The 55,902-nt window shown below is 66.3% G+C and carries 59 protein-coding genes and 1 tRNA gene (2 of these 60 cut by a window edge); 38 read left to right on the forward strand and 22 right to left on the reverse strand.

Annotated elements, in window-relative coordinates; translation table 11 throughout:
- From tig to sppA, 3 genes are all read right to left on the reverse strand, one after another.
- A protein-coding gene (gene tig, locus ABWP89_RS01015; protein ID WP_353226650.1) for a trigger factor crosses the window boundary here: on the reverse strand, window positions 1-1,482 show its 5' portion. 69 nt of this gene lie to the left of the window's left edge; the window shows 1,482 of its 1,551 coding nt (coding positions 1-1,482); it begins with the start codon at window positions 1,480-1,482; the stop codon falls past the left edge of the window.
- A gap of 99 nt (window positions 1,483-1,581) precedes the next feature.
- Window positions 1,582-1,666 (reverse strand) — tRNA-Leu (locus ABWP89_RS01020).
- A gap of 114 nt (window positions 1,667-1,780) precedes the next feature.
- Window positions 1,781-3,730 carry a signal peptide peptidase SppA gene (gene sppA / locus ABWP89_RS01025; RefSeq protein ID WP_353226569.1) on the reverse strand — a complete coding sequence of 650 codons (1,950 nt, stop codon included), beginning with the start codon at window positions 3,728-3,730 and terminating at the stop codon, window positions 1,781-1,783.
- 84 nt (window positions 3,731-3,814) lie between these two features.
- Between sppA and ABWP89_RS01030 the strand changes: the two genes are divergently transcribed.
- The 3 genes from ABWP89_RS01030 to ABWP89_RS01040 all read left to right on the forward strand — a co-directional run bounded on the left by ABWP89_RS01030 (window position 3,815) and on the right by ABWP89_RS01040 (window position 6,726).
- Window positions 3,815-4,879, forward strand: a complete 1,065-nt coding sequence (locus tag ABWP89_RS01030; RefSeq protein ID WP_353226570.1) for an aspartate carbamoyltransferase catalytic subunit — start codon at window positions 3,815-3,817, stop codon at window positions 4,877-4,879.
- Entirely contained in the window at window positions 4,876-6,105 is a 1,230-nt protein-coding gene (locus tag ABWP89_RS01035; RefSeq protein WP_353226571.1) for a dihydroorotase, read from the forward strand. The genes ABWP89_RS01030 and ABWP89_RS01035 overlap by 4 nt, the downstream gene beginning before the upstream one ends.
- Window positions 6,106-6,420: 315 nt before the next feature.
- Entirely contained in the window at window positions 6,421-6,726 is a 306-nt protein-coding gene (locus ABWP89_RS01040) for a DUF6869 domain-containing protein (RefSeq protein WP_353226572.1), read from the forward strand.
- 42 nt (window positions 6,727-6,768) lie between these two features.
- Here ABWP89_RS01040 and ABWP89_RS01045 read toward each other — a convergent pair whose 3' ends face one another.
- From ABWP89_RS01045 to ABWP89_RS01055, 3 genes are read right to left on the reverse strand one after another with little or no spacing between them, the layout of a single operon-like run.
- On the reverse strand, window positions 6,769-8,157 hold the full coding sequence (locus ABWP89_RS01045) for an SPOR domain-containing protein (RefSeq protein ID WP_353226573.1): 1,389 nt from the start codon (window positions 8,155-8,157) through the stop codon (window positions 6,769-6,771).
- Entirely contained in the window at window positions 8,154-8,690 is a 537-nt protein-coding gene (locus tag ABWP89_RS01050; RefSeq protein ID WP_353226574.1) for a hypothetical protein, read from the reverse strand. The genes ABWP89_RS01045 and ABWP89_RS01050 overlap by 4 nt, the downstream gene beginning before the upstream one ends.
- Window positions 8,691-8,697: 7 nt before the next feature.
- Complete coding sequence (locus tag ABWP89_RS01055) at window positions 8,698-9,423, reverse strand: AAA family ATPase (RefSeq protein WP_353226575.1); 726 nt, start codon at window positions 9,421-9,423, stop codon at window positions 8,698-8,700.
- A gap of 269 nt (window positions 9,424-9,692) precedes the next feature.
- On the opposite strand from ABWP89_RS01055, the gene ABWP89_RS01060 reads away from it, so the two are divergent.
- The 3 genes from ABWP89_RS01060 (at window position 9,693) to ABWP89_RS01070 (ending at window position 13,063) form a co-directional block, all read left to right on the forward strand.
- Entirely contained in the window at window positions 9,693-10,871 is a 1,179-nt protein-coding gene (locus tag ABWP89_RS01060) for an SPOR domain-containing protein (RefSeq protein ID WP_353226576.1), read from the forward strand.
- Between the two features lie 114 nt (window positions 10,872-10,985).
- Complete coding sequence (locus ABWP89_RS01065; protein ID WP_353226577.1) at window positions 10,986-12,239, forward strand: DUF418 domain-containing protein; 1,254 nt, start codon at window positions 10,986-10,988, stop codon at window positions 12,237-12,239.
- 98 nt (window positions 12,240-12,337) lie between these two features.
- A complete protein-coding gene (locus tag ABWP89_RS01070) occupies window positions 12,338-13,063 on the forward strand; it encodes a L,D-transpeptidase family protein (RefSeq protein WP_353226578.1) in 726 nt (241 codons plus the stop codon).
- A gap of 6 nt (window positions 13,064-13,069) precedes the next feature.
- Here ABWP89_RS01070 and ABWP89_RS01075 read toward each other — a convergent pair whose 3' ends face one another.
- From ABWP89_RS01075 to ABWP89_RS01135, 13 genes are all read right to left on the reverse strand, one after another.
- Complete coding sequence (locus ABWP89_RS01075; protein ID WP_353226579.1) at window positions 13,070-13,864, reverse strand: SDR family oxidoreductase; 795 nt, start codon at window positions 13,862-13,864, stop codon at window positions 13,070-13,072.
- Window positions 13,865-13,922: 58 nt separating this feature from the next.
- Window positions 13,923-14,705 carry an SDR family oxidoreductase gene (locus ABWP89_RS01080; protein WP_353226580.1) on the reverse strand — a complete coding sequence of 261 codons (783 nt, stop codon included), beginning with the start codon at window positions 14,703-14,705 and terminating at the stop codon, window positions 13,923-13,925.
- 74 nt (window positions 14,706-14,779) lie between these two features.
- Entirely contained in the window at window positions 14,780-16,162 is a 1,383-nt protein-coding gene (locus tag ABWP89_RS01085) for an efflux transporter outer membrane subunit (RefSeq protein WP_353226581.1), read from the reverse strand.
- On the reverse strand, window positions 16,159-19,344 hold the full coding sequence (locus ABWP89_RS01090) for an efflux RND transporter permease subunit (protein WP_353226582.1): 3,186 nt from the start codon (window positions 19,342-19,344) through the stop codon (window positions 16,159-16,161). The genes ABWP89_RS01085 and ABWP89_RS01090 overlap by 4 nt, the downstream gene beginning before the upstream one ends.
- Before the next feature lie 11 nt (window positions 19,345-19,355).
- Window positions 19,356-20,447, reverse strand: a complete 1,092-nt coding sequence (locus ABWP89_RS01095) for an efflux RND transporter periplasmic adaptor subunit (protein ID WP_353226583.1) — start codon at window positions 20,445-20,447, stop codon at window positions 19,356-19,358.
- Window positions 20,448-20,624: 177 nt separating this feature from the next.
- Window positions 20,625-21,368 (reverse strand): sigma-70 family RNA polymerase sigma factor, encoded by a 744-nt coding sequence (locus ABWP89_RS01100; protein WP_353226584.1) that lies wholly within the window; start codon window positions 21,366-21,368, stop codon window positions 20,625-20,627.
- Complete coding sequence (locus ABWP89_RS01105) at window positions 21,365-23,524, reverse strand: flagellar biosynthesis protein FlhA (RefSeq protein ID WP_353226585.1); 2,160 nt, start codon at window positions 23,522-23,524, stop codon at window positions 21,365-21,367. Before ABWP89_RS01105 ends, ABWP89_RS01100 begins: the two co-directional genes overlap by 4 nt.
- Before the next feature lie 3 nt (window positions 23,525-23,527).
- On the reverse strand, window positions 23,528-24,424 hold the full coding sequence (locus ABWP89_RS01110; RefSeq protein ID WP_353226586.1) for a lysozyme family protein: 897 nt from the start codon (window positions 24,422-24,424) through the stop codon (window positions 23,528-23,530).
- Between the two features lie 96 nt (window positions 24,425-24,520).
- Entirely contained in the window at window positions 24,521-24,898 is a 378-nt protein-coding gene (locus ABWP89_RS01115) for a flagellar protein FlgN (RefSeq protein ID WP_353226587.1), read from the reverse strand.
- Window positions 24,898-25,194, reverse strand: a complete 297-nt coding sequence (locus ABWP89_RS01120) for a flagellar biosynthesis anti-sigma factor FlgM (protein WP_353226588.1) — start codon at window positions 25,192-25,194, stop codon at window positions 24,898-24,900. Before ABWP89_RS01120 ends, ABWP89_RS01115 begins: the two co-directional genes overlap by 1 nt.
- Window positions 25,195-25,295: 101 nt before the next feature.
- Window positions 25,296-25,817: a flagella basal body P-ring formation protein FlgA gene (locus ABWP89_RS01125; protein WP_353226589.1), complete on the reverse strand. Its 522-nt coding sequence runs from the start codon at window positions 25,815-25,817 to the stop codon at window positions 25,296-25,298.
- On the reverse strand, window positions 25,814-26,317 hold the full coding sequence (locus ABWP89_RS01130) for a hypothetical protein (protein WP_353226590.1): 504 nt from the start codon (window positions 26,315-26,317) through the stop codon (window positions 25,814-25,816). Before ABWP89_RS01130 ends, ABWP89_RS01125 begins: the two co-directional genes overlap by 4 nt.
- The gene (locus tag ABWP89_RS01135; protein WP_353226591.1) at window positions 26,314-26,961 is read right to left on the reverse strand and encodes a MotA/TolQ/ExbB proton channel family protein; all 648 of its coding nucleotides are present in this window, start codon (window positions 26,959-26,961) and stop codon (window positions 26,314-26,316) included. The genes ABWP89_RS01130 and ABWP89_RS01135 overlap by 4 nt, the downstream gene beginning before the upstream one ends.
- 290 nt (window positions 26,962-27,251) lie before the next feature.
- Here ABWP89_RS01135 and flgB point away from each other — a divergent pair, with 290 nt between their 5' ends.
- The 13 genes from flgB to ABWP89_RS01200 all read left to right on the forward strand — a co-directional run bounded on the left by flgB (window position 27,252) and on the right by ABWP89_RS01200 (window position 37,176).
- Window positions 27,252-27,599: a flagellar basal body rod protein FlgB gene (flgB, locus tag ABWP89_RS01140; protein WP_353226592.1), complete on the forward strand. Its 348-nt coding sequence runs from the start codon at window positions 27,252-27,254 to the stop codon at window positions 27,597-27,599.
- 3 nt (window positions 27,600-27,602) lie between these two features.
- Window positions 27,603-28,028 (forward strand): flagellar basal body rod protein FlgC, encoded by a 426-nt coding sequence (flgC, locus tag ABWP89_RS01145; RefSeq protein ID WP_353226593.1) that lies wholly within the window; start codon window positions 27,603-27,605, stop codon window positions 28,026-28,028.
- On the forward strand, window positions 28,025-28,300 hold the full coding sequence (locus ABWP89_RS01150; protein WP_353226594.1) for a flagellar hook assembly protein FlgD: 276 nt from the start codon (window positions 28,025-28,027) through the stop codon (window positions 28,298-28,300). Before flgC ends, ABWP89_RS01150 begins: the two co-directional genes overlap by 4 nt.
- 49 nt (window positions 28,301-28,349) lie before the next feature.
- Window positions 28,350-29,183, forward strand: coding sequence for a flagellar hook-basal body protein (locus tag ABWP89_RS01155; RefSeq protein WP_353226595.1), 834 nt, complete (start codon window positions 28,350-28,352; stop codon window positions 29,181-29,183).
- Between the two features lie 15 nt (window positions 29,184-29,198).
- Window positions 29,199-29,942 (forward strand): flagellar basal body rod protein FlgF, encoded by a 744-nt coding sequence (locus tag ABWP89_RS01160; RefSeq protein WP_353226596.1) that lies wholly within the window; start codon window positions 29,199-29,201, stop codon window positions 29,940-29,942.
- 189 nt (window positions 29,943-30,131) lie between these two features.
- A complete protein-coding gene (gene flgG, locus ABWP89_RS01165) occupies window positions 30,132-30,923 on the forward strand; it encodes a flagellar basal-body rod protein FlgG (protein WP_353226597.1) in 792 nt (263 codons plus the stop codon).
- On the forward strand, window positions 30,920-31,630 hold the full coding sequence (locus tag ABWP89_RS01170; protein WP_353226598.1) for a flagellar basal body L-ring protein FlgH: 711 nt from the start codon (window positions 30,920-30,922) through the stop codon (window positions 31,628-31,630). The genes flgG and ABWP89_RS01170 overlap by 4 nt, the downstream gene beginning before the upstream one ends.
- 85 nt (window positions 31,631-31,715) lie before the next feature.
- Window positions 31,716-32,786, forward strand: a complete 1,071-nt coding sequence (locus ABWP89_RS01175; protein WP_353226651.1) for a flagellar basal body P-ring protein FlgI — start codon at window positions 31,716-31,718, stop codon at window positions 32,784-32,786.
- Window positions 32,783-33,115: a rod-binding protein gene (locus ABWP89_RS01180; RefSeq protein WP_353226599.1), complete on the forward strand. Its 333-nt coding sequence runs from the start codon at window positions 32,783-32,785 to the stop codon at window positions 33,113-33,115. The genes ABWP89_RS01175 and ABWP89_RS01180 overlap by 4 nt, the downstream gene beginning before the upstream one ends.
- Window positions 33,112-34,473 (forward strand): flagellar hook-associated protein FlgK, encoded by a 1,362-nt coding sequence (gene flgK / locus ABWP89_RS01185; protein WP_353226600.1) that lies wholly within the window; start codon window positions 33,112-33,114, stop codon window positions 34,471-34,473. Before ABWP89_RS01180 ends, flgK begins: the two co-directional genes overlap by 4 nt.
- A 32-nt stretch (window positions 34,474-34,505) precedes the next feature.
- Window positions 34,506-35,438: a flagellin N-terminal helical domain-containing protein gene (locus tag ABWP89_RS01190; RefSeq protein WP_353226601.1), complete on the forward strand. Its 933-nt coding sequence runs from the start codon at window positions 34,506-34,508 to the stop codon at window positions 35,436-35,438.
- Window positions 35,439-35,469: 31 nt separating this feature from the next.
- Entirely contained in the window at window positions 35,470-36,333 is an 864-nt protein-coding gene (motA, locus tag ABWP89_RS01195; RefSeq protein WP_353226602.1) for a flagellar motor stator protein MotA, read from the forward strand.
- Between the two features lie 6 nt (window positions 36,334-36,339).
- Window positions 36,340-37,176, forward strand: coding sequence for a flagellar motor protein MotB (locus ABWP89_RS01200; RefSeq protein WP_353226603.1), 837 nt, complete (start codon window positions 36,340-36,342; stop codon window positions 37,174-37,176).
- A 312-nt stretch (window positions 37,177-37,488) separates the two neighbouring features.
- Here the strand turns inward: ABWP89_RS01200 and ABWP89_RS01205 are convergent, their stop codons facing one another.
- Window positions 37,489-38,040, reverse strand: coding sequence for a TetR/AcrR family transcriptional regulator (locus tag ABWP89_RS01205; protein WP_353226604.1), 552 nt, complete (start codon window positions 38,038-38,040; stop codon window positions 37,489-37,491).
- Window positions 38,041-38,102: 62 nt separating this feature from the next.
- Here ABWP89_RS01205 and ABWP89_RS01210 point away from each other — a divergent pair, with 62 nt between their 5' ends.
- Together ABWP89_RS01210 and ABWP89_RS01215 are read left to right on the forward strand one after the other, a co-directional pair.
- Window positions 38,103-38,489 (forward strand): hypothetical protein, encoded by a 387-nt coding sequence (locus ABWP89_RS01210; protein WP_353226605.1) that lies wholly within the window; start codon window positions 38,103-38,105, stop codon window positions 38,487-38,489.
- A gap of 19 nt (window positions 38,490-38,508) precedes the next feature.
- A complete protein-coding gene (locus tag ABWP89_RS01215) occupies window positions 38,509-38,871 on the forward strand; it encodes a hypothetical protein (protein ID WP_353226606.1) in 363 nt (120 codons plus the stop codon).
- Window positions 38,872-39,025: 154 nt separating this feature from the next.
- Here the strand turns inward: ABWP89_RS01215 and ABWP89_RS01220 are convergent, their stop codons facing one another.
- Window positions 39,026-39,922, reverse strand: coding sequence for a flagellin N-terminal helical domain-containing protein (locus tag ABWP89_RS01220; protein WP_353226607.1), 897 nt, complete (start codon window positions 39,920-39,922; stop codon window positions 39,026-39,028).
- Window positions 39,923-40,244: 322 nt separating this feature from the next.
- Window positions 40,245-41,138 (reverse strand): flagellin N-terminal helical domain-containing protein, encoded by an 894-nt coding sequence (locus ABWP89_RS01225; protein ID WP_353226608.1) that lies wholly within the window; start codon window positions 41,136-41,138, stop codon window positions 40,245-40,247.
- Window positions 41,139-41,377: 239 nt separating this feature from the next.
- Here ABWP89_RS01225 and ABWP89_RS01230 point away from each other — a divergent pair, with 239 nt between their 5' ends.
- The 17 genes from ABWP89_RS01230 to fliD form a co-directional block, all read left to right on the forward strand.
- A complete protein-coding gene (locus ABWP89_RS01230) occupies window positions 41,378-42,691 on the forward strand; it encodes a sigma-54 interaction domain-containing protein (protein ID WP_353226609.1) in 1,314 nt (437 codons plus the stop codon).
- Complete coding sequence (gene fliE, locus ABWP89_RS01235; RefSeq protein ID WP_353226610.1) at window positions 42,688-43,065, forward strand: flagellar hook-basal body complex protein FliE; 378 nt, start codon at window positions 42,688-42,690, stop codon at window positions 43,063-43,065. The genes ABWP89_RS01230 and fliE overlap by 4 nt, the downstream gene beginning before the upstream one ends.
- 6 nt (window positions 43,066-43,071) lie before the next feature.
- Entirely contained in the window at window positions 43,072-44,712 is a 1,641-nt protein-coding gene (gene fliF, locus ABWP89_RS01240; RefSeq protein ID WP_353226611.1) for a flagellar basal-body MS-ring/collar protein FliF, read from the forward strand.
- Window positions 44,709-45,731, forward strand: a complete 1,023-nt coding sequence (locus tag ABWP89_RS01245) for a flagellar motor switch protein FliG (protein ID WP_353226612.1) — start codon at window positions 44,709-44,711, stop codon at window positions 45,729-45,731. The genes fliF and ABWP89_RS01245 overlap by 4 nt, the downstream gene beginning before the upstream one ends.
- Window positions 45,724-46,317 (forward strand): FliH/SctL family protein, encoded by a 594-nt coding sequence (locus ABWP89_RS01250; RefSeq protein ID WP_353226613.1) that lies wholly within the window; start codon window positions 45,724-45,726, stop codon window positions 46,315-46,317. Before ABWP89_RS01245 ends, ABWP89_RS01250 begins: the two co-directional genes overlap by 8 nt.
- Window positions 46,318-46,331: 14 nt before the next feature.
- Complete coding sequence (locus ABWP89_RS01255) at window positions 46,332-47,627, forward strand: FliI/YscN family ATPase (RefSeq protein ID WP_353226652.1); 1,296 nt, start codon at window positions 46,332-46,334, stop codon at window positions 47,625-47,627.
- A complete protein-coding gene (locus ABWP89_RS01260; protein ID WP_353226614.1) occupies window positions 47,617-48,039 on the forward strand; it encodes a hypothetical protein in 423 nt (140 codons plus the stop codon). Before ABWP89_RS01255 ends, ABWP89_RS01260 begins: the two co-directional genes overlap by 11 nt.
- Before the next feature lie 242 nt (window positions 48,040-48,281).
- Window positions 48,282-49,625, forward strand: a complete 1,344-nt coding sequence (locus ABWP89_RS01265) for a hypothetical protein (protein WP_353226615.1) — start codon at window positions 48,282-48,284, stop codon at window positions 49,623-49,625.
- A gap of 43 nt (window positions 49,626-49,668) precedes the next feature.
- Window positions 49,669-50,265 (forward strand): flagellar basal body-associated FliL family protein, encoded by a 597-nt coding sequence (locus tag ABWP89_RS01270; RefSeq protein ID WP_353226616.1) that lies wholly within the window; start codon window positions 49,669-49,671, stop codon window positions 50,263-50,265.
- Window positions 50,262-51,218, forward strand: coding sequence for a FliM/FliN family flagellar motor switch protein (locus tag ABWP89_RS01275; protein ID WP_353226617.1), 957 nt, complete (start codon window positions 50,262-50,264; stop codon window positions 51,216-51,218). The genes ABWP89_RS01270 and ABWP89_RS01275 overlap by 4 nt, the downstream gene beginning before the upstream one ends.
- A gap of 37 nt (window positions 51,219-51,255) precedes the next feature.
- Complete coding sequence (gene fliN, locus ABWP89_RS01280) at window positions 51,256-51,558, forward strand: flagellar motor switch protein FliN (protein ID WP_353226618.1); 303 nt, start codon at window positions 51,256-51,258, stop codon at window positions 51,556-51,558.
- On the forward strand, window positions 51,558-51,839 hold the full coding sequence (locus ABWP89_RS01285) for a flagellar biosynthetic protein FliO (protein WP_353226653.1): 282 nt from the start codon (window positions 51,558-51,560) through the stop codon (window positions 51,837-51,839). Before fliN ends, ABWP89_RS01285 begins: the two co-directional genes overlap by 1 nt.
- A complete protein-coding gene (gene fliP, locus ABWP89_RS01290; protein ID WP_502915202.1) occupies window positions 51,826-52,668 on the forward strand; it encodes a flagellar type III secretion system pore protein FliP in 843 nt (280 codons plus the stop codon). Before ABWP89_RS01285 ends, fliP begins: the two co-directional genes overlap by 14 nt.
- Before the next feature lie 12 nt (window positions 52,669-52,680).
- Entirely contained in the window at window positions 52,681-52,953 is a 273-nt protein-coding gene (locus ABWP89_RS01295) for a flagellar biosynthetic protein FliQ (protein WP_353226619.1), read from the forward strand.
- Window positions 52,950-53,795 (forward strand): flagellar biosynthetic protein FliR, encoded by an 846-nt coding sequence (gene fliR, locus ABWP89_RS01300; protein ID WP_353226620.1) that lies wholly within the window; start codon window positions 52,950-52,952, stop codon window positions 53,793-53,795. Before ABWP89_RS01295 ends, fliR begins: the two co-directional genes overlap by 4 nt.
- Entirely contained in the window at window positions 53,785-54,954 is a 1,170-nt protein-coding gene (locus tag ABWP89_RS01305; RefSeq protein WP_353226621.1) for an EscU/YscU/HrcU family type III secretion system export apparatus switch protein, read from the forward strand. The genes fliR and ABWP89_RS01305 overlap by 11 nt, the downstream gene beginning before the upstream one ends.
- 30 nt (window positions 54,955-54,984) lie before the next feature.
- Window positions 54,985-55,902: the 5' portion of a flagellar filament capping protein FliD gene (gene fliD / locus ABWP89_RS01310; RefSeq protein ID WP_353226622.1), read on the forward strand. Its footprint extends 594 nt past the window's final position; the window shows 918 of its 1,512 coding nt (coding positions 1-918); the start codon lies at window positions 54,985-54,987; its stop codon lies beyond the right edge, outside the window.

Raw genomic sequence — 55,902 nt, forward strand, 5'->3', positions numbered from 1 at the left:
TTCGGCGGCGGCGGCCTCGACAACCGGGGCTTCGGCCGGCGCTTCAGCAGCGGTTTCTTCGACCGCAGCAGGCTTTTTCTTGGCCGCGGCCTTTTTCTTGGGCGCGGGCGCTTCTGCGGCGGCAGCGGCTGCGATCGGCGCCGGGTTACCGTCTTCGTCCGCTTCGATTGCGGCCTGCAGTTCGTCGCGCGTCACTTCGCGGGTGGTCACTTCGGCCTTGTCGAACAGGAAATCGACCACTTTGTCTTCGTACAGCGGCGCACGCAGCTGGGCCGCTGCCATCGGTTCCGCACGGATATATTCCAGGAACCGCTGGCGGTCTTCTTCACGGTATTGCTGTGCCGCCTGGCGAACCAGCATGTCCATTTCCTGGTTGGAAATGGTCACGCCATTGGCCTGGCCGATTTCCGACAGCAACAGCCCCAGCCGCACGCGGCGTTCGGCAATCCGGCGGTAATCGTCCTTTTCCGCTTCAATTTCCTTAAGCGCGTCTTCGGGATTTTCCTCGTTGCCGGCTTCCTGCATCAACTGCTGCCAGATCTGTTCGAATTCAGCCTCAACCATCGATGGCGGCACGGCAAAATCATGCCCGGCGGCCAGCACGTCGAGCAGCTGGCGCTTCATCTGCGTGCGGGTCAGCCCGGCAGTTTCCTGTTCCAGCTGGCCGCGCAGCAGCCCGCGCAGCTGTTCGATGCTTTCCAGGCCGAGCTGCTTGGCGAAATCGTCGTCGGCGACAAATTCGCCCGCAACCTTCACCGCCTTGACCGTGATGTCGAAAGTGGCGCTTTGGCCTTTCAGGTTTTCCGCCGGATAATCATCGGGGAACGTCACGGTGATGGTCTTTTCATCACCAGCGACCACGCCGGTCAGCTGTTCTTCAAAACCGGGGATAAAGCGACCTGCGCCCAGTTCCAGCGGCGCATCTTCGGCGGTGCCGCCGTCAAACGCCACGCCATCCAGCTTGCCCACAAAATCGATCACGATCTGGTCACCGGTACGCGCAGCGGCGCCCGCGTCGGCATCGGTAAAGGTTTTCTGCCCCTGGCCAATCCGCGCCACCGCTTCTTCAACCTCAACGTCGGTCACCGGCACGACCAGCTTTTCCAGCTTCAGTCCATCGGTTGACGGCGCTTCGATCACCGGCAGCACTTCCAGCGATACCGCCAGTTCCGCATCCTGGCCCTGGTTATAACCTTCGTTCAGCGCAACCGCCGGCTGAGTCGCCGGGCGCAGGCCCTGGTCAACCACCAGCCGGTCCAGCGCTTCGCGAATCGCGGTCTGCAACGCTTCTTGATGGATGGCGGGGCCATGCAGCTTGCGCACCAGATTGGCGGGCACTTTGCCGGGGCGAAAGCCGGGCATGCGCACCGTCGGCGCGATCTTGGTGATCTCGCCCTCAATGCGCGCGGCGATATCCGCGGCCGCAATGGTCACGGTATAGGCGCGCGTCAGGCCCTCGTTGCTGGTTTCGACGATCTGCATCTCGGTTGCATCCAACTTTCTACGCATCGACAGCGATTGTTTCGCGGTCGGCAGGCTTGTTCACGTTCGAATTCGGGGTCGGTGCCGGACCGGAGGATCTGGTGCGGGCGAAGGGACTTGAACCCCCATATCTTGCGATACTGGAACCTAAATCCAGCGCGTCTACCAGTTCCGCCACGCCCGCATCCGGCGAAAAGCGAGCGCCGCCCCTATCGCAGCGGGGGCAAAAGGGCAAGTCTTGGCGACATGGTGCCCCGGCACGCCGCTGCACGCGCACAAAGCACCGGCTGCAGCACCATCACCGCAGCCATCCGGCCAGCAGCGACAGCAGGCCGGGATGGTTGCGCGCCAGCGTTTGCACGTTGGTATCGGCCGCCGCGGTCTGGGCGCCAAGCCCCGCGCATTCCAGGCAATAGGCCTGCGCGCCGGTCCCGCCCAGCAGGCGATCCAGATCGCCCGCAAACTGCCCGGCCAGCGCCGCCTGCGCATTGGCCACCCGCGCCACCAGATCGCGCCCGCCGCCCACGCTGGCGGCATCGCCCGCGCTGTCGGCGTCACTGTCGGCATCGTCGGACAACAATTGCTGGATCACGCCGCCAAACGAATCCTGCGTGTCGGTCAGGTAAACCGGGTGCCATTGCGTGGCATTGGCGCGGTGCGCCGCCCAGGCAACCGCCTGATCAAGATCGCCGAATTCATCGACCAGACCAATCCGGCGGGCGGTATCGCCATCCCACACCCGCCCCTGGGCGATATGGTCGATCGCGGCGGGGGTCTGGTGCCGCGCGGTGGCGACCAGCCCGACAAAGCGCTGATAACCCATGTTGATCTGGCTTTGCAGCACGGCCTCGACCGCAGGGTTGAACCCGCCCAACACATCGGGCTGGCCCGACAGCGGGGTGGAATGGATGCTGTCGGTGCCAACCCCGACCTTGCCCAGCGCGTCTTCAAAACTGGGGATGACCGCAAAGATGCCGATCGATCCGGTAATGGTGGCAGGTGCGGCAAAAATCCGGTCAGCGGGCGTGGATACCCAATAACCGCCGCTGGCCGCAAGATTGCCCATCGATACCGCGATCGGCACTTTGTGTGCCTTGAACCGGGCGATTGCGGCGCGGATGCGTTCGGCCGCCGTGACCGATCCACCAGGCGAATCGACGCGCACCACCAGCGCGGCATAATCGCCACTGGCCGCTGCCTTGTCGATCAGCCGGGCTATACGATCGCCACCGGCGCTGCCCGGCCCGGCATTGCCATCGACGATATCGCCACCGATGGTGACCACCGCGATGGCCTTGCCCTTGCCCTGACTGCCTGTGCCTGCATCGCCGTCGCCCAGATCGGCCAGATACGTGCCCAATTTGGTCGCCTTGTACGCGCCTTCCGGCCCGTCCTTGTCGGTGCCGACCACTTCGGCCACGCGTTTGCCAAAACTGACCTTGTCACCGATCCGGTCGGCCAGCCCGGCGGCCACCGCCGCCTTGGCTGCATCGCCACCCGATGCGTTCAGCCATTTGGCAGTGTCGGCGGTTACCAACGCCACATTGGCGCGCGGACGCGCGGTTTTTACATCGGCCTGCCAATCCTGCCACAGCGCGCCATAAACCGCGTTGTCGGCCTCACGCGCTTCGGGCGACAGGTTGTCGCGCAGGAACGGTTCGACCGCGCTTTTGTAGGTGCCGACCTTGAACACATGCGCCTTGATCTTCAGCCGTTCGAGCAGGCTGTGGTAAAACAGCAGGGTCCCGCCCGGCCCGCGCACCAGCACCCCGCCCAGCGGATCAACCCACACCTCGGTGGCATGCGCGGCCAGCAGATAGCTGGCATCATCGTACATGGTCGCACGCACCAGCACCGGTTTTCCGGCATGGCGCACTTTGTCGAGCGCCGCGCCGATCCGCGACAGCGTGACCTGGCCGCTGCCGCTGAAATCTTCCAGATCCAGCGTGACTGCGCGAATCCGCGCATCGCCTGCTGCCGCCTCGATCGCGCGGATCAGATCGTGCGCCACATACTGGTGCCGTTTGTTGCCCCCGCCCAGCAGCAGCGCGGTCGGTTCGATCCGCGTGCGTTCCTCCACCACCGGGCCGTCGAGCGTGATCGCCAGCGCGCCTTCGTGCACATGGCCGGGCGCCGGTTTGAACGACAGCGCGAGCGCGAGGCCGCCAAAAAACAGCAACAACAAGGCGAGCACCAGCCCATCCTTGATAGCGACGAGGATCTTCCAGACCATGCGTGCGAATTTCATGGGGGATATCTATGACCCATTTGCCGATTGTGCCAGCCGAAACACTTGGCATACGCCGCCGCCGCCCCTACGGGCTGATGTTCGATGCAACCATCGGCCCCACCCCTTGCTGCCAGCCCCGTCGCGCACGCCGGTGAGCATGCCCCCCGCGAATATCCCGCCGGCACGCTGGCGTTCCCTCATCGTGATCTGACCGGGATCGGGATGCTGGCCCGCCACGAAATCCTGTTTTTGCTGGATGAGGCGGAACAGTGGGTCGCGCTCAACCGCCAGTCGCAGAAACGCGCCGCGCTGCTGTCGGGCCTGACCATCATCAATGCCTTTTTCGAAAATTCGACGCGCACGCTGCTGTCGTTTGAAATCGCTGGCAAACGCTTGGGCGCCGACGTGGTGAACATGCACGCCGCGACATCCAGCGTGAAAAAGGGCGAAACGCTGATCGATACGGCGATGACGCTCAACGCCATGCGCGCCGATGCGATTGTCATCCGCCACGCCAGTTCGGGCGCGGTGCGGCTGATCGCCGGGAAAGTCGATTGCCCCGTGCTCAACGCCGGCGACGGGCAGCACGAACATCCGACGCAGGCGCTGCTGGATGCGCTGACCATCCGCCATGCGCTGCATCTGCCGCGCGGCAGCGATCTCAACGGGTTGAACGTCACCATCTGTGGCGACATTCTGCACAGCCGGGTGGCGCGGTCCAACATCCTGGCGCTGACCGCGCTGGGCGCCAATGTGCGCGTGTGTGCACCACCGGCGCTGATGCCTGCCGAAATCGAAGCGATGGGCGTGCAGCCATTCCACGATTTCAACGCCGCGCTGAAGGGCGCCAATGTGGTGATGATGCTGCGACTGCAACAGGAACGCATGCAGGGCCAGTTCATCCCCTCCCCGCGTGAATACCGCCATCTGTATGGCCTGACGCTGGACCGGCTGGCACGTGCGGAGCCCGATGCGCTGGTCATGCATCCCGGCCCGATGAACCGCGGCATTGAAATCGACAGCCAGGTCGCTGACCACCCCACCCGCAGCCTGATCACCCACCAGGTCGAAAGCGGGGTGGCCATCCGCATGGCCTGTCTTGACGTGCTGACCCGCCGCGCCCGCAACGTGCCGGGCTGGGCCACCGTGGCGGAGCCGGGCGCATGATCCCCGATCCGATCACCATTATCGGCGGGCGGCTGGTACTGGCCAGCGGTGATCCGCAGTCGGGCGCGATTCGCCTCTCCGCAGGCCGGATTGTCGCGCTGGGCGATGTGGCGCCGGCACCGGGCGACACGGTGATCGATGCCGGCGGGCAACTGGTCACCCCCGGGCTGGTCGATCTGGGCGTGTTTGCGGTCGATAAACCGGCGTTTCATTTTGGCGGCATCACCCGCGCCGCGCTGATGCCCGATCAGGCGCCGCCGCTGGACCATCCGGCGCGCGTGCGGTTTGCCGCGCAATCGGGCAAGCCCGACATGTGGATTCACCCGCTGGCCGCCGCGACGCGCGGGCTGGATGGCGTGGAAATGGCCGAACTGGCGCTGATGCGCGATGCCGGCGCGCGCGCCGTTGCCACCGGGCGGCGGTGGATCGGCGATTCGGGGGTGATGACGCGCATCGCGAGCTATTGCGCCATGCTGGGCCTGATCATCGTCACCCATGCCGAAGACGCCGGAATGGTCGGCAGCGCAGTCGCCACCGCGGGCGAAATGGCCACCCGGCTGGGCCTGCCGAGCGCGCCCGCAGAGGCAGAGGCGCTGGCCGTGGCGCGCGACATCGCAATCAGCGAAATGACCGGCGCGCATATCCATTTTCGCCAGGTGACCACCGCCCGCGCGCTCGATCTCGTGCGCCAGGCGAAGGCACGTGGGCTGCGCGTGACCGCCGGGGTAACCCCTGCGCATTTCATGCTGTCGGATCTGGAACTGGCGAATTTCCGCACGTTTGCGCGGATGTCGCCGCCGCTGCGGCAGGACGCCGACCGCCGCGCGGTGGTCGATGCCATCGCCGATGGCACGATCGACGTGATCGCATCGGGGCATGACCCGCGCGGCCCCGAAGACAAGCGGCTGCCATTTGTCGATGCCGAACCGGGCATGGCCGGCGCCGAAACGCTGCTGCCGCTGACGCTGACGCTGGTGCGCGACGGGCATATCGATCTGGCACGTGCGTTCGATCTGCTGGCCGGCGCGCCCGCACGGCTGCTGGGGGTCGATGCCGGGGTGCTGCGCGTGGGCGCAGAGGCCGACATCGCGCTGGTCCACCCGACTCGCCCCTGGGTGGTTTCATCCGACAAGATGGCCGCCAGCGCCGGCAACACCCCGTTCGACCGCCGCCCGGTCGAAGGCCGCGTAACCGCGCTGTTCAAGGGCGGCATGCAGATCGGGTAATGCCGGTTGGCGGTGATTGCGACTCGCTCACCCCCTACGCTTCGTCATTCCTGCGAACGCAGGAATCCAGTAGCTACCTCACGAAAAAGCCAGACGGACCGATATTACCGCCAGCTCGGAACTGGATTCCTGCCTTCGCAGGAATGACGAACGATGGGTTGGGCAATATCTGCTTCCGACCCACTAGCGGACATCCAGCGGGCGTGCCAATTTGTCGCAGTGAAACAGACGGTAGAACAGATTGGGGCGGAGTGGATCGCTTACGCGCGAGCGCCCGGCGAAGCGTCCGGCCAAACGCAGTCGGACGGAATGTCCATGCTCGAATTGTCCGAAGAACAGCCGGAGTTTGCATGGGCGGTCATCAAGCATGTGATTAGTCAGTATTCGACAGGAGATTTGCTGATCGACTATCGTACGGAGGCACAGATGGTCATTGGCCTTGTCGCGGCCGGGCCGATCGAAGACCTGCTACAACACCACGGGCCAGAATTTATCGACCGAATAGAAACTGAAGCACGAAGCGATCTGCGTGTGCGGTGGGCGCTTCGCGGAATGTATCAGACGACGACCGATGAAATATGGGATCGTGTGCAGGCAGCCTCTGGACGAGCCGCCGATTAAACGTCAGCTGACCACCACCTCCGGGTCTATAGCAATCCCGCCTTACCGCGCTGCGTCAGTCTTGCGCGGGTGCGCCTTGGCCGCCGGGGTGGAGGCCGGGCGCACCGCCGGATGGGCCGCATGGCCATCGGCGGTGGCCACGCCATTGACATGCGCGGCGGCATTCAGCGCCATCACCAGGCAGGCGCCGCCATGCGCGCGCAGTGAACCGCACAGCGATGTGGCAGAGGCCTGGCCGGCAAAACCGGCGGCCTGCACGCGCCAGAAATCACGCCCGCGCACGGTGACCTTGGTGATCATGTTCGGGTGACCGGTCAGCGACGGGTTGCGCGATACGAAATGCTGCCACGCGCGCTTGGCCGATTCGGCGCTGTTGAACGCGCCCAGCTGTACCAGATGCGTGCCCATGCCGTGCGATGCTGCCGATGCGGCGCGCACGGGGAATTTCAGCCTGGTCGGCACGGGGGCCTTTGCGGGACGCTGCGGCGCAGGGGCCGCGACGGCAACCGGTGCGACAGGTGCGGCAGCAGGTTCCGGCGTCTTCGCAGCAGGCAGGTCGATGCGGGCCAGCGCACCGGTGGTGGCATCGGCCTGCACCGGCGGCAATTCTGCCGCCACGGCCCTGGCCGGTGGCGCGGCTTCGGCAGGGGCGCCAGGTGCGGCCGGAAAATGCGCCAGCGCCAGTGCTTCGGGCTGGCCAGTGTCGCCGATCAGCGGCGTGCCCAGCAGGCTGGCGACGCGGCGGCGGCCGTCTTCGGGGCTGGCCATCGCTGCCCAGGCCTGCAACCGGGGATTGACCTGGTCGGCGGGCACATCCTGGCTGGTCATGATCTTGGCATCGGCCCACATCCCCGACAGGGCATAGGCATAGGCCAGGTTCTGCCGCACTTTGGGGGTGTTCTGGCCTTTGCGAATCGCGTCGGTCAACACGCCGATGCCGCGCTGGTTCTGCCCGGCCATGGCCAGCGCCAGGCCCAGATCGGCCACCGGCAGCACATCGCCATAGGTATTGATGGTATCGAGCGCCGACGCGCTGCGCCCCAGCGCCAGATCGGTCAGCACCAGGCCAAGCGCGGCGCGCGCGCTGTCATCGCCCAGTTCGATCGCGTCGGAATAGGCTGTACGCGCGGATTCAAACCGGCCACCGCGCAGATAGGCATTGGCCAGCAACAGCCGCATCGCCGGATTGCGGCCATCGGCAGCAACCGCGGATTCGGCCAGCGTGACCGCGTGCGCGATGTCGCCCTTGGTCAGCGCCTCTTGCGATGCGCGCGCCATCTTGTCGGGGCGCGGGGCATGGCTGGAACATCCGCCCAGCAGGGCCACCCCGGCGATGCCGGTGGCGAGCAGCGCCAGCCTGCGGCCGTGCAGACGCGGTGCGCCAATGGCGCTGTTGGACTGGGTGTGGGCAGTTTCGCGGTGGGCGGTCATGGCTTGCTTCCGGTCATGGTTCGGCGGGGCGACGATGGTGTCGCAGGAACGGGTTCAGCCACGGCAGGCGCGGCGCGGGTCTGGTCATTGTAATTGTCGAGCGCATCGATCAGCACGCGCTGGGCACTGCGCCCTTCGGCCTGGACAATCGCGCGCAACCGGCGGTGGTGGTCGGCATCCAGCCGCAGCGTAAACGCCTTTGGCCGGATGACATCGATCGTCGGCGCCGGCGGGGTTGCCGCCACGGCTGCGGGTTCGGGCAAGTCAGGGCTGCGCGAATCGGCCTCGATCGCGCGGGTCAGCCGCATCACCTGCAACACCACTTCGGGCAGCGGCGTTTCTTGTGGTTGCAGGGCGGCAGGCAGAATCACGGTATCATCGTTGACCGGAGAAATATCGGGTATCGCGGCACTGCCCGACGCATCGCCATCCGACAGCGCGGTCACAAACGACAGCGGCACGCGCCGCGCGCCGCTGCGGCCCAGCAGGCCCGCGCCCAGCGATGCAAATGACTTGGCCCCCCTGACCGCCATGCCCGCCTCAGGACCCGATCACGCGACGGCCAAAGCCGCCGCCGGCCGACCGCGCGGCCGGCCCGGCCAAAGCCGCGGGGGTATTCGGCACGGCAAACACCGTCCGCCGGAAATTCTTTTCCAGCCGTTCCGAAACATAGGTCCACAGCCCGGCCACTTCGAGCGCCGATTTGCCAGTCGGGTTGATTTCGATCACGGTCCGGCCATCGATCATCGATGCGGCAAAATCGGTGCGGTGATGCAGCGTGACCGGTGCGACCGTGCCATGCTGGCTCAGCGCCACGGCGGCCTCCGCCGTGATTCGCGCATGCGCAGTGGCGGCGTTGACCACAAAGATCAGCGGCTTGCCCGCGCGTTCGCACAGTTCGACAGTGGCGCCAACGGCGCGCAGATCGTGCGGGCTGGGACGCGTGGGCACGACAATCAGTTCGGATACCTGGATGACCGCCTGGATCGCCATGGTGATCGCCGGCGGGGTATCGATGACCGCCAGTTTAAAGCCCTGCTGGCGCAACAGCGCCAGATCGGTCGCCAGCCGGTTGACGCTGGTCTGCGCCAGCGCGGGATATTCTGCCGTACGTTCGTTCCACCATTCGGTCAGCGAGCCTTGCGGATCGATATCGACCAGCACGACTGGGCCGGCGCCGGCGCGCTGGGCCTGAACGGCCAGGTGGCCCGACAAGGTTGTCTTGCCAGATCCGCCTTTTTGAGATGCCAGAGCAAGTACCCGCAACGCCTGTTCCCCACCATGATCGATTTGGTCGTGGCTTTTACATCCCAGAACTCCCTCAAATTTGGGTTAACGATCGCCCAAACCGGCGCTTTGTGCGCAAAAAAGGGCCCTTTTGGTGCTACCGAGGCCTGAATTGGGGCAAATTTTGCGGCATTGACCGATCACCATCGACACAAGGACCATGACGCGCGTTTCAGATTCGTTTACCAGCGCATTGACCGGAAGGTGCGGTAAGCAGGGGCGGGATCGGCATGATTCACAGGCAGGGAATGACGGGAATGATGGCGCGGGTGGCGGCAGGTCTGTGCATTGGCGCACTGATGGCGGTGACGGCCGTGCCAGCGATGGCCCAGGTCAAAGAGGGCGTCGATGCCTGGACGCGCGGCGATTACGACGCTGCGGTGGGACAATGGCAGGGCCCCGCGGCCAAGGGCGACTCCGATGCGATGTTCAACATGGGCCAGGCCTATAAACTGGGCCGGGGCGTGCCAAAAGACCTGGCCAAGGCAGAGGATTTCTATGCCCGCGCCGCGAAAAAGGGCCATATCCGCGCCGCCGACAATTATGGCATCCTGCTGTTCCAGACCAATCGCCAGTCCGATGCGATGCCGTGGCTGAACGCGGCTGCCGACCGTGGTGAACCGCGCGCGATGTATATCCTGGGCATCGCATCGTACAATGGCGACTATGCGCCAAAGGACCCGGTGCGCGCCTATGCGCTGATGACCCGCGCCGCCAACGCCGGGCTGCAACAGGCGATCAACAGCCTGGCCGCGATGAACGAAGCGCTGCCGCTGGAACAGCGCCAGCAGGGCGTGGCGCTGGCCGGCGAGCTGGAGCGCAAGACGACCGCAACGCGCGCGCAGCAGATGAGCGCCGCCGATCTGGGCGCTGCCCCACCGGTCGCCACCGTGGCTCCGGTGCGCACCGCGTCCGCCGCCCCCGCACCCCGCGCGATCGAACGCGTGGAACTGCCGCCGGCGCGCACGACGCAGCCCGACGTTCCGGCCGCGACCACGTTGACCGCGCCGGTGGCCGACACCCGTGCGCCAATAACCGCCGGCGCCGATTATGCGCAGCCGGTGACCCTGCCGGCGCAGGGCGCCGCGGCCCGCACCCCAACGCGGGCGCCGGCGCCGGCCGCCACGACAAAAGTTGCAGGCCCCGCGCCAAAGCCCGCCCCCGCACCGCGTGCCGCGCAACCGGCACCCGCGTCGGACAACGGCGGCGGCTGGCGCGTTCAACTGGGCGCGTTTGGCCAGAAATCCAACGCCGATGCGCTGTGGGCGAAACTGCGCAACCGGCCCGAAATCGCCGGCCATGCGCGGATCGACGCCGGCACCGGGGTGGCCCGGCTGATGGCCGGCGGCTATTCCGAGGCGGGTGCCAAAGCGGCCTGTGCCGGCCTGAAATCCGCCGGCCTGACCTGTCTTGTCGTCAACCGCTGACCCCATATACGGAGCTGCACTGACGTGCAGTCATACCTCCCGCCCCGCCTCCCCACCCGACCACCAACGATACCAGTAGTTATGGTGGTCGGGTGTGGAGGCCGGGCGGGAGGTATGAAGCGCGCATCACGCGACCTGGTATCAGCCCCGGTCAACCAGCGCATTGCTGCGATCGATTTTGTCCGTGGCGTGGCGCTGCTGGGCATTCTGACCATCAACGTGACCGGGTTTTGGGGCCCCACGCAGGCCAGTTTCAGCCCGCACCTGCCGCGCGCAGAGCCGGGCGGCGATCTGTGGTTCGTGATCGCGTTCGTGCTGTTTGAGGGCAAGATGCGTGCGCTGTTCACGCTGTTGTTCGGCGCCAGCATGTTGCTGTTCATCGACGCTGCCGACCGGCGCGGGCACTGGGGGCCGGGCCTGCAGGCACGGCGGCTGGTCTGGCTCGGCGTATTTGGTTACGCGCATTATCTGCTGCTGTGGTGGGGCGATATCCTGTTTCCCTATGCGCTGTGCGGGCTGTGCGCGTTGCTGCTGTGCCGGCAGAGCGCACAGGTACTCGCGGCCATCGGCTGCGCGGTGTTTGTGGTCAGCCATGGGCTGGACGCGATCGGCGCGGTGGCGGGGATTGCGGCGGAACAGGCAGTGCTGGCCGGGCATGGCCTGGCCGCCGACCGCGCGGATGAGGCGGCAATGGGCATGCGAATCGCCGCGTCGATCGCGGATGACCAGCGGATTCTGGCAGCATCGTTCGTGACCGCCATCCGGCTGCGGCTGGCCACCGCGCCGTGGTTGCCATTTCAGACCACGGTATCGACCTTTACCGAAACGCTGCCGCTGATGCTGATCGGCATGGCGCTGCATCGCAGCGGATTTTGGGCCGGTGGCTGGGCGCGGACAGCGCTGATCCGCATGGCGGCGGTGGGAACGGGCGCGGGCGGGGTGCTGACGCTGGCGCTGGCGTGGTGGATTGCCGTGCATGACTTTCCGCCGCGCGCGATGTTCGCGGTGATCGAAACGCTGAGCGCGCTGCCGCATCTGGCGATGGCGCTGGGCTATGCCGCGTTGCTGATGCTGGCCTCGCCGATGGTGACGACCACTGCCGCCGGGCGTGTGCTGGCCGCGACCGGCCGCACCGCGTTTACCAATTACCTGGGCACGACGGTGCTGATGGGGGCGGTGTTTTCGGGCTGGGGGCTGGGGCTGGGCATGGTGCTGCCGCGCGGGGCCGTGCCGCTGTTCATTCCGCTGGGCTGGGCGGCGATGCTGGCCTGGCCGGGGGTGTGGCTGGCGCGGTTTGGGCAGGGCCCGCTGGAAGCGGTGTGGCGCCGGTTGACCTGGCTGGGTATGGGTGTGGCAAGGACGGGTTAACCATTCTGATCAACCCGTTTGCACGGGTTTTCGCCTATGGTCACCGGCGCGAAACCAGCAACGCGACGAACCGATCAGGACCAACAAGGAGCCGGGCAATGTGGGCCTTGCCGCCAGGATGGCGCAAATGGACGAGCCGGCGGCGGCTGCCGCTGGTGGCCGGCGGCGTGGTGGTGGCTGCGCTGCTGGCGGTGCTGTCGCTGCACGTGGTGCAGGATCTGGTCGGCATCGTGCGCGCCGATCCCGGCCCGGTGCACGACCGCCCGCTGCCCCCGGTGCACGCCGCTGCCCCGTCTGCGCCAAGACAATCCGCACTGAAACAATCCACGCCAGCACGGCCGATCGCCGACAGCCCGTTTGTGGTCCGGTCGATCCTGACCATTCCCGGCCCGATCAAGTTTGGCCAGTTTTACTGGGATGAAAGCAAGGGGACGCCCGGCCCGCTGGTGATCACCGTCGATCTGACCGCGCGGGTGCTGTCGGTGTTCGAAAACGGCCACGAGGTTGGCGCGACCGCCATCCTGAAGGGTTATGGCGACAAACCGACACCGATCGGCGTGTTCCCGATCACGCAAAAGGACGCGACCCACGTGTCCACCATCTATGACGTGCCGATGCCGTGGATGTTGCGGCTGACCAATGATGGCGTGTCGATCCACGGCAGCAAGGTCGAACGCGGCTATGCCACCAACGGCTGCATCGGCGTGCCCGAGGCATTCGCGGCCAAGCTGTTCCGCATCGCCCACCTTGGCGACCGGGTGATCATCACCGATGGCAAGCAGTTGAAACTGGGTGACCCGATCATCAATCCGCCCAAGGCGTGAAACCGTTCAGGCCAGCCCGCGATCGGTGTTGATGCGCGATGCATCACCGATCTGGCTGCCGCCATCGACATCGAGGATGGTGCCGGTGATGTAGCCCGCAGCCGCGCTGGACAGGAACACCGCGGCTTCGGCAATTTCGGCGCACGTGCCCCAGCGCTTCATGGCGATGCGGTCATAGTGCGCGGCCCGCGTGGCGGGATCGGGCGCCAGCCGCGACATGCCCTCGGTATCGGCGATCGGGCCGGGCGAAATGCCGTTAACCCGCACGTTTGGCCCCCATTCCAGCGCCATGACGCGCACCAGCTGGTTGATCCCGGCCTTGGCCGCGCAGGCATGCGCCTGCATCGCCATGGCATTGACCGCCTGGCCGGCCGTGATCGCGATGAGCGAGGCATGATCCGCCAGCAGATCGTGACAGCCGCGAAACACGTTGAACGTGCCGATCAGGTCGATATCCACCACCGCCTTGAACGCGTTGGCCGACATGCCCAGCACCGGCGCCAGGAAATTGCCCGCCGCCCCCGACACCACAATGTCGAACGCGCCCAGGTCACCCCGCACCGATTCCATCGCCGCGCGAATCGCCCCATAGTCGCGCACATCGGCGGTGCGCCAGATCGCGTCATGCCCGATCTGCGCCGCCGCCCCTGCCGCTTTTTCCGGGTTGCGGCCCAGCACCGCGACCTTTGCGCCCAGTTCGGCAAACCGCCGCGCGATGCCCAGATTGATGCCGCTGGTGCCGCCGGCGATAAACGCCACCTGGCCGGCCAGAATGTCGTCACGAAACGGGGATTGGGTCATCGGGCTATCCTTTGCTGCAGGGGCGGGGGTCTGCGCCGCGCGCAAGCGCGGCCAAGTTCTAACGCGGCGCCATGCGAAGCGCGCCATCGAGCCGGATCGCCTGCCCGTTGAAATAGCCGTTGCGCACCAGTTCCAGCGCCAGGCTGGCGTATTCTTCCGGACGGCCCAGCCGTTTGGGAAAGGGTACCGACGCGCTCAACCCGTCGAGCACCTTTTGCGGCAGGCGGCCCAGCAGCGGGGTGCCGAAAATGCCCGGCATGATCGCGTTCACGCGGATGCCGAAACCCATCAGGTCGCGCGCCATCGGCAGCACCAGCCCGTTCACCCCGGCCTTCACCGAGCCATAGGCGACCTGCCCGATCTGCGCATCCTGCGCTGCGACCGACGCGGTCAGGATGATCGTACCGCGTTCGCCATCTTCCAGCGGTTCGGTCGCCGCCATGCCCAGCGCCGACAGCGACGCCACGCGATAGCTGGCGATCAGGATGCCCTGCGCGGAAAAGGCATAGTCCTCGGTCGACAGCCGGGTCAGTTCGCCGGTTTCCTTGTTGCGGCCGACCGTCTTGCCCTTGCGCTGCGCCATAGCGCAATGGACCAGCACGCGTTCCTGGCCATAGGCGGCGCGCGCGGCGGCAAAACCGTCGATAACCGATTGTTCGTCCATGATATCGACATGGACGAACGTGCCGCCGATCGCGGCGGCAACGCCCGCGCCCAGTTCATCGTTGATATCGAAAATCGTGACTTTCGCGCCGGCAGCAGCCAGCGCCTCGGCCGTGGCGCGGCCAAGGCCGGATGCGCCGCCGGTAACCACGGCGGCCAGGTTTGCGTCGATCTGCATGGTGACAACTCCTTTAATCAAGCGATTAAAGGGCTGCGCCAATCGTTGCAAGTGGCGATCACCAGCCGCCGGCTTTACCAGCCGCCTCCAAGCGCCTTGAACACGCTGATCTGCGCGTCGGCGCGTTCGGCCTCTGCCTGCGCGAGTGCCGCACGCGCCGACGCACGCTGGCGTTCGGTATCGAGCAATTGCAGAAAACTGTCGGCGCCATTGTCAAAGCGTATGCGCGACAGCCGCGCCGCATCGCTGCTGGCGGTGACCGCGCGGCGCAGCGCCGCCTCACGCAGGGTGGCGCCGCCGGCGCGGGCAAGCGCCTGTTCGGCCTCTTTCAGCGCGGTCAGCACGGTGCCATCAAACCGCGCCAATGATCCATCGGCGATCGCCCGGTTTTCGCGCACGCGCGCACGCGCCGCGCCGTTGAGCGGGAAATTCCAGCTGATCAACGGCCCCAGGGAATACCCGAACGATGCCGATTTGCCGATGTCGCCAAGGTTGGCACTGCCCAGCTTGATACCGCCCAGCAGCGTGACCGAGGGGTAAAGCGCGGCGGTGGCCACGCCGATCCGCGCGGTATCGGCGGCCAGCGTGCGTTCGGCCTGACGCACATCGGGCCGACGCGCCAGCAGTGCCTGACCGTCACCCACCGGCAAGGGTTCGCTCGCCAGCGGCACGGCATGGCATTGGGCTGCCGGCGTATCGGCAATCATGGCGGGCGGATCGCCGGTCAGCACCGCCAGGGCATAGAGCGCGGCGCGGCGTTCCGCCTCAAACACCGGCACTTGCGCCCGCGCCTGTTCGACCAGCACTTGCGCCTGATCGACTTCGCTGCGGGTGCCGCGTCCGGCATCCTGGCGGCGATGGGTCAGATCAAAGGTGCGCGACTGCAATGTTTCGGTTTCGCGCGCGACATCGGCCTGCGCGCCATAGCCGCAGGCCTGCGCATAGGCGCGCGCGGTTTCGGCAACGACCGCCACGCGCGCCGCATCAACCGCGGCCTGCGCGGCGCCGGCATCGGCCCGCGCCGCCTCGATCGACCGGCTGACCCCGCCAAACAGGTCGACTTCATAGGACGCGTCAAAGCCCAGTGCGAAATAGTCGGTGGTAACCGGCTGGCCGGTGGTCACGCTGCGGCTGCGCGAATATTGCGCGGTGCCGTCGGTGGTCGGCAGCCGCGCGGCACCGGCGCCGGAAAACAGCGCCCGCGCGCGCTGCAGGTTGGCGGCGGCGATGCGCAGGTCGGTATTGTTGGCCAGGGCCCGCGCGATCAGCCGGTCAAGTTCGGCATCATTGAACAGCTGCCACCATGTGTCGGGCAGCGGGCTGGGCGTAACGGCGCCATTGGCCAGCGATTCCTGCAACCGGATCTGGCTGGCCGGCAGCGGCGCCGGTGGGCGATAATCCGGGCCAGCCGTGCATGCGGCCAGCATGACCACCAGGCCAGGCGCCAGCCGCTTCATTCGCCTTGCTCCGCCGGTGGAAGCGTGGCGGGCGCGTCACCTTTGCGGCGCGCCCACCTGGCCACCCGATCACCGGCCATGCGGCTGATGATGTAAAACGATGGCGTGAACAGCAGCCCGAAAATGGTCACCCCCAGCATGCCGAAAAACACCGCAATGCCCAGCGCCTGGCGCATTTCCGCGCCCGGCCCGGTGGCGATGACCAGCGGCAATGTCCCCAGGATGAACGCGATCGAGGTCATCAGGATCGGGCGCAGCCGCTGATGCGCGGCGCGTTCGGCAGCGGCGCGCGGTTCCAGCCCGTCATGTTCGCCCTGGCGGGCAAATTCGACAATCAGGATCGCGTTCTTGGCGGCCAGGCCGATCAGCACGACCAGCCCGATCTGCGTCAGGATATTGTTGTCACGCCCCATCAACCCCACGCCGACAATCGCGGCCAGCAGGCACATCGGCACGATCAGGATCACCGCCAGCGGCAGCACCAGGCTTTCATATTGCGCCGCCAGCAGCAGAAACACGAACACCACCGCCAGCCCGAACACCAGCGCCCCGGTATTGCCGGCCTGCGCTTGCTGGTACGCCAGCTCGGTCCATTCATAGGTGAACCCCTGCGGCAGGTTGGCTTTGGCCAGCGTGTCCATCGTCCCCAGCGATTGGCCCGATGAATAGCCGCGCGTGGTGTCGCCCTGCAATTCGGCCGCAGGATAAAGATTGAAGCGCACCACGCGATAGGGGCCGCTGTCGTTTTTCAGCGTCATCACCGCCGCCAGCGGCACCATCATGCCCGATGCCGACCGCGTTTTCAGGCGGGAAATGTCGCCGATGTCGTCACGATAGGGTGCGTCGGCCTGCGCCGTCACGCGGAACGTGCGGCCCAGAAAGTTGAAATCGTTGATATACGAACTGCCAAGATACGTGCCGAGCGTGGAAAATATCCGTTCGACCGGCACGCCCATCTGTTCGGCACGTTCGCGGTCGATATCGGCGCGCAACCGCGGCGTCTTGGTGTTGAACTGCGTAAACACCGAGGTCAGCCCGGCATTGTGGTTGGCCGCCATCATCATCTTGAACGCCGCGCCTTCCAACGCGGCATAGCCCGCTCCGCTGCGGTCCTCGATCATCATCTTGAACCCGCCGCCGGTGCCGATGCCCCGCACCGGTGGCGGCGCCACGACCAGCACGGTGCCCGCGGTGATCGCGCCATAGGTCTTGCGCAAAGCGTTGGCGATCGCGTCCGAACCATGCTTGCGATCGGCAAAATTCTTCAACGTGATAAAGATCGCGCCGGCGTTGGGCGCGGTGGTAAAGGTCGCGCCATCGAACCCGGCAAACGCGATCGTGCCTTTGACATCGGGATTGTCGCGCGCCAGCCTGGCCGCCTGCTGCACCACTTCGTCGGTGCGTTGCAACGAACTGCCGGGCGGCAATTGCACCACGCCGATCAGATAGCTTTGGTCCTGCGCAGGGATAAATCCGGTCGGGGTCGCCCAGAACCGCCAGCCCGCCACGCCCAGCAGCAGGACATAGACGATCGCAATCATCCCCAGCGACCGCACGAACCGCGCGGTCAGCCGTCCATAGCGTTCGGACAGCCGGTCGAACGCGTGATTGAAACCGTGGGCCAACCGCGCCGGGGCGCCGCGCCAGCCCGGCCGGGGCGCCGGATCGGTTTTGGGTTTCAGGATCAGCGCCGCCAATGCCGGGGACAGGGTCAGCGACACGAACGCCGAAATCGCGGTCGCGCTGACGATGGTCAGCGCAAACTGTTTGTAGAACGCGCCCGAAATGCCGGGGATGAACGCGGTCGGGATGAACACCCCGCACAGCACCAGCGCGATCGCAATCAGCGCGCCGGAAACCTCGTCCATGGTCTTGTGCGCGGCCGCCAGCGGGGTCAGCCCCTCTTCATCCATCAGCCGTTCGATATTTTCGACGACCACGATCGCATCGTCGACCACGATGCCGATCGCCAGCACCAGTCCGAACAGCGACAGGTTGTTGAGCGAAAAACCGAACGCCGCCATCGCCGCAAAACTGCCGATCAGCGACACCGGAATGGCGATGATCGGGATGATCGAGGCGCGCCAGCTTTGCAGGAACACCAGCACCACCAGCGCCACCAGCACGATCGCTTCGAACAAGGTGTGTTCGACCGCGTTGATCGACGCGCTGATATATTCGGTCGGATTGTAAGGAATCGAATAGACCATGCCGGGCGGAAATGACCCCGACAGCGCGGCCATTTCCTTTTGCACCGCGGCGGCGGTGGTCAGCGCGTTCGACCCTGGCAATTGGGTCACCGCAATACCGATCGACGCAAAGGCATCGCGATAGGCATTGGTGCCATAGTCCTGCGCGCCGAGTTCGATGCGCGCGATGTCGCGCAACCGCGTCATCCGCCCGTCCGCATCGCGTTTCAGGATGATATTGCCAAACTGGTCGGTGGAGGTCAGGCGGCCTTCGGTCTCGATCCCCAGCTGGAACGCGGTGCCGCCCTGGTTGAACGGCGGCGCGCCGACCGATCCGGCCGCGACCTGCACATTCTGCGCGCGGATCGCAGCGACGATTTCATCGGCGGTCAGATCGCGCGATGCGGCGGCATCGGGATCGATCCACACGCGCATGTTGTAATCGCGGCCACCGATGATGCGCACCCCGCCGACACCAGGCACGCGGCTGAGCCGGTCGACCACCTGCAGCGTGGCATAATTGGCCACGTATTGCTGGTTGAGCGACTTGTCGGGCGAAAACAGGTTCATCACCATCAGCAGGTCGGGCGAATTTTTGCGCACCGTCACGCCGATCTGGCGCACGACATCGGGCAGCCGCGGTTCTGCCGTGGCGACTCGGTTCTGCACCAGCACCTGCGCCTGATCGATGTTGGTGCCCGCCTTGAACGTGACGGTGATCGCCACATTGCCGTCACCGGTCGATGACGACTGCATGTAGATCATGCTTTCGACGCCGTTGATCGATTCTTCAAGCGGCGCGGCGATGGTTTCGGCCAGCGTTTCGGCGGTGGCGCCCGGGTAATTGGCCGATACCACGACGGTTGGCGGGGCGATTTCGGGATATTGCGCCACCGGCAGCGATGGATAGGCAATCAGGCCGACGATCACGATCAGGATCGACAGCACGCCTGCAAAGATCGGACGATCGATGAAAAAGTGCGGAAGGCGCAAGGTCAGCCGCCCTAGCGCGCCGTGGCTTCGGCAGCGGCAGGCGCCTTCAGCGTCGAAGAGATCGGGGCGTCGTCGCTGGCGCGGGGCATCAGCCGCACAGTTTTGGCATTGACCGCCATCCCCGGTTGCAGCCGCGCCAGGCCATCAATCACCACCTGTTCGGTCGGGGCCAGCCCGGCCTTGATGACGCGCAGGCCTTCGACCAGCGGCCCGGTTTCGACCGGGCGTTGCGCGGTCTTGCCGTCGCGGCCGATGACATAGACAAACCGCCGCGTCTGGTCGGTGACGATCGCCTCATCCGGCACCAGCAGCGCCCTGTACGTGCCCGATCCCAGCAGCCGGGCGCGGCCGAACATGCCGGGCAGCAGAAACCCGCCGGGATTATCAACCTCGGCAAAGGCGCGGATGGTTCCCGATTGCCGATCGATCGCGTTGTCGACAAATTTCATCAGGCCATGCCAGCGATAGCTGACTTCGTCGGCCAGTTTGATATCCACCGGGTTGGGCGCATAGCGCGATGACCTGCGTTCACCCGTTTTGGCCTGGCGCGTGTATTTGAGGTAAAAACTTTCCGCCCCGTCAAAGGCAAAGTGGATCGGGCTGATCGTCACCACGCGGGTCATCGCGGTCTGTCCGGCGGTGACATACGTGCCGATCGACACCCGCTTGTCCGACACCCGCCCCGTGATCGGTGACCGCACGGTGGTGAACGACAGATCCAGCGCGCGGGCATCCAGCGTCGCGCGGGCCGATCCGGCAGAGGCCTCTGCACTGCGCAAATTGGCCTGCTTGGTTTCGAACTCTTCGCGGCTGATCGCTTCGGCATCGACCAGTTTTTGCGCGCGCACCTGTTCGGTCCGGGCGTTGGCAACCAGCGCCTGCGCCCGGGCCAGATCCGCCTGCGCCTGTGCGAAGGCGGCGCGATAGGGGCGCGGGTCGATGACGAACAGCACTTGCCCGGTCCTGACCTCGACACCTTCGCGAAACTGCACGCTTTGCACCGTGCCCGATACGCGCGGGCGGACTTCGACATCCTGCACCGCCTCAAACCGGCCAACATAGTCATCCCAGTCGACCACCTGCCGCTGAATGGGGGATGCCACCGACACCTGGGTCGGCGGGGGAGCTGGTGGTTTGGCCGGCGAACAGGCGTTCACAGCCGCGAGGGCAACAAGACCGATTCGGCGCATAACCAAAGGTATCACGCACTGCAGCATGAGGTGCAATGGCAATTCGTGCCACGCCCTGTCGAACGGCCGGCACACTGCGCGCCGGCACGATCACAGGATATCGAATTCCTCACCCAGGGTGGCGCGCAGTTTGTCCAGCGCCTGCGCCTTCAATTGGTGGACGCGCGGCACGCTGACCTCCAGCACTGCGGCGATTTCCGCCAGGTTCAGCTCTTCAACGAAATAGAGCTGGACCACCATCTGCAACCGTTCGGGCAATGCGCCGATCGCATCGGCGACCAGATGGCGCGTCTGCGTATCGGCCAGCGCGGCAAAGCCATCGGGGCGATCGTCGGCAAACGCCATCGAACTGTCGCTATAGGCATCGTCGATCGGTTCAAAGCGAAGGGGTTCGGACGCGCTGCGCAAATCGCCCAGATCGGCCAGCGTCACGCCCATTGCCTCGGCCAGTTCGCTTTCGGTCGGCTGCCGCCCCAGCAGCGCGGCCAGGCTTTCGGTCGCCCCGCGCAAGGTGCGGCGGCGGTCGGATGCGGCGCGCGACAATGGCGCGCTGCGGCGAATAAGATCGACCATCGCCCCGCGCACGCGCAATTTGGCATAGGCGGCAAAGCCGTCCTCGGTCTGCCCGTTGTGCCGTTGCGCGCATTCGGTCAGCGCGACCAGCCCGGCCTGGATCAGGTCATCAACCTCTATCCCCGACCGCCCCGATCCATGCGCATGCCACGCCAGCCGGCGCACCATCGGCAAAAACCGGCGGATGCGATCGGCGGTGTCATCACGATAGGCGCGCGTGGCGGAAAGGCCACGCGATTGCCCATGGTACTGGTATGTCATGCGGCAAGTCCTTCTGGTTGCGGCATTGCAGGGGCAGAGTTCTGGGATGGGGCAAAGGTCTGGTCGTTCAGCAACAGCGGTGGCGCGGGCGCGGCATTGTCGCCGCCGATCACCGCGATCACCTCGATCGGCTGGCTTTGCGGCAGTTCGGAAATCGACAGCACCAGGCAGGCCGGCGCGCGGAACCGCAGCGCCGCCGACAGCGTGCGCCGTGCGCGCGGCTGCACGATCAGCGCAGGGCAAATGGCGCCCGGCCCGCGATCGGAAATCAGCGCCGCGATACGCTCGCCCAGCCCCCGCGCCAGATCGGGCTCGATCACCGGCAGCCCCGATACCGGGTCCTGCATGCCCTGCACGATCATCGCTTCCAGCCCGGCGTCGAGCGTGATCACCGGCAGGCGGTCGTGCGGGCTGCACACCCGGCCCACGATCATCGGGCCGAGTTCTGCGCGCAGGATGTCGATCATGCGGTCATGATCGGTGGTTTGCTGTACCGCCTGGCCCAGCGCCGCCAGGATCGGCAACGGGTGGCCGATGCCGACGCCATCCTCCAGCAGCGCGCGCAACAGCCGGGTGATCGCGCCCAGCGACAGCGGATTGGGATGGATCGTTTCGACCAGGCCGGCGGCGCGCGCGCGCACCCCTTCCAGAATGGCGCGCACTTCGTCCGGGCCCAGCAGCGCCTGCGGGCGTTCACCCAGCAACTGGTTCAGGTGCGTGGCGATCACCGTGCCGGCATCGACGGTCAAAAACCCTTCGGCGATCGCGGTGTCGCGGCTGGCCGGGTCGATCCACAGCGCGGGGCAGCCAAAGCTGGGGTCGGTGGTCGGTTCACCATGCAGCGCGTGGCCGGGGCGCGCATCGCCGGCGTTGATCGCCAGAATGCGGTCGGGGCGCACCGTGGCCCCGCCGATCGCCACCCCGCCCAGCAGGATGCGATAATCGTTGGGCGGCAATTCCAGCGAATCGCGCACGCGAAATTGCGGCACGATAAACCCGCAGGCCTGGCTCAGCTGTTTGCGCACCCCGGTGATGCGCGCCACGAGCGGCGAACCGCGCTGGGCATCGACCAGATGAACGAGCGCATAGCCGAGTTCGATGGTAACGAGGGTATGGTCGGACACGTCGTCCAATGCGATCCGCCCCGGGTCCGCCTCTGCCACCGGGGGTGGCGCGCTGGCGATCACGCGTTGGCGCGCGGCGCGCTGGCGCAGGCTCCACCAGATCCACCCGGCAATCCCGGCGGCGGGCAGGAACACCATTTGCGGCATGGCCGGGATCATCCCGATCGCGCCCAGGATTACCGCCACCGGCAACCAGGTTGACGGGCTGGCAAATTGCCCGCCGATCTGCCCGGCCAGATCGCGGCTGTCGGACACGCGGGTAACGATCACCGCCGCCGCGATCGACAACAGCAGCGACGGGACCTGCGCCACCAGCGCATCGCCCACCGCCAGCGTCACATATTTCTGCGCCGCATCGCCCGCGCTCAGCCCGTGGCTGAGCATGCCCAGGCAGAACCCGGCGATGATGTTGACCCCCAGGATCAGCAGCGCGGCAACCGCATCGCCCTTTACGAATTTGCTGGCGCCATCCATCGAACCGTAAAAATCGGCCTCGGTGGCGACATCACGGCGGCGCTGCTTGGCGTCTTCGGCATTGACCAGCCCGGCGGCGAGATCGGCATCGATCGCCATCTGTTTGCCGGGCAGAGCGTCGAGCGTGAACCGCGCCGATACTTCGGACACGCGGCCGGCGCCCTTGGTGACCACCGCCAGATTGATGATCATCAGGATCATGAACACGAACAGGCCGACCGCAAAATTGCCGCCGATCAGAAACGCGCCAAAACTTTCGATCACATGCCCGGCCGCCGCACCGCCATTGTGGCCATAGACCAGCACCACGCGCGTTGACGCGACATTCAGCGACAGCCGCAGCAGCGTCGCGAACAGCAGGACCGACGGGAACGACGAAAAATCCAGCGGCTTGGCGGCGTTCATCGCCGCCATCAGCACTGCCACCGACAGCGCGATGTTGAACACGAAAAACACGTCGAGCATCATCGCCGGGATCGGCACGATCATCAGCGTGATCAGCGTGAGGATTCCCGCCGGCAGCGCCAGCGCGCCCACATTGGCAAACCATTTGCCCACGCGCTAAAACCCCAGCGCGCGCATGCGGCCATAGGCCGCGCGCACCCCGGCGGGCACCGCAGTGGCTGTGCCACCATCGGCATCGCCGCCATTCAGCCCGAATGTCGCGTTCAGTGTTTCGGCCATCGATACCGGCCCCGCCGCAGCCGCGGTGGCGGCAAATTCCTGCGCCAGCGGGCCGCCGCGCGCCGGCGCCGGGTTCGGCGCCAGATTTGCCGCAAAGCTTGCCGCCAGCGGCAAACCGCTGCCGTCGATTGCGGATGGACCATCGCCGACGTCCTGCATCGCCGAATCCAGCCGCGCGCGCAGCAGGTCCATCACCTGGCCCACGCTGCGCGGGGTGCCACCGGCATAAAAGATCGCATGGTTGGCGGCGGCCGCGCGCGGCAGCAGCGCGCTTGCGCTTTGCCCCGGATCAGCGGCCAGCGCGGCCAGAAACCGCCCGGCGGCATCAGGGCCCAGGAAATGCGCGAGATAGAGTTCGGAATTGTCAGGATCGCGGCCCAGTGCGCCCGCCAGATAGGCGCGGGTGTCATTGGCCAGTTCCCCCGCCATCAGCGCAGACAGCTGCGGGTCCTGGCGCAAGGCCAGCAATTGTGCGCGTTGTGCCGGGTCATGGCCCAGATCGGCATCAATGCCGAACGCGGCGCCATGGCGATCAAGCGTTTTGAGCCAGGTCGATCCGGTGAACTGGTACAGCCCGGTGGCGCTGGACGTGCGCGCGCGCGCCGACGGATCAAGCCCGGATTCCAGCCGCGCCTGCGCCAGCAGATAGGTGAAATCGACCCCGGTGCTGGCCGCCGCCCGCGCAATCGCGGATTGCACCTGTTTGGGCGCGGACAGGACTGGTTGCGGGGTTGGCCGGGGTTCCGGCAGCATCGCAGCATCGCGCAAACTCAAGCGAACACACCTTTCAGGAAACGCGCGGGCCGCGCGGCTTCATCGGTGTTTTAGCAAGAGGCGTGCCAATTTGGTGCAGGGGTATCGCGCGCGCTATTAGCGCAGGCGGCGAACTCGCGCCGCATCGGCATGCGCGCGGTACAGCGCCGGCTGGCCGGTCAGCGCATCCAGCCGGGCCGACACATTGGCGGCGATCAGGTTGCGCACGCGCCAGTTGGTTTCATTCAGCCGGCGCGCCGCATCCAGCAATCCGCGGCATTCTTCATCGACAGCCGCGGCAGCGGTATCCTCCAGCCGGTCGCACAACGCGGTTTTGCGCACCGCACAGCCGACAATGCCATCGATATCCAGCCCGGACAGCGCCTGGCGTTCGGTTTCGAGCACGGCCAGCATCTGTTGCAGCGTGTCGCGCAGATCCAGCGGATGCAGGGCGACACCGGGCTGGCCGGCGTCGTGCGGGCTGGCGATCATCATCAGGGTGCCTTTCGCAGCATCATTCCGGCGGCGATCATCGCGTCGCTGATCCGGGTCGGGATCACGGGATAGGTTCCGTCATTGACCGCCTTGCGGATCGCATCCACCCGGTCCTGATCGACCGGCACGGTCCCGGCAGTGGTGCCGGGCGTGGTCTGCACCTCGGCCGTGGCGGCCGTGGCGGTTGGGGCGGAAGATGGCTGGTCCGCTGCAGGCGCGACCGGGGTAGCGGGCTGCAGGGGATTGAGCTGTACCGCACCGACCGGGCGCGATGCTCCGATATCAAACGAGGACATGGCTCACTCCTGACGACTGTGTCATGGCCAAGAACGGTCATGGTGCGGCGGGTTTAAGCCATGCTGAAATTATTTGCCGGGCCGTCGGGTGGAGCGGCAGATTATTGCACTGGCAGCTCGACCAGCCCCGGCCGCACCACTTGCGCCTGCACCGGGTCGGCCTTGGCCTGGGTGCGCACGCGGATCCACGCGCCAACCGCGCCGGATTCCAGCGCTTCGGCAGGTTGCGACACCGAAAATCCATCGCCGGTGACCGCTACGGTCACGGCCTGGCCGCGTTCGATGACCGGGGCGGCAGCAGTTTGCCGGGTGTTGCCGGCCACTGCGACATAAATGTGCCAGCCGCCGGCATCCGGGCATTCGACCACCACGCTGGCATGCGCATCGCCATGCCATGACAGCGCCAGCGGCGCCACACAGGCGTTCAGCCGCAGCCGCCGGTCGACCACCCGCGCCGCGCCACCGGGCGCACCGACCGGCGCACCGGTAAATGTGGCCAGTTCCCGGTCGATTGCGGCGGGGTCCTCGATCGCGGCGGCATGTGCCGCCGGCGAAAGGGCCAGACAACAGGCCAGCACCGCAACGGGCAGATGGCGAAACAAAGTTTGGGTCGGTTGGGTCATGCGCCATGCACTGCAAGGTGCGTGCCATTCGCTGTGACAGCGGCATCACCGGGATCGGCATCAAACCCGACCGCCGCGCTGGCGCCGGCGGGCAGCCCCGGTTCGATCACGATCCGCGCGCCGCTGGCCTGCAACCCGCTCTGCCGGTCAAGCCGGGCCGCCTCTGCCAGCGCGGCGGCGCGGGTGCCGGGGGCGTAATGCACCGTGATGGTCAGCCGCAGCCGCGGATCGCGCGCCACATCGTGCAGCCATTGCGGCAGTGGCGGCGCCCCTGCCCCGTCCCGCCACACCGCCACCGGTTCGGCACGCGGCAGCGGGGCGATGGCGGATGGCGGCGCGGGTTTGGCGGCCGGTTTTGGCACGGATTTCGGCGCGGCGCTGGCATTGCCCAGCGGGGTATCGGGCGCCTCTGCCAGGGCAGAGGCAGTGACCATGAACAGGATCAAGGACAGATCGGCCAGGATCGTCTGCCAGCCGACCCCGATCGTGCGTGCGATCATGCGGCGACACCCCGCCTCAGCCGTGGCGCGGCAGCGGCAAACTGGCCGGCGATCCAGTCGATCAGATCCTGCCGCACCGCCTCTTCGCGTTCGGCGCGGCGTTCGACCGCGCGCGCCAGCGGCGCCAGCAGGAAATTGGCCAGCAGCAGCCCGTACAGCGTGGCCAGCACCGACATCGAAATCGCATTCATGAATTGCGCGCGGGCGATGCCGCGCCCCGACAGCTGCGCCAGCGACACCAGCGTCCCGGCCAACCCGAACACCGGCGCCAGATCCGCCGCCTGTGCCAGCGTGACCGCGGCGCGTTGCGCGTGGCTGAGCCGTTTTTTGCGTGCAGCACTGTGGTGCGCCATCAGCACCGATGCGGAATGCCCGTCGACCATCGCCGCGATCGCGTTGTCCAGCGCGGGGTCACCGGTCGGGCGGGCCCGCACGCGATAGACGCCGTCCTTGCGCATGTCGTTGGCCAGCGGCGCCAGATCGCGCCGCACCCGCGCGGCATCGAACGCGGGTGCCGCCAGCGCCGCCAGTTCGCGCATGGTCAGCCGGCAATCGGCGCGCCCGGCGCGCAAGGCGGTCGCCAGCAGCGTACCGCCGATCACGATCGCGGCCGGTACGGGATCGATCAGATGGACAAGCTCCATGCGCGCGCGGGTCCTGTCTGGTGAATTGCCAAGGGTGCGGGAACCACCCGGCCCCGGGGGAGCACCGGATCGTTCCCGCGCCCATCAGGACGGCGGCGCGCGTGCGTATTTCAGGGCCACGGTGGCGCCGCATGCAAAACTTTGCCTCAGGCGCGGCAAAGCGGCAGGCCCTTGCCGCTGGTCCACCCCCTGCCCACGGCCAGCGCCGTTCTGGCACGGTTTGGCACGCGTTTTGCTTAAACCCCTCTGGACCCCTGCCCCATTGGCGCAGGCGCGCAAAAGGAACGATCATGGGCAACAGCCTGTTTGGCATTCACGGCATGGCGCTGGAACTGCGCGCACAACGCCTGGGCGTGCTGACCTCCAACATCGCCAATGCCGGCACCCCCGGATACAAGGCGCGCGACATCGATTTTGCCGGCGCCTTGCAGGCGATGAGCCGCGGCAGCGGCGTGGCGCAGGCGGTGGGCGCGGCCACGCAATACCGGGTGCCGGTGATGTCCAGCCTGGATGGCAACACCGTGGAAATGGCCACCGAACAGACCGCCTTTGCCGAAAACGCGATCGGTTATGAAGCGACGCTCAACATGATTCAGGACCGCGTGACGACCATCAACCGCGCGCTGAAGGGAGAATGACGCATGTCATCCGGTAACTCCGCCCATCCCATGACGCTGTTCGATGCATCGGCCCGCGCGATGTCGGCACAATTGGTGCGGATGAACGCGGCGGCATCGAACCTGGCCAATGCCGGCACCGTCGCGGGCAGCGCGCAGGGCGCCTATCGCGCGATGCGCCCGGTGTTTGCCACCGTGCTCGACACCCGCACCGGCATCGCATCGGTCAAAGTGCAGGGCGTGTACCAATCCGGCGCGAGCCCGGTGCAAATTCATGATCCCGACAATCCGCTGGCCGATGGCAACGGCGATGTCTGGCAATCGGGCGTCGATGAAAATGCCGAGATGATCGAGATCACCGATGCGTCGCGCCAATACCAGAACGTGGTCAGCGCGATGCAGACCGCCAAGCAACTGACGATGGATACCCTGAGGATGAAAACATCATGACCAGCATAACCGCCACCAGCGCCGCAGCCACGGCCAGCACCGCCGGCAAAGTCGCCAGCCCCTACAACAATCTGAACGAGACCGATTTCCTGAAACTGCTGACCACCCAGCTGGCGAACCAGGACCCGACCAACCCGGTCGACAACACCCAGATGCTGGCGCAGCTGGCGCAGTTTTCAACGCTGTCGGCGCAGAACCAGACCAACACCAATCTGACCACGATTTCGGACCAGATCAGCAAATTGACCGGCGTGCCAATCAAGGTCGGCTGACCGCGCAGCACCTGTTTCACACACCTTTTTCAACGAAAGTCCCCCGGCCATGTCCTATTACACTTCGCTCAGCGGGCTGGAAAACGCCCACACCGATCTCAGCGTGATCGGCAACAACATCGCCAATGCCCAGACCACCGGGTTCAAGAAAAGCGATGCGCAATTTGCCAACCTGGTTGCCGCCAGCGCCTATTCCAACCCCAAGGAAATCGTCGGGATCGGGTCGACGGTGTCGTCGATCACCCAGAATTTCAGCCAGGGCGCGATTCAGCAGACCGGCTCTGCGCTGGATCTGGCGGTCAGCGGCGATGGCTTTTTCGCGGTGAAATCGCCCATCACCAGCCAGATCGCGTTTACCCGCAATGGCAACTTTTCGCTTGATTCGACCGCGGCGGTGGCCACCGGCAACAGCTATATCGTTGATGCCAATGGCAACCGCATGCAGATCCTGCCGACCAGCGCCGCCGGCGCGGTCACCTCCACCACGCCGACCGATGCGGTGGTTCCGGCGGCCAACGCGGCGGGCGCGCTGTTTTCGGGCATCACCGTGGCGGCCAATGGCCGGGTCAACGCGTCGTACGCCGATGGCACCAGCAGCGTGGTGGGCACGGTGGCGCTGGCATCGTTTGCATCACCGACCGGGCTGCAACAGATCGGATCGGCCGATTACCACGCCACCGGCCTGTCCGGCACGGCCAGCTATGGCCAGCCGAACACCAGCCAGTACGGCGGCCTGCTGTCGGGCGCGCTGGAGGCATCGAATGTCGATCTGTCGTCGGAAATGGTCAACCTGATCACCGCGCAACAGTATTTCCAGGCCAATGCCAAGGCGATCGATGCCAACACAGCGATCAACCAGGCCGTGATCAACCTGCACAGCTAATCCAGGACATAACCGATGGATCGCCTGATTTTCACGGCCTATTCGGGCCTGTCGGCATCGATGGTGCAGCAACGCGTCATCGCCAACAACATGGCCAATGCCCAGACCACCGGGTTTCGCGCCGAATTGCTGACCACCACCCCGACCACCATCAAAGGCCCGGGGCTGGAGGCGCGGGCGATGACCGACGCCCAGGTGCGTGGCGCCAGCACGCGGCAAGGCGACGTGATGCAGACCGGCAATCCACTCGACGTGGCATTGACTGGCGACACCATGCTGGCGGTGCAGGCGGGCAACGGCGACGAGGCCTATACCCGCCGCGGCGATCTGAGCGTGGATGCCAATGGCACGCTGGTCAATGGCGATGCCCTGCCGGTGCTGTCGGACACCGGCCCGATCACCGTGCCGCCGGGCGCCGCGCTGAAAATTGCGCCCGATGGCACCGTGCTGGCGGGCGATCCGGCGCAGGCCGGCGCGGCACCGCAACCGATCGGCCGGCTGAAACTGGCGGCCATGACAGGGTCGGATGTGGAAAAGGGGCTGGACGGGCTGTTCCGCGTGGCCGGCGGCGGAGTTCTGCCCACCGATGATGCGGCCAAAGTCATTCCCGGATCGCTGGAAAAATCCAACGTCAATCCGACGCAAGTGCTGGTCGACATGGTGGCGGCACAGCGCCTGTTCGACATGCGCGCGCGCGTGGTTTCGACCGCCAAGGACAACGATGAAAAATCCACTGCGCTGCTGGGCCTGCCCGCCTGAGCCTGCTTTTGAACCATGTCGCGCAGGGCGCGACACAGACCACCCGCCCCGCCTCCCCACCCGACCACCATATCCTGATGGTATCGTTGGTGGTCGGGCTCGCGAGGCGGGGCGGGTGGTCTGTCTGCACGTCAGTGCAGCTTCGAATGACCTGACCACCCATATTTACCCTTTGCGGAGCAACCGACCATGCCGTCATCTGCCCTTTACGTCGCGCGCACCGGGCTACAGGCCCAGGACACGCGCATGCGCGTCATTTCCAACAACCTGGCCAACGTCAGCACCACCGGGTTCAAACGCGACCGCGCCAATTTCGCCACGCTGGCCTATCAGGATGCGCGCGTCGCCGGGCAACAGTCATCGGGCCAGACCGCCTATGCCACCGGGCTGAACCTGGGCACCGGGGTGGCGCTGCAGGCGACCAGCACCGACATGGCGCAAGGCACACTGCAATCGACCGGCAATGCGCTGGATCTGGCGATGAGCGGCGAAGGCTATTTCCAGGTAACCATGCCCGACGGGCAGACCGGCTATACCCGCGCGGGCAATTTCACCACGTCATCCGAAGGGCTGCTGGTGACCGCGCAGGGCTATCCGGTGCAGCCACAGATTACCGTACCGCAGGGTGCCGGGTCGATCACCGTGGCGCCCGACGGCACGGTATCGGCGCTGCTGCCGGGCACATCGGCATCGACCACGCTGGGCCAGATCACCACCGCGACCTTTGCCAATCCATCCGCGCTGCAGGCCGCATCGGACAATTTCTATATGGAGACCGGCGGCAGCGGCGCACCGCAAGTGGGCGCGCCCGGGGCGGCCGGGCATGGCACCGTCCGCCAGGGCTATCTTGAGGCATCGAATGTCAGCGTGGTGAGCGAACTGGTCGACATGATCGAATGCCAGCGCGCCTATGAGATCAATTCCAAAATGGTCAGCGCGGTCGATGAAATGCTGAAAAACGCAAACCAGAACCTGACATGATGATCGACACCCCGTTTGATCGTGCCGCCGCGCGCGCCGCAGGTCGGCCTTATCGCACACCCTGGCTGCGCTTGCTGGCGCTGGTGGCGCTGATGCTGCCCGCGCCGGCACAAGCATCGCGCCCGCAAAAAGGGTTTGAACCGACGCTGCCGACCGCACCCGCGATGCCGCCCTCGGCCGGCGCCATTTTCAACGTGAACGCCGGTTACGCCGCGCTGGTCGAAGGGCCGCGCGCGCATATGGTGGGCGATCTGTTGACCATCAACCTGGTCGAAAACCTCAGCACATCCAAACAGGCGATCGGCAAAACCGGGAAAAGCGGCAGCTTCAGCGTGACCCCGCCCAAGGCCGGGCCATTCGCAATCAACCCCAGTGCCCTTAATGCTGCGGGCACGGCGTCGTTCAACGGTCAAGGCGATGCATCGCAGAAAAGCCAGCTTGGTGGCGAAATCTCGGTGACCATCGCCGAACTGCGCCGCAACGGCACCGTGTTTGTCAAAGGGGAAAAGCGCCTGTTGTTAAGCCAGGGGAAAGAATGGGTGCAGATTTCGGGCATCGTCCGCATCGCCGATATCGACCAGAACAACACCGTGCGATCGGGCCAGGTGGCCGATGCGCGGGTGGTCTATACCGGCAACGGATCGATCGGCCGCGCCAGCCGCGAAGGCTGGCTGTCGAAATTCTTCAGCATCGTGAATCCCTTTTGATCCAGCCTGCGGGACACCAGCCATGAACGCGCTTTTTCGCCCTGTTGCCACCACCCTGCCGCGCATCGCGCTGCTGGTGATTGGCATGGTGCTGGCATGCATGCTGGCCCCGCCCGCGCGCGCCGACCGGGTGCGCGATCTGGGCGCGTTTCAGGGCGTGCGATCGAACCAGCTGACCGGTTATGGCATCGTCGTCGGCCTGCCCGGCACCGGCGATGACACGCTGGAATATGTGACGCAGGCGATGCGCGGTGTATCGGGCCGGCTGGGGCTGCAATTGCCGCCCGGGGTGTCGCCGGGGCTGAAAAACGCCGCAGCAGTGCTGGTCACGGCCGACCTGCCGGCGTTTTCCAAACCGGGCCAGCGCATCGATGTCACCGTCAGCACGATCGGCAAGGCCAAGGCTTTGCGCGGCGGCGCGCTGATCATGACGCCGCTGTATGGCGCCGATGGCCAGATCTATGCCATGGCGCAGGGCAACCTGGCGGTTGGCGGGCTGGGCATCACTGCCAAGGACGGATCGCAGCTGACCGTGAACGTTCCGACCGTCGGCCGGATCGCCGACGGGGCGACAGTGGAACGCGCGGTCGACAGCGGATTTGACCATGGCGACACGCTGCGCTGGAACCTGTTTCAGGCCGATTTCCTGACCGCGTCACGCGTGCGCGATGCCATCAACACCAGATTTCCGCAGACCGCCTCGGTCGAAGACGGCATGACATTGGCGCTGCGGCTGACCACCGGCGCCGATCACCGCGCCAGCCAGATGGCCGATATCGAAATGATCGATGTCACGCCCGGAGAAAGCGCCGCCAAAGTGATCGTCAACAGCCGCACCGGCACCGTGGTGATCAACAGCGCGGTGCGCCTGTCGCCCGCGGCGATCAGCCATGGCCGGCTGGTGGTGCGGATCGATGAAAAACCCCAGGTGTCGCAACCGGGCGCGTTCAGCGGGGGCCGCACCGCCGTCACCCCCAACAGCAAGATCACGCTGAACGAGGGCGACGCGCATGTCGCGCTGTTCAAACCCGGCGCCTCGCTCGCCTCACTGGTCGACGCGCTGAACAAACTGGGGGTCAGCCCGTCGGACCTGGTCGCCATTCTGGAGGCGCTGAAACAGGCGGGATCGCTGAAGGCGGAGATGGAAGTGCTATGACCACGATCACGTCCGCCCCAGTTCCCGCGACAATGGCGCCCGCCACGCAGGCGCCCGCCCCAACCACCGACCGTGCCCGCCTGCACCAGGCGGCACAGGCGTTTGAGGCGATCTTTGTGCGCGAAATGCTGACCACCGCGCGCGCTGCCAGTGTGGGTGACACGCCGTGGGGCAACGATCAGGGCAATGAAACGTTCAACAGCATGCGCGACGAACGCTTTGCCGACCTGACCGCGCGCAGCGGCGCGATCGGCCTGTCACGGCAGATTGAGGCGCAGCTGACCGGCAGCAACACGCCAGCCGCAGCACAAAAGGGCCCCCGCCCATGACCAGCAACCTGTTGTCGATTGGCGCCAGCGGGGCGATGGCGGCCGAAGTCGCGCTGAACCTGACCGGCCAGAACATCACCAATGCGTCAACCGACGGCTATGTCCGGCGCAGCGCCAACACGGTTGAGGTGGCATCGGCCAGCAGCTGGAGCGTGGCCAACGACCTGTCGCTGTCGGGCGTCACGGTCACCGGCATCACCCGCAACGCCGACACGTTTCTGGAGGCGGAGGCCCGCCGCACCGCATCCGACACCGCACGCGCCAACAGTACCGTTGCCGGCCTGACCGATATCGAATCCGCGGTGGAAAATTCGGGCGTGTTCACCGCAATCGGCAATTTTCAGAACGCACTGACCGCGCTCAACCAGAATCCCACCGCCACATCGCTGCGCGCCGGGGTGATCCAGTCGGGCACGACGATGGCATCGGCATTCCAGATCGCCGGGCAGGGCATGTCGGCCACGCGCACCGGGCTGCAGGTCGAACTGGGCCAGGGGCTGGCGCAGGTCAACACGCTGGCCACGCAACTGGCCAGCATCAACAACCGGATGTCGGCATCGGCCGGCAGTGCCACGGCCGCCAGCAATGTGACCACCGGCGACCGCGCCAATCTGATGGACCAGCGCGACAGCCTGCTGAACCAGATCGGCCAGTTCGCCAATCTGGCGACCACGATCAACCCCGACGGCAGCGCCAATGTCAATCTGGGCGGGGTGAGCGGACCGCCGCTGGTATCGGGCGTGACCGCCAACACGCTGGCATCGACCACCAATGCCAATGGCACGATGGCACTGGCGATCGGCACCGCGCCGGTCAGTTTGAGCGGCGGTACTCTGGCCGGAAACCAGGCCGCGCTGGTAAAGCTCGACCAGATCAGCACCAACCTGGATACGCTGGCCACAGGGATCGTCACCACGGTCAACACCCGGCAGGCCGCCGGGGTCAATCTGGCCGGGACCACCGGAGCGGCGCTGTTTGCCGGCACCACCGCCGCGACAATGGTGATGACCACCAGCAGCGGCAGCGCGATTGCCACCGCCACCGCGGGGTCGGGCGCGGCCAGCGCCGATACCACCAATCTGATCGGGCTGAACAATGCGCTGACCCTGATCGACCCGTCGGGCACGATGAACAGCCTGCTGACCGATATTTCGGGCGCGGTGCAAAGCGCAAAAACCACGCAGGCCACGCTGCGCACGCTGTCGGGCGCGGCGGCATCCAGCCTGTCGGCAGAGGCCGGCGTCGATCTGAATGCCGAAGCGGTCAACCTGGTGAAATTTCAGCAGGCGTTTCAGGCATCCGGCAAGGTCATGCAGGTCGCCCACGACATTTTCACCAGCATCCTCAACCTTCACTGATTTTTGCGACCCGCACCAACAAGGTCACCACCATGACGATCATCGGCACGACCAGCACCAGCAATTTTTACGCCACCGCCGCCGAACAGCTGGCATCGCTGCAAAGCCAGGCCAGCGCGATCAGCACATCGATCAGCAGCGGCAACCAGTTTACCTCTGCCTCGCAGGCCCCGGCGGCGGCGGCGCAGATGCGCATGCTGCAGTTGCAGGACAGCCAGGCCACGGTCGATACCGCGTCTGCCAACAAGGCCACCGCCAATCTGCAACTGGCAGATTCGGTGATGGGCCAGATGATCAACGACATCAACCAGGCCCGCACGCTGACCAACCAGGCCGCCACCGGCACCGTGTCGGACAAGGAACGCGCGTCGATCGGCACGCAGCTGGCGCAGATCCAGGGCGATCTGTTCAACCTGGCCAACAGCCGCGACAGCAATGGCAATGCGCTGTTCGGCGGCGGGGTAAAGGGCAATGCCTATGCCCGCGATGCCGCCGGCAATCTAAGCTATGTCGGCGCGGCCACGTCGCAGGCGCTGCCGATCGGTGGCGGGCAGACCGTGCAATCGAGCATGACCGGGCCCGAAGTGCTGAATATCACCGACGCGCACGGCAATGCCACCAACCTGATCGATGCGCTGGGCGCACTGGCAACCGCGCTGAAGGCCGGCGGCGCAGCCGCGCAAACCGCCGCGCAGGACGGATTGACCACGCTGGCCAACGGGCTGGATGCCACCACCACCGCACAGACCGTGGTCGGATCGCGCGAAGCGTGGATTGCGCTCAGCATGGAAAACCAGACCGCGCAGAGCACCGCGCGCGCGACCGAGGAATCGCAAGTCGGCGATACCGACGTGTCAAAAGCGGCGATCAAGCTGCAGCAATTGACCACCGCGCTGCAGGCCAGCCAGTCGTGCTTTGTACGATTGTCGGGACTGTCGCTGTTCAACATCATCGGCACCAACTGAGCCACCCCGCGTTTAAGGAGCGTCGTTCGTCATGTTTGCGGGTATTGGCATAGTTGTTCTGCTGGTCATGGTGTTTGGCGGGTTTGCCATCACCGGTGGCGCGCTTGGCCCGGTGATGGAGGCGATCCCGCACGAAATGCTGATCATCGGCGGCGCCGCGCTGGGCGCGACGATCACCGGCAATTCGCTGCATGAACTGAAAGGCCTGGGCGGCGGTCTGGCCAAAGTGTTCAAAGGCCCGAAACATTCGAAACAGGACCATGTCGACGCCATCGTGCTGTGCACGCGGCTGATGAAAATCCTGCGCAGCGATGGGCCGGTGGCGCTGGAAAGCCATGTCACCGATCCCAAAAATTCGCCGCTGTTTGCCGAATTTCCCAAGATCGTGGCCAATTCCGCGCTGGTGGCGCTGATCTGCGACACGCTGACGCTGATCGTGGTGTCATCGGGCACGCTGGAGGTGCACGCGGTCGAGGATGTGATGGACCACGGCATGAAAACCCATTTCCACGAACAATCCGAAGCGCACCACGCGCTGACCGGGCTGGCCGATGCGCTGCCCGCGCTGGGGATTGTCGCCGCCGTGCTGGGCGTGGTGAAAACCATGGGATCGATCGACAAGCCGCCATCGATCCTGGGCGCGATGATCGGTTCGGCGCTGGTCGGCACGTTCATGGGCGTGCTGCTGGCCTATGGCATTGTCGCACCGCTGGCCGGGCGGCTGAAACAGGTGCTCGATCAGGATGAGATGATCTTTCAGGCGGTCAAGCAGGTAATCGTCGCATCACTGCACGGCTGGCCGCAACCGCTGGTGGTGGAAAGCGCGCGATCGGGGCTGGGGCATGCGTTCCGCCCCGGGCTGTCAGAACTGCTCGACGCACTGCGCGGGCGGTAAGCAGTCATGGCCAAGGCCCCCAAGGGAAAAGAGCCCCCCCGCCCGATCATCGTCAAAAAGATCACCGTGGTCGCCGGCGGGCATCACGGCGGCGCGTGGAAGGTCGCCTATGCCGACTTTGTCACTGCGATGATGGCGTTCTTTCTGCTGATGTGGCTGCTGGGCGCGACCACCGAAAAACAGCGCAAGGGCATTGCCGATTATTTCACCCCCACGCTGGTGAAAACGCGCCAGGGCAGTGCCGGGTCATACGGCCTGCTGGGCGGTTCATCGCTGACCGACGTGGACAATTATCCGTTTCACGCCGGGCAGACCGGCACCAAGACCATGACCATCCCGCGCGACGCCACCGGCGGCGCCAAGGACGGCGGATCAAAGGCCAAACGCACCGCCACGCTGCAGCAACGGTTGCAACAGAAACTGGCCGCCAGCCAGAGCCTGGCCAAGCTGGCCAAACAGGTGCGCATGACGATGACACCCGAAGGCATCCGGCTGGACCTGATGGACGATTCGGATTTTTCGATGTTCCGGCTGGGCACCACCATCCTGTCCCCGCAGGCCACGCTGCTGATCCAGGCGATTGCCCAGGCGATCGCGCCCGAACCCAACGGATTGACTGTGCGCGGCCATACCGACAGCCTGCAATGGCGGCCGGGCGACGTCGCCAACAACTGGTCGCTATCTGCGGGCCGCGCCGAATCCACCCGCCAGGCGCTGATGCGGTTTGGTGTAGCCGAAGCGCGCTTCCGCCGCATCGAAGGCGTCGCCGCGCAGGAACCGCTGATCACCGGCGACCCCGCCGACCCGCGCAACCGCCGGATGTCGATCCTGCTGATGGATTGAGCGGGGGTGGGCAATTTTCGCTGATGATGGGACATGGGCTGAACGGGTGGAAACGACCCGGTCTTTGTCATTCCCCGGCCCGGCTAAGACGCTCAGCGAGATGAGCTTAAACGCGAGCGTCGCGCAGAACTTCCGCTTGGCAACGCAATACACGGCATCAAAAGCCCTTCCCCTCAGGGGAAGGGTTGGGAAGGGGTGTCCGGCGCTGCGGACGGCGCGCGACAATGCAGGCGCTGGACACCCCTCCCCAACCCCTCCCCTGAGGGGCGGGGCTCAAGCCTGTTCAAACACGCATCATCCCGCTCCACGCGGTCAACCGGCAGCCAGCGGCAGTGCCGATCGCGCCAGATCGGCAGCCGCCCCGCCGGAACAGATGTCGATCAGGGCAAGCCCGTCGCAGATGGCGATAACGCCCAGCGCGGCGGCCTGCCGATCCGGTCCCGCGGGCAAGTCCAGGCGTGGTTCGATCCAGTCGCGAAAGCCGGTCATCATCAGCGCGGCGATGGTGACAAAGGGTTCCTCTCGGCGCCCCGCGGCGGCCACGACTTCGATCCAGAACCGCATATAGGGTTTCAGCGCGGGCCGGGTGGTGACCTCTGCCGCGTGGCGCGCCAGCATGGCCGGTGACAAAGCCGTATCCGCCGGGATCGCAGCATTGAGCGCGACAATCAGCCGCTGCCCGATCTCCGCCACGGTGGCGGCCATGACCTCTGCCTTGTCGCGGAAATAGTACATCAGCATGCGGTCGCTGACCCCGGCCGCGGCGGCCAGTTCGCGCAAGGTCGTGCGTGCCAGGCCGTGTTCCAGCAGATGGCTGGCCAGCCGTTCCACCACCATGTCGCGTTGTTCGGTCTTGATAGCCATTTCGGTCTTGTAGCACTCATTACATTTCGCTACCGTGTAGCAGCTGCTACAAGGAGTCGCGGATGCCTGCTTCGCTATACCAATTCGCCCCGGCCGTCGCGGTTGTCGTGCTGGTGATTGCCGCGATGGTCACCGGCCTGCGCCCGATCCACAGCTGGCTGGTGCCCGGCACTGTCTGCGGGCTGTTTGCGGGCTGGTCGATTTTTACGGTCGCAATCGAAGGCCCGTTCGGTTTCTGGGCCAACCACACGCAGAACGCCTGGGGCAATCAGGTGTGGTTTGACCTGCTGATCGCCATCGGCATCGGCTGGGCGCTGATCCTGCCGCGCGCGCACGCTGCGGGCATGCACCGCTGGCCGTGGCTGGCGCTGATCCTGTGCACCGGCTGCATCGGCTTTTCCGCGATGCTGGCGCGTTGCCTGTATCTTGAAACCCACCGTTCGGCCTGACCGGCCAGGAGCCTTGCCCATGACACCGCTGCGCATTTATCTGGCCATCTGCCTGTTTGCGATCGCCACTTATACGTCCGTCACCATCGCCCATCACGGCATGAACCTGCTGCCGGTGTTTCTGGGCGATCTGGCGCTGATGGCCTGGCCAGGGCAGTTCAACCTGGATTTCACCGGCTTTCTGGGGCTGTCGGCGCTGTGGGTCGCGTGGCGACACCGGTTCAGCCCCGGCGGGCTGGTGCTGTCCGTCGTCGCGTTCTTTGGCGGTATGCTGTTCCTGTCGATCTATCTGCTGGTGCACAGCATCCGCGCGGATGGCAGGATCGAGGTTCTGCTGCTGGGCGAAACGAGGGCCAGACAACAACGCCCGGCGATCGCGTGATCGCCGGGCGCTTTTGCGCAAGGTTGGAGCGGCTTTAAAGCCCCTCCCCTTCAGGGGAGGGGTTGGGGTGGGGCCTAACCCCATGCGCCGAGCCTTCCGATAGGCCCCACCCCCGGCCCCTCCCCTGAAGGGGAGGGGGGACATCACACAGACATTACTTCAGCAGCGACAGCACGTTCTGCTGGCTCTGGTTCGCCTGCGCGAGCATCGCGGTCGATGCCTGTGACAGGATCTGCGATTTCGCCAGCTGCGTGGTGGTCGCCGAATAGTCGGTGTCCTGGATCTGGCTGCGTGCCGATGACAGGTTGGTGATGTTGGTGTTGAGGTTGTTCACCACCGAGGTCAGGCGGTTCTGCGCCGCACCCAGCGAGGCGCTGGTGCTGTTCACGCTGGCGATCGCGCTGTCGACATTGGTAATCGTGGTCGCCGCCGTGGTCTGGGTGGACACATCGAGCGCCTGGACGGAACCGGTTGCCGCACTGTACGATGTGTTGCCGGTACCGCTGGTCGCACCGAACATCTTTGACCCGTCAAAGGCGATCGAATCGATCGTGACCGAATCCCCGTTGTTGGCGCCGGTCTGGATAGTAAAGCTGGCATCCTGCGACCCGTTGGCCGCCGGCGTGCCCGATGTCACCGCAAACACGGCGGTGCCGTTGAACTTGGTGGTGGTCAGGATCGACGAGATCTGCTGCGTCAGGTTTGACACTTCCGACTGCATCGAGGTGCGGTCCGACGCCTGATAGGTGCCCGACGATGACTGCACCGCCAGTTCGCGGATGCGCTGCAGCATGTTGGTCACTTCGTTCAGGCCGCCGCCGGCGGTCTGCGCCAGCGCCATACCGTCGTTGGCGTTGTGCACCGCCTGGCCCATGCCCTTGATCTGCGAAGTCATGGTGTTGGTGATGGCCAGGCCGGCCGCGTCGTCGGCAGCGCTGTTGATGCGCTGACCGGTCGACAATTGCTGCATCGCCTTGGCGGTCATCATCGACGCGTTGTTCGACGCATGCGCCGCCTGCAACGCCGATATATTGGTGTTGATAGCTGTCATCTGTGGTCTCCAGGGTAAAGAATATTACCAGATCGACCGCCCGCACCGGTTCAGAACGATGGGGCCGCCACACGCTAAAGCGGCAAATTGTTGCCGGTTTTAAGCACCGGGGTGGCAATTATTTGCCGCTTTTCGCAAAATATTTCAATAATTTACCAGACGGTTAACGCCGCACGGGGGCAGCCTGGCGACGCCGCCAAAAAAATGCCCCGCTGACCGGTGGAGACGGACGACGGGGCATGAGTTTTTGACGCGGTTGCCGGCCCTTGCGCGCCATGCGGTGGAGACGCATGGCACGCGGGCGGCATTGTTGATCAGCGCGTTACTTCAGCAGCGACAATACGCTCTGCTGGCTCTGGTTCGCCTGCGCCAGCATGGCGGTCGATGCCTGCGACAGGATCTGCGATTTTGCCAGCTGGGTGGTGGTGGCCGAATAATCGGTATCCTGGATCTGGCTGCGCGCAGACGCCAGGTTGGTGATGTTGGTGTTGAGGTTGTTGACGACCGAGGTCAGGCGGTTCTGCGCCGCACCCAGCGAGGCGCTGGTGCTGTTGACGCTGGCAATCGCGCTGTCGACATTGGTGATGGTCGTGGCCGCGTTGGCCTGGGTGGTGACATCCAGCGCCTGGGTGGTGGCGGTGGCGCTGTAGGCCGTGTTGCCGGTGCCGCTGGTCACCCCGAACATCTTTGACCCGTCAAAGGCGATCGAATCGATGGTAACCGAATCGCCGTTGTTGGCGCCGGTCTGGATGGTGAACTGGGCATCCTGTGATCCGTTGACCGCCGGCGTGCCCGATGTCACCGCAAACACCGCGGTGCCATTGAATTTGGTGGTGGTCAGGATCGACGAGATTTGCTGCGTCAGGTTCGACACTTCCGACTGCATCGAGGTGCGGTCCGACGACTGATAGGTGCCCGACGATGACTGCACCGCCAGTTCACGGATACGCTGCAGCATGTTGGTCACTTCGGTCAGCCCGCCACCGGCGGTCTGCGCCAGCGACATGCCATCGTTGGCGTTGTGCACGGCCTGGGTCATGCCGTTGATCTGCGATGTCATGGTGTTGCTGATCGCCAGACCCGCTGCATCATCGGCGGCGCTGTTGATGCGGCGGCCGGTCGACAACTGCTGCATCGACTTTGCCGTCATCAGCGAGGCCGAGTTCGACGCGTTGGCAGCCATCAGGGCCGAAATGTTGGTGTTGATTGCGGTCATGGGCGTTCTCCTGGGGTAACCTGTGAATGTCTGTCAAAGGCCGGGCAGCGGTCAGGCAGTCCGGCTCTTGCGGCAAAGACCGGCAAAACCCTGCCGGGATTAAGCCCCGCCCCGGCCGCAAATTGCCGGCCCTAGGGGCTGACCCTTAGGCGTTCCCCGGGCCTTAAATTACCGGTCCCTTTGCCGTTTTCGCGCGACAAAGCCCTCAGACCAATATGGTTAAAACGGGGCAACACTTCATGAAGCGCGATTCAAACGGATTGCAGATTTCGGACGCGGCACGGGCAGCACATGCCCCGCTGGTGGCCCGCGCGACGGCCATCATGGGCGCGACGCGGCTGGCGACGCCGGTGTTTCTGCTCGATGGTGAAGAACAGACGCCGATCCCGCTGCCGCTGGCCCGGACGATCCGGCTGACCCGCGATGGCGCCGCCGCGCCGCTGATCCGCCGCGGCCATGGCGACCGGTTCCGCCTGAACTATAGCGATGGCGCCGGCACGGCCACGCTGGCCGCGCTGATCGCCTGCGCCATGCCGGCGGGCAGCCCGATCGCCGCCGACCCGGAAAGCCTGTCGGTGTTGGCACTGGCCGAGCGGATCGCCGCGAGCGACATTCCGGTGCTGATCAATGGCCCCACCGGCACCGGCAAGGAAGTGTTGAGCCGGTTCATCCACGACCGTTCGGCCCGTGCCGCCAAGCCGTTTATCGCCATCAATTGCGCGGCGATGCCCGAATCCATGCTGGAAGCGATGCTGTTCGGCCACCAGAAGGGCGCCTTCACGGGCGCCAATGCCGCTGCCGAAGGATTTTTCCGCGCGGCGGACGGCGGCACGCTGCTGTTGGATGAAATCGCCGAAATGCCGCTGTCGTTGCAGGCAAAGCTGTTGCGCGCGCTGCAGGAACGCGAAGTGGTGCCGCTGGGCGCGACCCAGCCGATCAAGGTCGATGTGCGGGTGATCGCGTGCGCGAACCGCGATCTGCCGACCGAAGTGGATGAAGGCCGGTTTCGCGCCGACCTTTATTACCGGCTCAATGTTTTTCCGCTGATGCTGCGCCCGCTGTGCGAACGGCCCGACGATATTGCCCCGCTGGCGTTCGCGATGATGCTGCGCCATGTGCCGCAAATGGCCGATGTGCCGTGGATCGGCGATGCCGCGCTGACCATGCTGGCCGCGCACACCTGGCCCGGCAATGTGCGCGAGCTGGAAAATGTCGTGCGCCGGGCGCTGCTGCTGGCCGGGACCACGATCGGCGCGGCGACTGGCGAAATCGGCCCGCAGCACATCGTGTTCGACCGCGCCGTCCGCGTGGCGGGTGATGTCGCCACGGCCGACCCGGTGATGACGGTGAACGGCGGCGGACAGCGCGACGCCGCACGCCTGTCGAACATTGTGCAATTGTCAGAGGCGCGCGCGATCCTGGCCACGCTGGAGGCCTGTGGCGGCAGCCGCACCGTGGCCGCGCGCCAGCTGGGTATCAGCGAGCGCACCCTTCGCTATCGGCTGGCATCGTTCCGTGACGCCGGCATCGCCGTGGCCGGTGGCCGGCGATGAGCGGGCCATCGGGCATTGGCGGGCTGGGTGCAGGCGCAGGCTTGCGCGAGATCATGGCGCTGCGCCAGCAGATCATCGACAAAAGCCAGGTCCTGCAAACCGTCCGCACCGGGGATACCGCATCGACCAGTGCCACCGGTGCCGCGCCGCCGGGCGGATCATTCACCGGCGCGCTGAAATCGGCACTGGACCAGGTCAACCAGGCGCAGTCCCATGCCGAAACGGTGACCACCGGGTACGAAACCGGGCAAGTGACCGACATCGCGCAAGTCATGCTGGCGCGCCAGCAATCGAGCGTGGCGTTCGAAGCCACGCTGCAAGTGCGCAACAAGCTGCTGTCCGCCTATTCCGACATCATGAAGCTGGGGATGTAATTCACCATGGCCGATCTCGTTCCCGTCGGCTCTGCGTCGCCGTCCTTGTTGGCACCGCTGTCCAGTGGCGGCAGCGTGCCGGCGCGGCTGGGGCGGTTTATCGCGCAACCCCCGGTGCGCCGTGCGCTGCCGTGGTTTGGCGGGGTCACCGCCGCCGGCATGGCCGCACTGCTGTGGCTGGAAATGGCGCCCGCGCCGCAACGCATTCTATACACTTCGCTCAACGACAGCGAACGCGCCAGCGTGGTCGCCGCGCTGGACAAGGCATCGATCCGTTACACCATCAACAACCAGACCGGCGCGATCAGCGTGGGCGAGGACGATCTGTACAAGGCGCGGATGGTCGCCGCCGCCGACGGCACGCTGGCCACCCCCGAAACCGGCGAACAGATGATCGACAAGCTGCCGCTGGGCGCCAGCCGCACGGTCGAAGGCCAGCGGTTGCAGGCCGCGCGCGAGCGTGAGCTGGAATTGACGATCATGCAGATCGACGGGGTGGAGGCGGTGCGCGTCCATCTGGCCGAACCGAAAAAATCGGCATTTGTGCGCGACACTGCCCCGCCCACCGCGTCGGTGATGCTGAAACTGGCCAAGGGCCGCCAGATCGCCGCCAGTCAGGTGACCGCAATTGTCAATCTGGTGGCGGGATCGGTGCCAGGCCTGTCGATCGACGCGGTCAAGGTGATCGACCAGCAGGGGCACTTGCTGTCGAGCGGCCAGCCGGGCGATGCCGACCGGATCGAGATGCAGGCGCGGCTGGAAGAAAAGCTGCACAGCCAGATCGAAACGCTGCTGACGCCGATGCTGGGCGCGGGCAATTTTTCCAGCGAGATCCAGGTCGATCTCAACATGGATCAGCAGACCAGCGCGCGCGAAAGTTATGACAAGGCGGGCGCGGTGCGCAGCGAAACGCAAACCGCATCGCAAAGCGCACCCGGCGGCGGCGCCAGCGGCGTGCCCGGGGTGCTGTCCAACACCCCGCCGCCCGCAGCGGCGGCATCACCCGGCCCGCCCACCGGCAACAGTTCACCCGCCGCACCCGGCCCCAGCCCGACCAGCACCGACAGTTCATCCACCAAGACCTATGAACTGGGGCGCGAAGTGGCGGTGACCAATGCCGGGCCGGGCAAGATTCGCCGCCTGTCGGTGGCTGTCGCGCTGAGCACCGCAGCCATGGCCAAGGCCAAACCCGGCGAGATCGACCAGATCAAACAGCTGGTCAGCGCCGCGGTTGGCGCCGATCCAGCGCGCGGCGACCAGATTGCGGTGGTCATGCGCAATTTTCAGATCACGCCGATCGAAACCCCCAAGTTCTGGGAAACCCCGTGGTTTGCCATGGCGGTGCGCAATGGTGTCGCGCTGCTGGCGGTGCTGCTGACGCTGCTGCTGGGGGTGCGCCCGCTGATCAAGGCGTTGAAGCGCGACCCCGCGCCGCCGCCGGCCCCCGCCGCCGACAGCGACGACCCGGCGAACGAAGACCCCGCGCGCCGTGCCGCCACCCCGGCGGCCGCACCCGCCGCCGTCGATCCGGCCTTGCTGGGCCAGCAGGTCGGCCTGGCGCAGCGGCTGGTGCGCGAAAAGCCCGACACCGCCGCCGCCGCGCTGCGCCAGATGCTGGGTGAAACCGAAGCGGAGCCAACCCGATGAGCGATACCGATCCCGCCGGCACTGATGCCGCCACCAGCGATGCCGCGCGCGCCGCGGTGATGATCATGCTGCTGGACGATGATCAGGCCGCCGCGCTGCTGGGCCAGCTGGACCCGGCGCAATTGCGGCGGATGGGCGAAGAGATGTGCGCGCTGGGCGAAATCCGCCCACCCGCGATCGCCGATGCGGTGGCGCGGTTTGTGGAAAAGACCGAACGTATGGGCCTGATCGTGCCCGACCGCGTGGGCCAGGTGCGCACGATGATGACGCGCGCGATCGGCGCGGTAAAAACCGACAGCCTGATGCAGCGCATCGCGCCCGAATACCGCACCAGTTCGCTCGATCTGGCGCGCTGGCTGACGCCGCAAGTGCTGACCCCGCTGGTGCGCGACGAACACCCGCAGGCGATCGCAGTGCTGCTGGTGCAACTGGATGCCGATGTCGCGGCCGGTGTGTTGCATGGCCTGCCCGAAGACATTCAGCCGCAAGTGGTGCAGCGGGTGGCCACGCTTGGCCCGGTTTCGCCCGATGCGCTGGCCATGCTGGAAGACATGCTGGCGCGGCGGATTACCGAATGCCACGGCCACGCCGCGCTCACCATGGGCGGCGTGCAGGAAGCGGCCGACATCATCAACGCCGCCGCCCGCACGGTCGAACGCCGCGTCATGCCCGAAATCGCCAAACAGGACAAAGCGCTGGCCCGCGCCATCGAAAACGAGATGTTCAAATTCGATCATCTGTTCGCGCTGGATGACAAATCGATGGGTGCGCTGCTGCGCGAAGTGGACAGCGATACGCTGATCGGCGCGCTGAAAGGCACACCCGAAGCCAGCCGTGAGGTGTTTTTCCGCGCCATGTCGGCGCGTGCCGCCGATGGTGTGCGCGATGAAATCGGCGCGCGCGGCCGCATGAAGATGGCCGAAGTGCTGGAGGCGCAAAAGGCCATGGTGACCGCCGCGCGGCGGTTGGCCGCCGATGGCGTGATCGTGTTCGGCGCGGGCGACGATGATTATGTCTGATGGCGCAACAGCGGCGCGCAGCGCATCGCTGGCGGCACTGGGCGCGGGGCGCAGCGGCGGGTTTGCGCGCGACCACCGCTTTGGCCGGCATGCCGGCGGTGGCGACGATACGGCGCCCGATCCGTTGCGCGATGCCTATGCCCGTGGATTTGCCGAAGGCCTGGCCGCCGGCGCCGACGCCGCGCGCGCCCGGGCCGAAGCCGATGATGCCGCGCGCGCACACATCACAACCGCGCTGCTGCGACTGGACGACGAAGCAAGTGCGGCGCTAGCCGAACGGCTGAAACAAACCGTGCTGGCGCTGTGCCAGAGCGTGCTGGCCGATGCGGCCTGTGTGCCGGAAGGGCTGGCACGCCGGGTGGCGGCCGCCGCCGCGATGTTTGCCCGCGCCGGCGATGACCGCGTGATCCGCCTGCATCCCGAAGATCTGGCATTGATACACGGGCGCCTTCCCGAATCGTGGCATTGCGATCCCGATCCGCTGATGGACCGCGGCGCGGTGCGCGTGGAAACCGCCGGCGGCGGGGTTGAACAGGGCCCGGCGCAATGGCGCGCCGCACTGGAAGAGGCGCTGCGCACGTGCTGAGCTCGCTTGACCGCATGGCACAGGCGCGACCTGACTTCGCCCCGCGCCGTTATGGCGTGGTATCGGCCTGCGACGGCGGCCTGCTGGAGGTCAGCGGGCTGGCGCTGCCGATTGGCGCACAATGCCGCATCGCACATGGCCGGGGCAGCCTGTCGGCCGAAGCGATCGGATTTCGCAACGGCCACACGCTGATGATGTTGCTGGGCGATCCGGTGCTGTTGCGCCCCGGTGCACGGGTCCGCCCCGAAGGACGGCCCGGTATGGTGCCAGTGGGGCCGGATTTTCTGGGCCGCGCGGTCGATGGCGAAGGCCGCCCGATCGATGGCGGCCGGCCAATTGCCACGGCGCTCGACTGGCCAGCTGGCGGCGTGCGCGCCGGTGCGCTCGATCGCGCGCGCGTGCGGGTACCGTTTGATGTCGGGGTGCGCGCGCTCAATGCCCTGACCACGTTCGGGGTGGGGCAACGCATTGGCATCATGGCCGGATCGGGCGTGGGCAAATCGGTGCTGCTGGACATGATCGCCCATGGCGCCGATGCCGATGTGGTGATTGTCGGCCTGATCGGCGAGCGCGCGCGCGAAGTATCGGACTTTGTCGAACGCCACATGCAGGGGGCCAAACGCAGCCGCAGCGCGATCATCGCCGTGCCCGCCGACCATGCCCCCAATCTGCGCATCCGCGGCGCCATGCTGGCCACCAGCCTGGCCGAACATTTTCGTGAGCAAGGCGCGCGCGTGCTGCTGATCATGGACAGCCTGACCCGCGTGGCGCACGCCGCGCGCGAAATCGGGCTGTTGCTGGGCGAACCGGGCGCGGCGCGCGGCTATCCCCCGTCGGCGCTGGCAACCGTGACCAAACTGGTGGAGCGCGCAGGCAATTCGGCGGCCAGCGGCGGTTCGATCACCGGCGTTTACACCGTACTGGCCGATGGCGACAACCAGGACGATCCGGTGGTTGATACCGCGCGCGCCATTCTGGATGGCCACATCGTGCTGTCGCGCGATCTGGCGCAACGCGGGCAATACCCGGCGATCGACATCGCCGCATCGCTCAGCCGGGTGATGAACGATATTGTCACGCCCGACCATGCCGAATGCGCGCGCCGGTTCCGCGCGGCAGTCGCCACCTATGAGGCCAACCGCGATCTGGTGCTGATGGGCGCCTATCGCGCGGGCACCGATGCGCAGCTGGATCGCGCGATTGCCATGCACGACCGGCTGACCGCGTTCCTGGGCCAGCGCCAGGCCGAAGTCATACCGCTGGCGCCAAGCGCGGCGCAATTGGCGGAATTGATGCGCGATGAAGGCTGAACGCCAACGCCTGCACCGGCTGAACCGGCTGGAAAAGCTGCGCGCGCTGGCACGCCGCCAGGCGCTGGGCGAGGCCGGACGGGCAGAGGCGCGGCTGGCACAGCTGGAACAGCTGGGCCAGCGTACCGCCGATCTGATCCACGGCTATGCCCTGCGGGCCGATGCGCAATGCGGCGGCGATCTGCTGCGCCAGCGCGTCTATCTGGACGAATTGCAGCGGATGGGCACGCAGACCGGCGCCGATATTGCGCGCGCACGCGCAGCCGCCGATGCCGCCGCCGCGCAGGCCGCTGCCGCCGAACGCAGCCGTGCCGCAGTGGAGGAGCGCGCCGTGGCCACGCAGCAGCGCATCGCCCGCCAAGACGCCGCCGCCACGGTCCCGCTGGGCGCGCGCCCGGCGCAGAAACGCTGAGCGGGGAAGCCATGCCCACCCCCCGCCAAGACCAGCCACTGCCCTGTCCTGAACTGGCACGATTCTGGCTTTGTGTCATGAACCACCCCGCCGGGAGCCTGTTGCCGATGACCCAAGCCCTAGTCTCCCCCGCCGCCCTTGCCGCCCCTGCCCCGCTGGCGCGCGTTCCTTTGGCCCGGCCCGGCGCAGCCCCGGACCCGGCCGGTCGTGCCGACCGCGCAAGCGACCCTGCGGCAGCGGCGATGACCACGCCGACAGCGCCGCCGGCCGCGCCCGATCCCGCCGGCAAACCTGCCGAAACCGGCTTTGCGCTGGCGCTGGCCACGCAGCAGACCGCACCCGCACCCGCGACCAGGGCGCCGGGCGCTCTGCCCCCCACGATGCACGAGACAACCCCTGCCGCGCTTGTGGCAGCGGCAATGCCCGGCAAGACTTTGCCGGCGGCACGCCCCGATCCTGCCGATGCCGCCCCCGTGCGACTGGCCGCCACCACCAGGACCCCGGCGCACGCGGCGCGGGAAAGGCCGGCCAAGGCGGGCGACCGCAGTGCCGCCGCCGCGGCGCCTGGCACGGCGGTGCCGGCCGATACCACCACCATGGCGCCACTGGCCTTCGCAGCCCTGCCAATCCCGCCGCTGCCGGTCACCACTGATCAGCCGGGCGCTGCCGATGCGGCGCGCCTGCCACCTGGCGCCCACGCCGCGCCGGTCAATCCCGATCAGGCATTGGCCATGACGGCATCACCGCTGGCCCCCGGTACAACCCCCGACCCGTCCACCGCGACCATGCCGGGCGTGACCCGCGCCACCGGTCGCCGGGGCGCCGCGCTGTTTGCACCGGCCGCGGCCATTGCTGTGCGCAGCGGCAACCTGCCGGCAGAACCGGGGGCGCGGACGCCCGGCGTCCATCCCGTTAAGGCTACCGCCGCGCAGGCCGCTGCCGCGCAGGCCAACGCGCCAGCCCATCACCCGGCCGGCGATGCCGACCCGGAACGCCCGCGCGACACTGGCGACCGGCAGACTGCCAGCGCCGCCGCACCGATCGCCCCAACCGGGCCGGTCATGACGATCAACCCGCCCGCCACCACCGCGACGGCGGATGCCGCACCGGCCCCGGTGCCAGGGCCGACCGATTTTGCCACGCTGGTCGATCAGATCGCCCGCGCGCGCGCCGAACGCCACGACCCGTCCAGCACCGCGCCAGTCGGCGTGACCATGCACCACGCCGATTTCGGGCGCGTATCGCTGCATTTCAGCCCGCGTGAACAGGGCCTGGCGGTCACCCTGCACAGCGCCGATCCCGGGTTTGCCCCGGCGGCGGCAGCCGCGGCCAGTGGCGCCGATGGCGGCACAGCGCGTGATGACCGCCGCGCGCACGACCAGCAGCCGGGCGCAGCCATGCCCGACTTGCCGGCGCAAGGCAGCCCGGCCGGACGCGGTGGGCGCGACCCCGGCGGGAACACCGGCAACGGCAGCCAATACGGCAACGGCAACCAAACCGGCAGCCAGCCCGCGCGGGCCAGCCGGGTAAGCGCGGGCACCACCACTGCCAACACCATCACGGAAGCGGCCGGAATTTTCGCATGACCCATACCCACCTGACCAGCACCAAGGGGGCGCATGACGCGCAATGAGTGACAAGAAAGACAAGGATGCCAAGCCTGCGAAAAAGCGCGGCAGCGGCATGATGATCAAGATCGGCGGGGCCGTGGCGCTGCTGGGCATCGGCGGTGGCGGTGTGTTCGGGCTGGTGACCACCGGGATGATCGGCGGCAGCGGCAAGACTGCCACCAAGGAAGACAAGAACCCCAAACTGGTCCGCAAGGGCGAAACCGACCCGTTTGCCCCCGCCACCAAAGAGGGCGAAGGCGAAGGCGGCAAAGCGGTCGAGGGGGAAGGCGGCAGCGAATACCGCACGTTGTATTTCAGCTTTACCGACGATTTCACATCCAACCTGAAAGGCACCGGATCGCTGGTGCAGATGGCGATCGCCTGTTCCACCCACCGCGATTACCGCGTGGTGCTGTGGTTGAAAAAGCACGAACTGCCGATCCGTTCGGCGATGCTGGCGGTGCTGGCGGATACCAGCGATGAAGAGGTGCAGACCCCCAAGGGCAAAGAGGCGCTGCAACGCCGGCTGACCCAGACCATCAACAAGGTGCTGACCGACAGCGAAGGGTTTGGCGGGGTCGACGCAGTCTATTTCAAGAATTTCATCATCCAATGAAACAGGATTTTGCGTTTGTGGCAGAACGGCCGCTGGCCCGCCACAGCCCGGCACTGCTGCGCGCCGGCCCTGACGAGGCTGAGCTGATCACCGCGCTGGGCCGCGTCGCGGCACGCATGGCGCGATCGTTGCGCGGCAGCCTGGCGCGGCTGTGCGGCGGGAATATGCCCGACGTGGCGATCGATCCCCCCCTCGCGCTGAACTTTGCCGATTTCGCGCGTGAAGGCATCTGCGCCTACAGCCTGTATGGTGTGAACGCCGCGCCCGGAACCGCTGGTATCGGGCACGTGATCGGCGCGATCGATGCCGAAGCGGTGCTGCGGCTGGTGGATCGCGCGTTTGGCGGGCCGGGTGATGCGCCACGGCCCATTTTGCGCGAAATGCCGCTGTCGGCCGACCTGATGGTGCAGCGGATCGACGCGATCATGGCGACGCAGCTGGGCCTGGCGCTGGGCGGGGTCTGGGCCGCGCAACCGCTGATTCAGCCCTTGCGCCGCGATTATGACCTGGCGCAGATCGCACCGTTCACCCCGGCCACGCGGCTGGTCATGCTGAATATCGCGGTATCCGAAGGGACCCGCGCGCCCTGGCCGATCCGGCTGGCGCTGCCGCTCGCGCTGTTGCCGGTGTTGACCGGGATTGCCGCGCCAGCGCCGGTCGGCACCGGCGACGGGCCAGCCAACAGTCCGGATGATGAACCGTTTGCCGCCATGCCGCTGACGCTGACCGCGCTGCTGGTCGACACCCCCATGTCGCTGCAGGTCGTGTCACGGCTGGAGCCGGGACAAGTGCTCAACCTGCCGATCGCGCGGTCGGTGCCGCTGATCATCGGCCAGCCCGGTGCGGGCGCAGACCATGGCGGCGGGCACGGCAGTGCCGCGGTCACCGTGGCGCAAGGCACCATCGGCGCGGTCGATGACCGCGTCGCCATTCAGATCACCCAGCTCGCCTGATCATTTCGGCAGGCCACCTTTCGCACATGAGGGCATGATGACATTCACCACCCGCGGCTTCGACCTGATCAAGGATGTCGATGTGCGCCTGACGGTCGAACTGGGCCGCACGCAGATGAAGCTGAAAGACGTGCTGGCGCTGGGCAGCGACAGCGTGGTCGTGCTGGACCGCATGACCGATGAATTGCTGGACGTGATGGTCAACGGCACGCTGATCGCGCGGGGAGAGGTGATCACCCAGGGCGACCGGTTCGGCCTGCGCATTGTCGAACTGATCGGGCACGAAGATGCCGCAGCCGCACCCGAACCGCGTCGGCGTTCAGGCGGGGGTGCACCATGATGCTGTGGTACCTGGCGAAACTGGTGGTGCTGCTGCCGCTGATCGGGCTGCTGGCGTGGGGATCGCTGCGGCTGGCGAAACGGCTGGAAGGGCGGTTTGCCATCGGCGAAGGCACATCCGGGCTGCGTATTGTCGAAACCCGCATGCTGTCACCCACGCTGCGGTTGGCGGTGATCGCGTTTCACGACCGCGAAATTCTGGTTGCCACATCGAAACAGGGCCTGGTCCGGCTGGGCGAGGCGCCCGCGCGCACGGACGGTGGGGACCATGATGGTGACTGACGTCCGCCGCATGCCGGTCGCGTGGCGCCGGATCGCACTGGTGCTGATCGTCGCGCTGCTGGCGCTGGTGCTGGCGCATGCCGCGCATGCGCAAGTGGCGCCGCCCGCCAGCGCACCCGCAGCCGCAGCCGCCGCACCCAGCGCCGTGCCCGGCGCGCTGGACCGCGCGTTTGGCGAATTGTCCGGCGCGCAAAGCAAGGGTAGCCTGGCGCTGTCGCTGCAATTGCTGCTGATCATGGGGTTGCTGTCGATCCTGCCCAGCCTGGTGCTGATGATGACCAGCTTTACCCGCATCCTGATCGTGCTGTCGCTGTTGCGCCAGGCGCTGGGATTGCAGCAGAGCCCGCCCAACCCGGTGCTGATCGGGCTGGCGCTGTTCCTGTCGCTGTTCGTGATGGCGCCGACGCTGGACCGGGTGAACGCCAGCGCGATCCAGCCCTATTCGGCCGGCACGATTAATGCCGAACAGGCGTTTGTGAACGGCGGGCGCGAATTTCACAGTTTCATGATCCGCCAGACGCGGCAGCACGATCTGCTGATGTTTGCCGACATGGCGCATGCGCCGCGCTTTGCCAGCCAGGCCGATGTGCCGTTTTCGGTGCTGTTGCCGGCGTTTGTCACCAGCGAGCTGAAAACCGCGTTCCAGATCGGGTTCATGCTGTTCCTGCCGTTTCTGGTGATCGACATCGTCGTGTCGTCGGTGCTGATGAGCCTGGGGATGATGATGATGAGCCCGACGGTGGTGTCGCTGCCGTTCAAATTGCTGCTGTTCGTGCTGGTCGATGGGTGGGCCCTGCTGATGGGCAGCCTGGCCGCCAGTTTCACGTGAAAGGCCTGACCCGTGGATGACACCGCCGCCCTGCTGTCGCTGGCCGACCGGATGCTGTGGATCGCCGCGCTGGGCGCAGCGCCGGTACTGCTGGCCAATCTGGCGGTCGGGCTGGTGGTCGGGATCATCCAGGCGGCCACCTCGGTCAACGAACAGACGCTGACGTTCGTGCCGAAACTGGCGGTGACCACGCTGGTGCTGGTGCTGCTGGGCGGCGCGATGCTGGGCCTGGCCGGCGATTTTCTGAAGGATGTGATGGCGCAGATCGCGCAGAGCGGGCGATGATCGGGCTGGATTTCGGGTTTGGGCCGCTGGAGGCCGAATTCTGGCGGTTCGTGTTCGTGATGACGCGGATTGGCGCGGCGCTGTTTGCGGTGCCGCTGTTCGGCGCGGCGGCGGTGCCGTCGCAAGTGCGGGTGATCATCACTGGCGCGCTGGCAGTGTTTGTCTGCGCGTGGACCGGGGTGGCCGCACCACCGGCGCTGCTGTCGCTGGCGGGAATGATCGACATCGCGGGTGAAGTGGTGATCGGGCTGGCGTTGGGGTTTGTGTTGCAGCTGGCGTTTGCCGCGCCGGTGATCGGCGCGGAACTGATTGGCGCTGGCATGGGCATGTCGATCGCATCGACCGCCGATCCGTTGAACGGCGCGCATTCGCCGGTGCTGGGGCAATATTTCAGCGTGGTGCTGACGCTGGTGTTTCTGGGCACCGGCGCGCATCTCGACTGGATCAGCCTGGTGGTGGAAAGCTATCGCACGTTTCCGCCGGGGTCGCCGTGGATGACGCCCGGGCGGCTGCATATGATCGACGCGTTTGCCGGCGACATGTTTGTCGCCGGGATCAGCATCGCGCTGCCGGTGGTGGTGCTGTTGCTGGTGGTGCAGATCGTGACCGGGGTGATCAGCCGTTCGGCGCCCTCGCTCAACCTGTTTGCGTTGGGGCTGCCGGCGGGGGTGCTGGCCGGGATCGTGGCGATGATCGTATCGGCCCCGCTGATCAGCGACCGGCTGACCGATCTGGCGCATACCGCCGTGGCGCAAAGCGCGACGCTGCTATTCGACAACGGCCCAAAGCCCCACACCGCGCTGGCCGCAAACGCGCGAAAGGCCAGACCCGATGGCCGATGATGGCGGCGAAAAAACCTTTGCCCCGACCGCCAAACGCCGGCGCGAGGCGATCGAGCGCGGCGATGTGCTGCGGTCAAAGGAAATGATCGTGGCGACCGGCACGGCGGTGGGCGTGGCCTGGCTGATCCTGGCCGGGCCGTGGGTAATGCACAGCCTGGCGTCGGTGATGCGGCTGGGGTTCAGCTGGGATGCCGCCAGTCTGAACCGGTTTGATCCCGGCACGATGCTGCTGACCGCGTTTGGCGCGGCGCTGCCCCCGGTCATGCTGCTGGGCGTGGCGGTGCTGGCGGCATCGCTGTTCGTGCAGCTGGGGCTGGGCGATGGGGCATTTGTGGCGGGCAATCTGGCGCCAAAGCCATCGCGGCTGAACCCGGCCAGCGGGCTGGCGCGGATGTTCGGGGTGCAGGGCCTGATCGAGATCGGCAAGGGGCTGGCCAAACTGGCGCTGCTGGGCACCCTGGCGTTCGTGTGGCTGCGATCGCGGCTGACCGGGCTGGTCGGGCTGGGCGCGGGGCATCTGGACACGCAGCTGGGCTTTGCCTGGGATGCGATCACCGTATTGCTGATCTGGTTGGCGGCGGGGCTGGTGGTGATCGCGCTGTGCGATTTTCCGATCCAGTGGGTCCGCCGCCAGCAGCGCCTGCGTATGAGCCACCAGGAAATTCGCGACGAGAACAAGGAAAGCGAAGGCAACCCCGAAAACAAGGCGGCCGTCCGCCGGCGCCAGCGCGCGATTGCCAAGGGATCGGTGCGCAAGGCGGTGCAGGACGCGCAATTCGTGATCACCAACCCCACCCATTTTGCCGTGGCGCTCAGCTATGACGCCGATATCGCCCCGGCGCCGGTGGTTACCGCGCGCGGACGCGGTGAAACCGCGCTGGCGATCCGCGAACTGGCCGCCGAATTCGGGGTGACCGTGCTGGAATATCCGGCGCTGGCGCGATCGGTCTATTACACCACGCGCGAAAACCAGATGATCCGCGAAGAGCTGTATGTCGCGGTGGCAGCAGTGCTGGCCTTTGTGCTGAGCCTGCGCCGCGGGGAAAGCCCGCCCGCGCCCAATGTCGAAGTGCCGCTGGCGGTGCGGTTCGATCCCGACGGCAATCCCGAAATTGTCGTGCCCGAAATTGTCGTAAGCGAAACCCCGCCGATCCCTTAACCCGCTGCAACCGCAGCCGTTCTGACGCGTATGACCACCATTTCTTCAACCAGCACGTCGGGCACGACATCGACCGCCACCGGGAACACGTCATCGTCCGGCAGCAGTTCGACCACATCGTCGAACAATGCCACCACGGCGCTGCTGACCGCGCTGGGCGCATCGGGGACGATCGATGCGACCGGGCTGGCCACCCAGCTGGCCCAGGCGCAATATGCCGCGCAGGTCGATCAGCTGAACACCCGCAACACCACGCTGGGCACGCAGATTTCCGAAGCATCGACGCTGATGAACATGATGTCGTCGCTGACCACATCGCTCGACAGCCTGATTACCGCCGGGCAATTGTCCGCCAGCCCGCAGATCGCCAACAGCCAGGTCGCCACGGTCAGCGCCGGCACCGTGCCCGGCAGCGGCACCGCCACGCTGGAGGTGACCGCGCTGGCACAAGGGCAGACGCTGGCCAGCCCAAGCGTTTCGGCCGCCACCAGCGATTTCGGATCAGGCAGCCTGACCATCGCTTTCGGCACCGTGTCGGGGTCGAATTTTACCGCCGACGCCACCAGATCGCCAGTGACCATTGCCATCGCGCAGGGGTCTTCGCTGGCGCAGATCGCACAGGCGATCACCAGCGCGGGCGCGGGGGTGTCGGCCTATGTGGCGACCAATGCCAATGGCCAGCAATTGGTGATTTCGGGGCCGCAGGGCGCGGCCAATGGCTTTACCATCAGCGCCACCGAAGATGCGGCAGACCCGGGCCTGGCACAGTTTGCCTATGACCCGGCCAGCACCGCGACCGGCGGGGCGACGCTGGCGGCCGCAGCCGGCGATGCCAGTTACAAACTGAACGGGGTGCAGCGCACTGCCACGTCGAACGCGATTACCGACGCCGCGCCGGGCATTTCGCTCAACCTGACCGGGCTCAACCGCGGCAGCCCGACCACCATC

Origin of the sequence: Novosphingobium sp., assembly GCF_040398825.1 — a bacterium.
GTDB lineage: Bacteria > Pseudomonadota > Alphaproteobacteria > Sphingomonadales > Sphingomonadaceae > Novosphingobium.

Coding starts and splice junctions, on each gene's coding strand:
- fliF (WP_353226611.1), top strand. CDS start 43,072: ATGGCCGATCTCGTTCCCGTCGGCTCTGCGTCGCCGTCCTTGTTGGCA.
- ABWP89_RS01250 (WP_353226613.1), top strand. CDS start 45,724: ATGTCTGATGGCGCAACAGCGGCGCGCAGCGCATCGCTGGCGGCACTG.
- ABWP89_RS01225 (WP_353226608.1), bottom strand. CDS start 41,138: ATGACCGCAATCAACACCAACATTTCGGCCCTGATGGCTGCCAACGCG.
- ABWP89_RS01150 (WP_353226594.1), top strand. CDS start 28,025: ATGACCAGCATAACCGCCACCAGCGCCGCAGCCACGGCCAGCACCGCC.
- ABWP89_RS01085 (WP_353226581.1), bottom strand. CDS start 16,162: ATGAAGCGGCTGGCGCCTGGCCTGGTGGTCATGCTGGCCGCATGCACG.
- ABWP89_RS01305 (WP_353226621.1), top strand. CDS start 53,785: ATGGCCGATGATGGCGGCGAAAAAACCTTTGCCCCGACCGCCAAACGC.
- ABWP89_RS01045 (WP_353226573.1), bottom strand. CDS start 8,157: ATGACCGCCCACCGCGAAACTGCCCACACCCAGTCCAACAGCGCCATT.
- ABWP89_RS01030 (WP_353226570.1), top strand. CDS start 3,815: ATGCAACCATCGGCCCCACCCCTTGCTGCCAGCCCCGTCGCGCACGCC.
- ABWP89_RS01230 (WP_353226609.1), top strand. CDS start 41,378: ATGAAGCGCGATTCAAACGGATTGCAGATTTCGGACGCGGCACGGGCA.
- ABWP89_RS01040 (WP_353226572.1), top strand. CDS start 6,421: ATGCTCGAATTGTCCGAAGAACAGCCGGAGTTTGCATGGGCGGTCATC.
- sppA (WP_353226569.1), bottom strand. CDS start 3,730: ATGAAATTCGCACGCATGGTCTGGAAGATCCTCGTCGCTATCAAGGAT.
- ABWP89_RS01180 (WP_353226599.1), top strand. CDS start 32,783: ATGACCACGATCACGTCCGCCCCAGTTCCCGCGACAATGGCGCCCGCC.
- ABWP89_RS01170 (WP_353226598.1), top strand. CDS start 30,920: ATGATGATCGACACCCCGTTTGATCGTGCCGCCGCGCGCGCCGCAGGT.
- fliN (WP_353226618.1), top strand. CDS start 51,256: ATGACATTCACCACCCGCGGCTTCGACCTGATCAAGGATGTCGATGTG.
- ABWP89_RS01080 (WP_353226580.1), bottom strand. CDS start 14,705: ATGCAGATCGACGCAAACCTGGCCGCCGTGGTTACCGGCGGCGCATCC.
- ABWP89_RS01270 (WP_353226616.1), top strand. CDS start 49,669: ATGAGTGACAAGAAAGACAAGGATGCCAAGCCTGCGAAAAAGCGCGGC.
- ABWP89_RS01200 (WP_353226603.1), top strand. CDS start 36,340: ATGGCCAAGGCCCCCAAGGGAAAAGAGCCCCCCCGCCCGATCATCGTC.
- ABWP89_RS01190 (WP_353226601.1), top strand. CDS start 34,506: ATGACGATCATCGGCACGACCAGCACCAGCAATTTTTACGCCACCGCC.
- flgB (WP_353226592.1), top strand. CDS start 27,252: ATGGGCAACAGCCTGTTTGGCATTCACGGCATGGCGCTGGAACTGCGC.
- ABWP89_RS01260 (WP_353226614.1), top strand. CDS start 47,617: ATGAAGGCTGAACGCCAACGCCTGCACCGGCTGAACCGGCTGGAAAAG.
- ABWP89_RS01175 (WP_353226651.1), top strand. CDS start 31,716: ATGGTGCTGGCATGCATGCTGGCCCCGCCCGCGCGCGCCGACCGGGTG.
- motA (WP_353226602.1), top strand. CDS start 35,470: ATGTTTGCGGGTATTGGCATAGTTGTTCTGCTGGTCATGGTGTTTGGC.
- ABWP89_RS01135 (WP_353226591.1), bottom strand. CDS start 26,961: ATGGAGCTTGTCCATCTGATCGATCCCGTACCGGCCGCGATCGTGATC.
- flgC (WP_353226593.1), top strand. CDS start 27,603: ATGTCATCCGGTAACTCCGCCCATCCCATGACGCTGTTCGATGCATCG.
- ABWP89_RS01285 (WP_353226653.1), top strand. CDS start 51,558: ATGCTGTGGTACCTGGCGAAACTGGTGGTGCTGCTGCCGCTGATCGGG.
- ABWP89_RS01275 (WP_353226617.1), top strand. CDS start 50,262: ATGAAACAGGATTTTGCGTTTGTGGCAGAACGGCCGCTGGCCCGCCAC.
- ABWP89_RS01265 (WP_353226615.1), top strand. CDS start 48,282: ATGACCACGCCGACAGCGCCGCCGGCCGCGCCCGATCCCGCCGGCAAA.
- ABWP89_RS01070 (WP_353226578.1), top strand. CDS start 12,338: ATGTGGGCCTTGCCGCCAGGATGGCGCAAATGGACGAGCCGGCGGCGG.
- ABWP89_RS01035 (WP_353226571.1), top strand. CDS start 4,876: ATGATCCCCGATCCGATCACCATTATCGGCGGGCGGCTGGTACTGGCC.
- ABWP89_RS01115 (WP_353226587.1), bottom strand. CDS start 24,898: ATGATGATCGCCAGCCCGCACGACGCCGGCCAGCCCGGTGTCGCCCTG.
- ABWP89_RS01130 (WP_353226590.1), bottom strand. CDS start 26,317: ATGATCGCACGCACGATCGGGGTCGGCTGGCAGACGATCCTGGCCGAT.
- ABWP89_RS01210 (WP_353226605.1), top strand. CDS start 38,103: ATGCCTGCTTCGCTATACCAATTCGCCCCGGCCGTCGCGGTTGTCGTG.
- ABWP89_RS01160 (WP_353226596.1), top strand. CDS start 29,199: ATGGATCGCCTGATTTTCACGGCCTATTCGGGCCTGTCGGCATCGATG.
- ABWP89_RS01075 (WP_353226579.1), bottom strand. CDS start 13,864: ATGACCCAATCCCCGTTTCGTGACGACATTCTGGCCGGCCAGGTGGCG.
- fliR (WP_353226620.1), top strand. CDS start 52,950: ATGATCGGGCTGGATTTCGGGTTTGGGCCGCTGGAGGCCGAATTCTGG.
- fliE (WP_353226610.1), top strand. CDS start 42,688: ATGAGCGGGCCATCGGGCATTGGCGGGCTGGGTGCAGGCGCAGGCTTG.
- flgK (WP_353226600.1), top strand. CDS start 33,112: ATGACCAGCAACCTGTTGTCGATTGGCGCCAGCGGGGCGATGGCGGCC.
- ABWP89_RS01245 (WP_353226612.1), top strand. CDS start 44,709: ATGAGCGATACCGATCCCGCCGGCACTGATGCCGCCACCAGCGATGCC.
- ABWP89_RS01120 (WP_353226588.1), bottom strand. CDS start 25,194: ATGTCCTCGTTTGATATCGGAGCATCGCGCCCGGTCGGTGCGGTACAG.
- ABWP89_RS01050 (WP_353226574.1), bottom strand. CDS start 8,690: ATGGCGGTCAGGGGGGCCAAGTCATTTGCATCGCTGGGCGCGGGCCTG.
- ABWP89_RS01060 (WP_353226576.1), top strand. CDS start 9,693: ATGACGGGAATGATGGCGCGGGTGGCGGCAGGTCTGTGCATTGGCGCA.
- fliP (WP_502915202.1), top strand. CDS start 51,826: ATGATGGTGACTGACGTCCGCCGCATGCCGGTCGCGTGGCGCCGGATC.
- ABWP89_RS01220 (WP_353226607.1), bottom strand. CDS start 39,922: ATGACAGCTATCAACACCAATATATCGGCGTTGCAGGCGGCGCATGCG.
- ABWP89_RS01255 (WP_353226652.1), top strand. CDS start 46,332: ATGGCACAGGCGCGACCTGACTTCGCCCCGCGCCGTTATGGCGTGGTA.
- flgG (WP_353226597.1), top strand. CDS start 30,132: ATGCCGTCATCTGCCCTTTACGTCGCGCGCACCGGGCTACAGGCCCAG.
- ABWP89_RS01065 (WP_353226577.1), top strand. CDS start 10,986: ATGAAGCGCGCATCACGCGACCTGGTATCAGCCCCGGTCAACCAGCGC.
- ABWP89_RS01125 (WP_353226589.1), bottom strand. CDS start 25,817: ATGACCCAACCGACCCAAACTTTGTTTCGCCATCTGCCCGTTGCGGTG.
- ABWP89_RS01155 (WP_353226595.1), top strand. CDS start 28,350: ATGTCCTATTACACTTCGCTCAGCGGGCTGGAAAACGCCCACACCGAT.
- ABWP89_RS01205 (WP_353226604.1), bottom strand. CDS start 38,040: ATGGCTATCAAGACCGAACAACGCGACATGGTGGTGGAACGGCTGGCC.
- ABWP89_RS01100 (WP_353226584.1), bottom strand. CDS start 21,368: ATGACATACCAGTACCATGGGCAATCGCGTGGCCTTTCCGCCACGCGC.
- ABWP89_RS01215 (WP_353226606.1), top strand. CDS start 38,509: ATGACACCGCTGCGCATTTATCTGGCCATCTGCCTGTTTGCGATCGCC.